The 57671-nt window shown below is 35.1% G+C and carries 46 protein-coding genes, 2 tRNA genes and 2 pseudogenes (1 of these 50 only partly in view); 35 read left to right on the forward strand and 15 right to left on the reverse strand.

Features of this window, described 5'->3' with window-relative positions; all coding sequences use genetic code 11:
• The 15 genes from G6O70_RS02660 to G6O70_RS12170 form a co-directional block, all read left to right on the forward strand.
• Positions 1-1428: the 3' portion of a malolactic enzyme gene (locus G6O70_RS02660; protein WP_057869865.1), read on the forward strand. The gene continues 198 nt to the left of window position 1, outside the view; 1428 of the gene's 1626 nt are visible here — the last part of the coding sequence; the start codon falls outside the window, past its left edge; the stop codon is at positions 1426-1428.
• A 26-nt stretch (positions 1429-1454) separates the two neighbouring features.
• Positions 1455-2786: a 2-hydroxycarboxylate transporter family protein gene (locus tag G6O70_RS02665; RefSeq protein ID WP_057869864.1), complete on the forward strand. Its 1332-nt coding sequence runs from the start codon at positions 1455-1457 to the stop codon at positions 2784-2786.
• Between the two features lie 226 nt (positions 2787-3012).
• Positions 3013-3240, forward strand: coding sequence for a S4 domain-containing protein YaaA (yaaA, locus tag G6O70_RS02670; protein WP_083481931.1), 228 nt, complete (start codon positions 3013-3015; stop codon positions 3238-3240).
• A gap of 3 nt (positions 3241-3243) precedes the next feature.
• Positions 3244-4368 carry a DNA replication/repair protein RecF gene (gene recF / locus G6O70_RS02675; protein WP_057869863.1) on the forward strand — a complete coding sequence of 375 codons (1125 nt, stop codon included), beginning with the start codon at positions 3244-3246 and terminating at the stop codon, positions 4366-4368.
• A gap of 51 nt (positions 4369-4419) precedes the next feature.
• Positions 4420-6354, forward strand: a complete 1935-nt coding sequence (gene gyrB / locus G6O70_RS02680; RefSeq protein WP_201779041.1) for a DNA topoisomerase (ATP-hydrolyzing) subunit B — start codon at positions 4420-4422, stop codon at positions 6352-6354.
• Positions 6355-6396: 42 nt separating this feature from the next.
• Entirely contained in the window at positions 6397-8865 is a 2469-nt protein-coding gene (gene gyrA, locus G6O70_RS02685) for a DNA gyrase subunit A (protein WP_057869861.1), read from the forward strand.
• A gap of 191 nt (positions 8866-9056) precedes the next feature.
• Positions 9057-9344 carry a 30S ribosomal protein S6 gene (gene rpsF, locus G6O70_RS02690; protein WP_057869860.1) on the forward strand — a complete coding sequence of 96 codons (288 nt, stop codon included), beginning with the start codon at positions 9057-9059 and terminating at the stop codon, positions 9342-9344.
• 37 nt (positions 9345-9381) lie between these two features.
• Positions 9382-9900 carry a single-stranded DNA-binding protein gene (gene ssb, locus G6O70_RS02695; protein ID WP_057869859.1) on the forward strand — a complete coding sequence of 173 codons (519 nt, stop codon included), beginning with the start codon at positions 9382-9384 and terminating at the stop codon, positions 9898-9900.
• Positions 9901-9920: 20 nt separating this feature from the next.
• The gene (gene rpsR, locus G6O70_RS02700) at positions 9921-10157 is read left to right on the forward strand and encodes a 30S ribosomal protein S18 (RefSeq protein WP_057869858.1); all 237 of its coding nucleotides are present in this window, start codon (positions 9921-9923) and stop codon (positions 10155-10157) included.
• 265 nt (positions 10158-10422) lie between these two features.
• The gene (gene pnuC, locus G6O70_RS02705; protein WP_057869866.1) at positions 10423-11190 is read left to right on the forward strand and encodes a nicotinamide riboside transporter PnuC; all 768 of its coding nucleotides are present in this window, start codon (positions 10423-10425) and stop codon (positions 11188-11190) included.
• A gap of 364 nt (positions 11191-11554) precedes the next feature.
• Positions 11555-13558 (forward strand): DHH family phosphoesterase, encoded by a 2004-nt coding sequence (locus tag G6O70_RS02710; RefSeq protein WP_057869857.1) that lies wholly within the window; start codon positions 11555-11557, stop codon positions 13556-13558.
• A 24-nt stretch (positions 13559-13582) separates the two neighbouring features.
• Positions 13583-14032 (forward strand): 50S ribosomal protein L9, encoded by a 450-nt coding sequence (gene rplI / locus G6O70_RS02715; RefSeq protein WP_057869856.1) that lies wholly within the window; start codon positions 13583-13585, stop codon positions 14030-14032.
• Positions 14033-14064: 32 nt separating this feature from the next.
• A complete protein-coding gene (gene dnaB / locus G6O70_RS02720) occupies positions 14065-15450 on the forward strand; it encodes a replicative DNA helicase (protein WP_057869855.1) in 1386 nt (461 codons plus the stop codon).
• 319 nt (positions 15451-15769) lie between these two features.
• Positions 15770-17062, forward strand: a complete 1293-nt coding sequence (locus tag G6O70_RS02725) for an adenylosuccinate synthase (RefSeq protein WP_057869854.1) — start codon at positions 15770-15772, stop codon at positions 17060-17062.
• Positions 17063-17315: 253 nt separating this feature from the next.
• Positions 17316-17438, forward strand: coding sequence for a hypothetical protein (locus G6O70_RS12170; protein WP_258236153.1), 123 nt, complete (start codon positions 17316-17318; stop codon positions 17436-17438).
• Between the two features lie 14 nt (positions 17439-17452).
• On the opposite strand, the gene G6O70_RS02730 is transcribed toward G6O70_RS12170, so the two are convergent.
• Entirely contained in the window at positions 17453-17953 is a 501-nt protein-coding gene (locus G6O70_RS02730) for an acyl-CoA thioesterase (protein WP_057869853.1), read from the reverse strand.
• Positions 17954-18187: 234 nt separating this feature from the next.
• Between G6O70_RS02730 and G6O70_RS02735 the strand changes: the two genes are divergently transcribed.
• Positions 18188-18259: transfer RNA gene (locus G6O70_RS02735), tRNA-Asn, on the forward strand.
• 448 nt (positions 18260-18707) lie between these two features.
• Here the strand turns inward: G6O70_RS02735 and G6O70_RS02740 are convergent.
• The 3 genes from G6O70_RS02740 to G6O70_RS02750 all read right to left on the reverse strand — a co-directional run bounded on the left by G6O70_RS02740 (position 18708) and on the right by G6O70_RS02750 (position 23125).
• Positions 18708-19547 (reverse strand): aldo/keto reductase, encoded by an 840-nt coding sequence (locus G6O70_RS02740; protein ID WP_057869852.1) that lies wholly within the window; start codon positions 19545-19547, stop codon positions 18708-18710.
• An 88-nt stretch (positions 19548-19635) separates the two neighbouring features.
• Positions 19636-21384, reverse strand: coding sequence for an ABC transporter ATP-binding protein (locus tag G6O70_RS02745; RefSeq protein WP_057869851.1), 1749 nt, complete (start codon positions 21382-21384; stop codon positions 19636-19638).
• A gap of 1 nt (position 21385) precedes the next feature.
• Positions 21386-23125 (reverse strand): ABC transporter ATP-binding protein, encoded by a 1740-nt coding sequence (locus G6O70_RS02750; RefSeq protein WP_057869850.1) that lies wholly within the window; start codon positions 23123-23125, stop codon positions 21386-21388.
• 609 nt (positions 23126-23734) lie between these two features.
• On the opposite strand from G6O70_RS02750, the pseudogene G6O70_RS02755 reads away from it, so the two are divergent.
• Together G6O70_RS02755 and G6O70_RS02760 are read left to right on the forward strand one after the other, a co-directional pair.
• Positions 23735-23977: pseudogene (locus G6O70_RS02755) on the forward strand (PTS sugar transporter subunit IIB); the annotation flags it as partial.
• 133 nt (positions 23978-24110) lie between these two features.
• Entirely contained in the window at positions 24111-25679 is a 1569-nt protein-coding gene (locus G6O70_RS02760) for a putative polysaccharide biosynthesis protein (RefSeq protein ID WP_057869849.1), read from the forward strand.
• A gap of 70 nt (positions 25680-25749) precedes the next feature.
• Here G6O70_RS02760 and G6O70_RS02765 read toward each other — a convergent pair.
• The 5 genes and pseudogenes from G6O70_RS02765 to G6O70_RS02785 all read right to left on the reverse strand — a co-directional run bounded on the left by G6O70_RS02765 (position 25750) and on the right by G6O70_RS02785 (position 29875).
• Positions 25750-27427 (reverse strand): annotated as a pseudogene (locus G6O70_RS02765) (IS1182 family transposase).
• A 246-nt stretch (positions 27428-27673) separates the two neighbouring features.
• Positions 27674-28144 (reverse strand): helix-turn-helix domain-containing protein, encoded by a 471-nt coding sequence (locus G6O70_RS02770; protein WP_219934294.1) that lies wholly within the window; start codon positions 28142-28144, stop codon positions 27674-27676.
• Positions 28145-28311: 167 nt separating this feature from the next.
• Positions 28312-28384, reverse strand: a tRNA-Lys gene (locus tag G6O70_RS02775).
• An 88-nt stretch (positions 28385-28472) separates the two neighbouring features.
• Positions 28473-29024 carry an ECF transporter S component gene (locus tag G6O70_RS02780; protein WP_057870030.1) on the reverse strand — a complete coding sequence of 184 codons (552 nt, stop codon included), beginning with the start codon at positions 29022-29024 and terminating at the stop codon, positions 28473-28475.
• An 11-nt stretch (positions 29025-29035) separates the two neighbouring features.
• Positions 29036-29875: a pyridoxamine kinase gene (locus tag G6O70_RS02785; protein ID WP_057870031.1), complete on the reverse strand. Its 840-nt coding sequence runs from the start codon at positions 29873-29875 to the stop codon at positions 29036-29038.
• Positions 29876-30079: 204 nt separating this feature from the next.
• On the opposite strand from G6O70_RS02785, the gene yycF reads away from it, so the two are divergent.
• The 8 genes from yycF to pepI all read left to right on the forward strand — a co-directional run bounded on the left by yycF (position 30080) and on the right by pepI (position 39145).
• Positions 30080-30790: a response regulator YycF gene (gene yycF, locus G6O70_RS02790; protein WP_057870032.1), complete on the forward strand. Its 711-nt coding sequence runs from the start codon at positions 30080-30082 to the stop codon at positions 30788-30790.
• Between the two features lie 23 nt (positions 30791-30813).
• Complete coding sequence (gene walK / locus G6O70_RS02795) at positions 30814-32673, forward strand: cell wall metabolism sensor histidine kinase WalK (RefSeq protein WP_057870033.1); 1860 nt, start codon at positions 30814-30816, stop codon at positions 32671-32673.
• Positions 32663-34015 (forward strand): YycH family regulatory protein, encoded by a 1353-nt coding sequence (locus G6O70_RS02800; protein ID WP_057870034.1) that lies wholly within the window; start codon positions 32663-32665, stop codon positions 34013-34015. The genes walK and G6O70_RS02800 overlap by 11 nt, the downstream gene beginning before the upstream one ends.
• Positions 34016-34034: 19 nt before the next feature.
• Positions 34035-34844, forward strand: a complete 810-nt coding sequence (locus G6O70_RS02805) for a two-component system regulatory protein YycI (protein ID WP_057870035.1) — start codon at positions 34035-34037, stop codon at positions 34842-34844.
• A gap of 38 nt (positions 34845-34882) precedes the next feature.
• Positions 34883-35701 carry an MBL fold metallo-hydrolase gene (locus G6O70_RS02810; RefSeq protein ID WP_057870036.1) on the forward strand — a complete coding sequence of 273 codons (819 nt, stop codon included), beginning with the start codon at positions 34883-34885 and terminating at the stop codon, positions 35699-35701.
• Between the two features lie 221 nt (positions 35702-35922).
• The gene (locus G6O70_RS02815; protein ID WP_309137220.1) at positions 35923-37164 is read left to right on the forward strand and encodes a S1C family serine protease; all 1242 of its coding nucleotides are present in this window, start codon (positions 35923-35925) and stop codon (positions 37162-37164) included.
• Between the two features lie 441 nt (positions 37165-37605).
• The gene (gene rlmH, locus G6O70_RS02820; RefSeq protein WP_057870037.1) at positions 37606-38085 is read left to right on the forward strand and encodes a 23S rRNA (pseudouridine(1915)-N(3))-methyltransferase RlmH; all 480 of its coding nucleotides are present in this window, start codon (positions 37606-37608) and stop codon (positions 38083-38085) included.
• A 166-nt stretch (positions 38086-38251) separates the two neighbouring features.
• Positions 38252-39145, forward strand: a complete 894-nt coding sequence (gene pepI / locus G6O70_RS02825; RefSeq protein WP_057870046.1) for a proline iminopeptidase — start codon at positions 38252-38254, stop codon at positions 39143-39145.
• Here the strand turns inward: pepI and G6O70_RS02830 are convergent.
• Positions 39142-39711 carry a sugar O-acetyltransferase gene (locus tag G6O70_RS02830; RefSeq protein WP_057870038.1) on the reverse strand — a complete coding sequence of 190 codons (570 nt, stop codon included), beginning with the start codon at positions 39709-39711 and terminating at the stop codon, positions 39142-39144. The two genes, pepI and G6O70_RS02830, sit on opposite strands and share 4 nt — an antisense overlap.
• Before the next feature lie 62 nt (positions 39712-39773).
• On the opposite strand from G6O70_RS02830, the gene G6O70_RS02835 reads away from it, so the two are divergent.
• The 5 genes from G6O70_RS02835 to G6O70_RS02855 all read left to right on the forward strand — a co-directional run bounded on the left by G6O70_RS02835 (position 39774) and on the right by G6O70_RS02855 (position 44037).
• On the forward strand, positions 39774-40361 hold the full coding sequence (locus G6O70_RS02835; RefSeq protein WP_057870039.1) for an LbetaH domain-containing protein: 588 nt from the start codon (positions 39774-39776) through the stop codon (positions 40359-40361).
• A 34-nt stretch (positions 40362-40395) separates the two neighbouring features.
• Positions 40396-41535, forward strand: coding sequence for a DUF3114 domain-containing protein (locus G6O70_RS02840; RefSeq protein ID WP_057870047.1), 1140 nt, complete (start codon positions 40396-40398; stop codon positions 41533-41535).
• A 134-nt stretch (positions 41536-41669) separates the two neighbouring features.
• Positions 41670-42404 (forward strand): deoxynucleoside kinase, encoded by a 735-nt coding sequence (locus tag G6O70_RS02845; RefSeq protein WP_057870040.1) that lies wholly within the window; start codon positions 41670-41672, stop codon positions 42402-42404.
• 126 nt (positions 42405-42530) lie between these two features.
• Positions 42531-43475, forward strand: coding sequence for a CPBP family intramembrane glutamic endopeptidase (locus G6O70_RS02850; RefSeq protein ID WP_157047968.1), 945 nt, complete (start codon positions 42531-42533; stop codon positions 43473-43475).
• Positions 43476-43578: 103 nt separating this feature from the next.
• Positions 43579-44037, forward strand: coding sequence for a universal stress protein (locus G6O70_RS02855; RefSeq protein WP_057870041.1), 459 nt, complete (start codon positions 43579-43581; stop codon positions 44035-44037).
• Between the two features lie 193 nt (positions 44038-44230).
• On the opposite strand, the gene G6O70_RS02860 is transcribed toward G6O70_RS02855, so the two are convergent.
• From G6O70_RS02860 to G6O70_RS02870, 3 genes are read right to left on the reverse strand one after another with little or no spacing between them, the layout of a single operon-like run.
• Complete coding sequence (locus G6O70_RS02860; RefSeq protein WP_057870042.1) at positions 44231-45148, reverse strand: L-lactate dehydrogenase; 918 nt, start codon at positions 45146-45148, stop codon at positions 44231-44233.
• Between the two features lie 30 nt (positions 45149-45178).
• Positions 45179-46267, reverse strand: coding sequence for a PTS sugar transporter subunit IIC (locus G6O70_RS02865; protein ID WP_057870043.1), 1089 nt, complete (start codon positions 46265-46267; stop codon positions 45179-45181).
• A 38-nt stretch (positions 46268-46305) separates the two neighbouring features.
• Positions 46306-47352 (reverse strand): branched-chain amino acid aminotransferase, encoded by a 1047-nt coding sequence (locus G6O70_RS02870; protein WP_057870044.1) that lies wholly within the window; start codon positions 47350-47352, stop codon positions 46306-46308.
• Between the two features lie 539 nt (positions 47353-47891).
• On the opposite strand from G6O70_RS02870, the gene G6O70_RS02875 reads away from it, so the two are divergent.
• From G6O70_RS02875 to mnmG, 3 genes are all read left to right on the forward strand, one after another.
• Complete coding sequence (locus tag G6O70_RS02875; RefSeq protein ID WP_057870478.1) at positions 47892-49196, forward strand: IS1380 family transposase; 1305 nt, start codon at positions 47892-47894, stop codon at positions 49194-49196.
• Between the two features lie 439 nt (positions 49197-49635).
• Positions 49636-51018, forward strand: a complete 1383-nt coding sequence (mnmE, locus tag G6O70_RS02880; protein WP_057870460.1) for a tRNA uridine-5-carboxymethylaminomethyl(34) synthesis GTPase MnmE — start codon at positions 49636-49638, stop codon at positions 51016-51018.
• 27 nt (positions 51019-51045) lie between these two features.
• Entirely contained in the window at positions 51046-52950 is a 1905-nt protein-coding gene (gene mnmG / locus G6O70_RS02885; RefSeq protein ID WP_057870459.1) for a tRNA uridine-5-carboxymethylaminomethyl(34) synthesis enzyme MnmG, read from the forward strand.
• A 600-nt stretch (positions 52951-53550) separates the two neighbouring features.
• Here mnmG and G6O70_RS02890 read toward each other — a convergent pair.
• Together G6O70_RS02890 and G6O70_RS02895 are read right to left on the reverse strand one after the other, a co-directional pair.
• A protein-coding gene (locus tag G6O70_RS02890) for an IS3 family transposase (protein WP_219934295.1) occupies positions 53551-54587 on the reverse strand; the annotation gives its coding sequence in 2 pieces (ribosomal slippage) (positions 53551-54359 and positions 54359-54587; 1038 coding nt in all).
• A 149-nt stretch (positions 54588-54736) separates the two neighbouring features.
• Positions 54737-55750 carry a glycosyltransferase family 2 protein gene (locus G6O70_RS02895; protein ID WP_057869461.1) on the reverse strand — a complete coding sequence of 338 codons (1014 nt, stop codon included), beginning with the start codon at positions 55748-55750 and terminating at the stop codon, positions 54737-54739.
• A gap of 630 nt (positions 55751-56380) precedes the next feature.
• Here G6O70_RS02895 and G6O70_RS02900 point away from each other — a divergent pair.
• Positions 56381-57115: an ATP-binding cassette domain-containing protein gene (locus G6O70_RS02900; RefSeq protein WP_083481910.1), complete on the forward strand. Its 735-nt coding sequence runs from the start codon at positions 56381-56383 to the stop codon at positions 57113-57115.
• Positions 57116-57671 lie beyond the last annotated feature (556 nt).

The following is a 57671-nucleotide window of genomic DNA, read 5'->3' on the forward strand; positions in this document are numbered from 1 at the left end:
CTTTTCAACGAAAATGTTACATTATTTTATCATCTGATGGACCAACATGTTGTTGAATTTATGCCTGTTGTTTATGATCCAGTTGTTGCAGATTCAATTGAACAATATAACGAAATCTATACAAATCCTCAACAAGCAGCATTTTTGTCAATTGATCGTCCTGAAGATATTGAAACTACCTTAAAAAATGCTTCTGATGGTCGTGATATTCGCTTAATTGTTGTTACGGATGCAGAAGGTATTTTAGGTATGGGTGATTGGGGAGTAAACGGTGTCGATATTGCTGTTGGTAAACTAATGGTTTATACAGCTGCAGCTGGCATCAATCCAGCACAAGTATTACCAGTAAGTATTGATTCTGGTACAAACAATCAAAAATTAATTAGTGATCCGATGTACTTGGGAAATCGACATGCACGAGTTGCAGGTAAACCATTTCTAGATTTTATTGATAAATTTGTAGAAGCACAACAAAGAGTTTTCCCTGAATCACTTCTTCACTTTGAAGACTTTGGACGTGCAAATGCACAAGTTATTTTGGATAGCTACAAAGACAAAATTGCAACATTCAATGATGATATTCAAGGAACTGGAATGATTGTTTTAGCTGCTGTAATTGGTGCAATGAAGATTTCAAAGCAGGGACTAAAGGATCAAAAGTTCTTAACATTTGGTGCAGGTACAGCAGGTATGGGGATTGCTAATCAAATTCTTAACGAACTTGTCCAAGAAGGATTAACAAAAGAAGAAGCACGTAAGCATTTTTACTTGGTTGATAAGCAAGGTTTGTTATTTAACGATACTCCTGATTTAACACCCGCACAAAAAGCTTTTACACGAGATCGTTCTGAATTTGCAAATGCAGAGGAGTTAACAAATCTTGCAGCTGTTGTTAAAGCAGTACATCCTTCGGTTATGGTGGGAACTTCTACTCAACCAGGGACATTTACAGAAGAAATTGTTAAAGAAATGGCAGCACATACAGAGCGTCCACTTATTTTCCCACTTTCAAATCCTACAAAGTTGGCAGAGGCTAAGGCAGAAGATTTAATTAAATGGACCAATGGAAAGGCACTTATTTCAACCGGAATTCCAGCTGCAGATGTTGAATATAATGGGACTACTTATCATATTGGACAGGGAAATAATGCCTTAATTTATCCGGGATTAGGTTTTGGATTAGTGGCTTCTACAGCTAAAAAATTGACACAAGAAACGATTTCGGCAGCAATTCATGCACTTGGTGGACTAGTTGATGCAAATGAAGCTGGCGCAGCAGTCTTACCACCAGTTTCACAACTTACAAAATTCTCACAAATTATTGCTGAAGCAACTGCTGAAAGTGTAGTTTCACAAGGCTTGAATCGTGAAGAAATTACTGATGCAAAAAAAGCCGTTGCTGATATGAAGTGGACTCCAGAATATTAAAAGCGGGATAATTTGAGGATGAACACATGGAAGAAGTAAAGAAAATAGAACAGACAGAGGAAAAAGAAGTGAGTGAATCGGCTCTAAAAAAATTTTTTTCAATCAAAATTAGCGGTGTTGGAATGCCGCTTTATATAGTAATGCTGGTAATTCTTGCAGCAACAATCTTTTTGCACAGGCTGCCTAATACGATTTTAGGTGCAATTGTATTGCTAGTTGTTTTAGGTCATGTACTTTATTTTATTGGAGAGAAGATTCCTGTTTTTAATAGTTATTTGGGTGGAGGTTCCGTATTTTGTATTTTTGCTTCAGCAGCGATGGCTACTTTTGGAATTATTCCTGCTGATGCTGTTAAAGTTGCTTCTAATTTTGTCAGCAATGAGGGCTTTTTAGACTTTTACATTGCTGCGCTGATTAGTGGTAGTATTCTTGGGATGAATCGGAATCTTTTGATTAAAGCTTCCGTTCGCTTCATTCCTGTAGCTTTCCTTTCAATGATAATTACATTTTTTGCAGTGGGTCTAATGGGAATGCTAATTGGTAATGGTTTTGGACATTCAGTAATGTTTGTTTCACTACCAATTATGGCTGGTGGAATTGGTGCAGGCGTTGTACCATTATCTAATATTTATGGTCATGTACTTGGACAACCTGCAGCTAATATGATTTCACAACTCATACCAGCTTCGGCAGCAGGAAATGTTTTGGCGATTATAGCTGCTGCATTAGTTGCCAAACTTGGTGAATCTTTCCCTAAGTATAACGGACAAGGTGTTTTGATGGAGATTGATCCAGAGTTTACTAAACCACGTAAAGTGAAGCTTGATATTATGCAATTTGGTGTTGGAATGATGATGGCATTATCATTTTTCATGCTTGCAACAATCTTTAATAGCTTTACACCAAAAGTACACACATATGCATTTATTATTATTATTGTTTTTATCTGCAAAGCAACTAATATCTTGCCAAAATATTACGAGGATGCTGCAATTATATTCAACCAATTAATTGTTAAGAACTTAACGCACGCTGTTCTTGCAGGAATAGGAATAGCTTTACTTAATCTAACACTTTTAGCACATGCATTAACATGGCAGTTCGTAGTGCTTGTAGTTACAAGTATCTTAACTATATCGATTGCTAGTGCATTGATTGGTAAATTATTTGGTTTGTATGAAGTAGAGTCAATTATAACAGCTGGTCTTTGCAATAATAGTATGGGTGGTACAGGTAATGTTGCGGTTCTTTCAGCATCAAACCGTATGGAATTAATAGCTTTTGCACAAATGGGAAATCGTCTAGGTGGAGCAATCATACTTGTTGTTGCTGGAATCTTGATACAATTTTTACACTAATTGGAAAATTAAGAAGGAATGAGTTAATAGCTTGTTCCTTTTTAGTTTGTTCAAAGTAGTCTTAGAAAGCCAAAAAATACAAATCTATGGGTTTTAAGCCATAGATAGTCTCTTTATATTAATGGACCTTAAAATAGCTTATAACGGATAATAGGCCCTTATATGATTGTTATTTGTAAAAGAAAAGTTTATAATTGAAGTTAAATGAGGAAGTTGGTGAAATCTGTTGGATAATGAAATTCTTCTGAAAACTGAGTATATTACTTTGGGGCAAATGTTAAAAATAGCTTCAATAATTGATTCTGGTGGTCAGGCAAAATGGTTTTTGCAAGAAAATGAGGTTTGGGTCAACGGGGAACAAGACAATCGAAGAGGTCGGAAACTTTATGCGGGTGATCAAGTCAGCATCCCGTCAGTAGGAAAATTTTTAATGCGTTCAAAACAGGCAAAGTAGCCTATGTATCTAAAAGAAATGACACTGAAAAATTTTCGTAACTATCGTGATGTAAATTTAGTATTCTCGCCACAAATTAATGTATTAATCGGCGAAAATGCACAAGGAAAAACAAATCTACTTGAAGCAATCTATGTTCTAGCAATGGCAAGAAGTCATCGTACTAATAATGAACGTGAGTTGGTAAATTTTGCAAAAGATGAGGCTTTAATTCAAGGAATATTGGAACGTAAGTTGAGCAAACTAAAACTTGAACTCTTTTTGGGTAAAAAAGGCAAAAAAGCAAAGGTAAATCATCTGGAACAAGCAAAGTTGTCACAATATATTGGTCAAATGAACGTTATTTTATTTGCTCCAGAAGATCTGGCACTCGTTAAGGGATCACCAGCAGTTAGGCGAAAATTTATTGATATGGAATTTGGGCAAATAGACGCACATTATTTATATAATTTGAGCCAATATCGCGTACTTTTAAAACAAAGAAATCATTATTTAAAACAACTTCAGTTGAAAAAGGCGAAAGATTTAGTCTTGTTGGAAGTATTATCTGATCAAATCGCAGCTTTTGGGGCAGAAATTATAGCAAAGCGAATTATTTTTTTAGATGAACTTGAGAAGTATGCTCAAGGTGTTCAAGCTCAAATAACAGGCCAAAAAGAAGAATTAAAGTTCAACTATGATACTAGTGTAGAAAATATTTATGAAAAAGATGTTAAGCAATTATACACTGATTTAAAAAAACTGTACGAAACTAATCAAAACAAAGAAATATTTCAAGGTTCAACGCTGTATGGACCGCATAGGGATGATGTTCAATTTTTAATTAATAAGAAAAATGTCCAAGTTTTTGGCTCACAGGGTCAGCAGAGGACGACTGCTTTAGCTGTAAAATTAGCTGAGATTGATGTGATGAAAAACGAAACAGGCGAATATCCAATATTATTATTAGATGATGTCTTATCGGAACTTGATGGAGCTCGCCAAACACAGCTACTGCGTGCAATTCAAGATAGAGTGCAGACGTTTTTAACAACGCCTAGTATGAGTGAGGTAACAAGGAAGTTAATAAAAGATCCTAAAGTATTCAGGATTGAAGCTGGAAATATAAAAAACGAGGAATTTAGATAATATTGTCTTTATAATGAAAAGCTGGAGGGATTAAAGTTGACAGATAACGAAATGGAAGAGGTCAAGGAAGCACAGGCAAAAGAATATGACGCTAGTCAAATTCAAGTGCTAGAGGGACTTGAAGCTGTAAGAAAACGCCCAGGAATGTATATAGGGTCAACAAGCTCACAAGGGCTACACCATTTAGTATGGGAAATTATAGATAATGGTATTGATGAGGCACTAGCAGGATTTGCAGACGAGATTAATGTAACTATTGAAGCCGACAATAGTATAACGGTTATAGATAATGGGAGGGGGATACCTGTCGATATTCAAACAAAGACAGGAAGACCCGCACTTGAAATAGTCTACACAATCTTACATGCTGGTGGAAAGTTTGGTGGCGGTGGATACAAAGTTTCTGGAGGTCTTCATGGTGTTGGAGCATCTGTTGTAAATGCTTTGTCAACGACTCTTGATGTTGAAGTTAAGAAGAACAGTAAAATCTATGCAATTGATTTTAAACGAGGAAAAGTAAACCATGAGATGAAAGTTATCGGTGAATGCGGTGAACATGAGCATGGAACTAAGGTTCACTTCTTACCGGATCCAGATATCTTTTTAGAAACAACAGTTTATGATATTAAGATATTAACTACAAGAATACGAGAACTTGCATTTCTAAATAAAGGATTAAAGATTACAATTACTGATAATCGTGAAGAAAATCCTAAAACAAAAGAATTTCATTATGTTGGTGGAATAAAGCATTATGTTGAATTTCTTAACAAAGGAAAGGAAGTTCTATTTGACGAGCCAATCTATGTAGAGGGCGAGCAAAAGGGCATCACGGTTGAGGTTGCCTTACAGTACACAGATGATTTCCATTCTAATTTAATGACATTTACCAATAATATTCATACGTATGAAGGTGGAACACACGAGGCTGGATTTAAGACTGCGTTAACTAGGGTGATTAATGATTACGCACGCAAGAGTGGAATGATGAAAGAAAATGAAGATAATCTTTCCGGTGAAGATGTGCGTGAGGGCTTGACAGCAGTTGTTAGTATCAAACATCCAGATCCACAATTTGAGGGACAAACGAAAACAAAATTAGGCAATTCTGATGCAAGAACAGTTACGGACAGAATGTTTGCTGAACATTTTTCTAAGTTTATGATGGAAAACCCAACAATTGCTAGGCGAGTTGTAGATAAGGGATTACTAGCTTCTAAGGCAAGAATTGCTGCTAAACGAGCACGTGAAGTTACAAGGAAAAAAAATGGTTTAGAAATTAGTAATTTACCTGGAAAATTGGCTGATAATACGAGTAAAGATCCGGAAATTTCAGAATTATTTATTGTCGAAGGTGATTCTGCGGGTGGTTCAGCGAAGCAAGGACGTTCAAGATTGACACAAGCAATTTTGCCTATTAGGGGTAAAATTTTAAATGTTGAAAAGGCAACATTGGATAGAATATTAGCTAATGAAGAAATTAGATCATTATTTACTGCCTTAGGAACTGGATTTGGGCAGGAATTTAATGTTGAAAAAGCAAATTATCATAAATTAATAATAATGACAGATGCCGATGTTGATGGTGCACATATTCGTACATTATTATTGACACTATTTTATAGATTTATGCGTCCTATGATTGATAAGGGATTTGTTTATATTGCCCAACCACCGTTATACCAAGTCCGTCAAGGTAAATTAATTAAGTATATTGATACAGATACTGAACTAGATGAAGTTTTAGGTCAGTTACAGCCATCACCAAAACCAGTTATTCAGCGTTATAAAGGATTAGGTGAAATGGATGCGGAGCAATTATGGGAAACAACTATGAACCCAGAAAATAGACGTTTGTTAAGAGTTAGACTTGAAGATGCAGAAGAAGCAAATGGAGTTTTTGAAATGTTGATGGGAGACAAAGTTGAACCAAGACGTGAATTTATTGAAGCAAATGCAACCTTTGTTGATAACTTGGATGTATAGATATTTCCCCGGAAATATTTAGAAAATTAGGAGGGATAGACGTTGGTGGATCTTCCAAATAGAATTAAAGATTCTGATTTATCAGGGATTATGCGCAAATCTTTTATGGAATATGCAATGAGTGTAATTGTAGCTCGTGCATTACCTGACGTACGTGATGGATTGAAGCCAGTTCATCGGAGAATTTTATATGGCATGAACGAGTTGGGGGTAACTCCTGATAAGCCATATAAAAAATCTGCAAGAATTGTGGGGGATGTTATGGGGAAGTACCATCCCCACGGAGATTCTGCAATTTATGAATCAATGGTCAGAATGGCACAAGAATTTAGTTATAGGTACATGCTTGTTGACGGACATGGTAATTTTGGATCTGTTGATGGGGATGGTGCAGCTGCAATGCGTTACACAGAAGCACGAATGAGTAAGATTGCAACTGAAATGCTACGAGATATTAATAAAAATACAATTGATTTTACGGAAAATTATGATGGATCAGAGAGAGAACCTGTTGTGCTTCCAGCAAGGTTTCCCAATCTGTTAGTTAATGGTGCGACCGGGATTGCGGTAGGGATGACCACTAATATTCCGCCCCATAACTTGGCAGAAGTAATTTCTGGACTACATATTTTAATGAAGAATCCAGATGCAACAACAGCTGATTTGATGGAAGCAATAAAGGGACCAGACTTTCCTACAGGCGGGATTGTTTTAGGTAAATCTGGAATTCGTAAGGCTTATGAAACTGGTAAGGGAACTGTCACAATTAGAGCCAAGGTTGAAATAGAAGAGTCGGCAAATGGACGTGAACAAATTATTATTAATGAGCTGCCCTATATGGTTAATAAGGCGAAACTGATTGAAAGAATTGCCGAATTAGCTCGGAATAAAAAGATTGAGGGAATTACGGATATTCGTGATGAGTCAGATCGAGAAGGAATGCGTGTCTCAATCGATGTTAGACGAGACATGAGTGCCTCTGTAATTTTGAATAATTTATACAAATTAACATTGATGCAGACGACATTTGGCTTTAATATGCTCGCAATTGTCAAAGGAACACCTAAAATTCTTAGTTTGAAACAAATTCTGAAATACTATCTTGAACATCAGGAAATTGTTATTAGACGTAGGACAGAATTTGAGTTAAAGAAAGCTCAAGCAAGAGCTCATATTTTAGAGGGATTAAGAATTGCGCTTGACCACATTGATGAAATTATCAATATTATTCGTAGTTCTAAGAGTGGAGAAATTGCTAAGGTTAAGTTAATAGAGGGTTATCAGTTATCTGATAAGCAGGCTCAAGCCATTTTAGATATGCGTTTGGTTCGGTTAACAGGCTTGGAACGTGAGAAGATAGAAGATGAGTATAACAAGCTTCTTGAAGCTATTGCGGATTATAAAGATATTCTTGCGCATAATGAAAGAATTGATGAGATCATCTATCAAGAATTGCTGGAAATTCAAGAAAAATATGGTGATGAGCGCAGAACTGAATTATTGGTGGGAGAAGTGCTTAGCATTGAAGATGAAGATCTAATTGAAGAAGAAGATGTTGTAATAGCACTTACACATAATGGCTATATTAAACGATTGGCAACAAGTGAATTTAAGGCACAACGTAGAGGTGGCAGAGGTGTTCAAGGAATGGGAGTTCATGATGATGATTTTATTGAACATTTAGTTAATACTTCTACACATGATGAGCTTTTGTTCTTTACAAATATGGGAAAAGTCTACCAGATGAAGGGCTATGAAATTCCTGAATATGGACGTACTGCAAAAGGGATACCTGTTATCAATTTATTGGGTATAGATTCGGGAGAAAAAGTTCAGGCAGTAATAAATATTTCTCGTGATATGAAGACGAAAGAGATGTATCTGTTCTTTACTACACGTTTAGGAATTTCAAAACGAACATCAGTTAGTGAATTTTCAAATATTAGAAGTAATGGGTTAAAGGCAATTACTCTGAAAGAAAATGATGAACTAATTAGTGTTTTAATTACCGATGGAGATAAAAATATTATAATCGGAACGCACTTAGGATATGCTGTTAGTTTCTCTGAAAGTGATGTTAGATCTATGGGAAGATTAGCAGCAGGTGTTAGAGGAATTCGTCTAAGACAAGATGATTATGTAGTTGGTGCAGATATTTTGTATCCAGATAGCCATGTCTTCGTAATTAGTGAGAATGGTTTTGGTAAACAAACGCTGGCTTCAGAATATCCAATAAAGGGTCGTGGAGGCAAGGGAATAAAAACCTCTAATGTGACTGAAAAGAATGGACCAGTAGCAGGTTTAACGACAGTTATTGGTACTGAGGATATTATGCTAATTACAAATAAGGGTGTTATGATCAGATTTAATATTAATAGTGTTTCTGAAACTGGAAGGGCCACATTAGGTGTTCATCTTATCAAAGTTGAGGAAGGTGCACTTGTTTCAACGATGGCAAAAGTTGCTCCTGAAGAAATTGCAGAAGAACAAGAGCAGAATGAACAAAATTAATATTTGTCAAAATTGATAATTTTGCGTATTTAAAAGTATCGACCATATTAAAGATTTGGAAGCCTTGTAATCTTACTTTATAAATGATATAATGTTTGTTCGTTAGTATCTAACTAGAAATAGCATTAGATTACTTTCCTTGTTCTTAACAGAATTAAGAACCAACAGTCCATAAGGAGGTGTATACAGTCATGACATACGAAATTACTTATATTATCAGCCCAGCAATTGATGAAGCTGCTAAAGCTGCATTAGTTGAACGTTTCGACAGTATCTTAAAAGATAATGGTGCTGAAATCGTAAATTCAAAAGACTGGTCTAAGCGTCGTTTTGCATACGAAATCGGTGGTTTTACAGAAGGCACATACCATATTGTAAATGCTAAAGCTGATGATGCCGTAGCAATCGACGAATTTGATCGTCTTGCAAAGATTAATGACGCAATCTTACGTCATATGATCGTTAAACGTGAAGCTTAATTTAGAAAATAAATAGTTATAGAGGGGGAGTAGAACTTTGATTAATAGAGCTATACTTGTAGGTCGATTAACGAGAGATCCTGATTTGCGTTATACCTCTAGTGGTGCTGCTGTTGCAACATTTACTATCGCTGTAAATCGCCAATTCACGAACCAACAAGGGGAACGTGAGGCTGATTTTATTAATTGTGTCATTTGGCGAAAAGCTGCAGAAAACTTTGCAAACTTTACGCACAAAGGATCTTTAGTAGGCGTAGAAGGGCGTATTCAAACAAGGTCTTATGAGAACCAACAGGGAAATAGAGTCTATGTTACAGAAGTTATTGTTGATAGCTTCTCATTACTCGAATCACGTTCACAATCTGAACGTCAACAGGGTAGTAGTAATTCTCAAAGTTCTAGTCCTTCGCAAGGAACAAAGTCAAATTCAGGAGATAATCCATTTGGTAATGTGATGAACAATAACAATAATTCATCCAATAATACAAATGATGCCGATCCGTTTGCCAGCAATGGCCAACAGATTGATATCTCAGATGATGACTTGCCATTTTAGGATAGCAAGGAGGGAAAACAATGGCACAACAACGTAGAGGTGGCCGTCGTCGCCGTAAAGTAGACTTTATTGCAGCGAACCATATTGAATATATTGACTATAAAGATACTGATCTTTTGAAACGTTTTGTTTCTGAACGTGGTAAGATTTTACCTCGTCGAGTAACTGGAACTAGCGCAAAAAACCAACGTCGTTTGACAATTGCAATCAAACGCGCACGTATTATGGGTCTTTTACCATTTGTAACAGAAGACTAAAAAGCAAAGATGTGGCTAGTCCGCATCTTTTTTTGTGGCAAATTTATCTTAAATGAATATGTAAAGCAAATTAAAAAGTGTCTTCTGAGCTAATTGCTTTTTTAATCAAAGGACCTATAATTTTATAAATAACAACATATAGTGACTATCTTCGAAAAAGTTCAATATGTTGTATGAATGGAACCGAGAATATGATAAAATGTTCTTGGCTCTTTTTTTGGTGAGAATGAAAAAGATGTTAAAATTATTGAAAAGGGATGGAAGCATGTTTAATCGTTACGTGGATGTTTTATCAAATTTACCAGAATATTCTAAGAATGTTTTTAGGAATAATTATTTTAGTTGGTTGCTGAATCAGTGCAAAGGCTGGGGAAAGTTTAGCTATGGTTTACTTTTATTTAATTTTGTATTACAAGTGTTTTCATTACTGCAATCATTTAGTGTCGCCCCAACACAATCAATTTTATCATTTATTGGTGGAAATCTGTCAGTAGCTTGTGTTATAGGTATTTCTAACCGTTCGGGTATTCAGGGTTGGGCAGGGGCCTTAAGTGCAATTTGTATAGCGAGTGTTGGTTTCATGGCTGGTAACTATGCAACCGCTTGGGAACAAATTGGATACTTAATTTTCTTGGATATTTTTTGTATTCTTGACCCTAAGTGGAATGATAATATTCAAGCTGAAAAATTTGAGAATATTAAAGATTGGATTTATTATATTCTATTCTTTATCGTGGCCTGGGTAGTTATCTATTATATTTTTAGCATGACGAATGATCCACGTGTCTTTTTAGATAGTTTGAACTTAGCAATGGCTATTACAGGCTCATTATTGGAATTAAATCGGAAACGTGAACAATATTTTGTGTGGACGATAAGTTCAATTTTTACGATTGCATTGTGGATGCAAACAATGCTGCAAGGTGATGGTAATTTCGCACTTATTTTTAGTTATGGTGTCTTTTTCTTGAATGATATGTATGCATTCTTTAGTAAACGTGGTTGGTTTCAGACTACGGAACAAACTAAGTAAGTTTTTGATATAAGAAGAAAGTGACATGAGACGAAAAGATTTTAGCACTAACTCGAAAATACAAACATAGTGCGCGTGTTGCTATAGGTAATTCGGGGTTAGATGAAGAATTTTGACTTATGACATTTTAGTTGTAACAAGGAAGAGGCTGGATCAAAATTTATTTTTTGATACGGCCTCTTTTTTAGTGGAATCAATAAATAGCATGAAGATTTCATTTTTAGTGAAATGTGTATCTCAGTTGTGTTTGTGATAAAATAAGGAACAAAGTCTATGGCGCAGTCCGTATCTTAGATGGACAAGATTTTTCTATAAGAAAAATCAATTTAATAATTAAAATATTTGAAGGAACGGGGAGAATATTTTGAAAAAGTTTTTTTCAAGGGATTTTTTACATTTCCCTTCATTCATGAAAAATGAAAAATTGCGTGTTATTGCAATATTTCTGTTAGTGATATCTTTAGTGTGTGCGGTTATGTCCTTTGTAGTTAATTGGATTTTGGGCATTTTCATAGCTACGCTTGTTTTAATAACTATTATTGTTTCTTTTTTTGTTCTAAAAGCAATCACTGAGGATACTACTGAATATATTTCTGATTTGTCATACCGGATAAAAAGAGGGGAACAAGAATCTTTAATAAAAATGCCGGTGGGGATTATGTTTTTGAATGAAGCAAATGAAATTGAATGGGTTAACCCTTATCTGCAAAAGTATTTTGGTCAAGAAGAAATATTAGGCAAAGTTCTCTCTACTGTAGATAAAGAATTAGCTGCGGTAGTGGAGAAGTATGTTGCAGAAAAAAAACCCGTTGAAGTTTCATGGCGTGAGTATCGTTTTCAATTGTTAATTGAAAATGATATCCATGCGGTATATTTAATGGATATTACGCGCTATGCAAGGATTGAACAACATGATAAGGATACTGATGTGGTAATTGGTCAGATTTTTATTGATAATTATGATGAAGTCACCCAAACAATGAATGATAAAAATGTCTCGAACATTAGTAACTATGTGACAAATGAACTTTCTAATTGGGCAAAGAAGTACCAGATGTATTTGAAGAGGATAGATGACGATCATTTCTTTATCCTAGCTTATGCAAATGTCTTAGAGAAGTTAGAAGAAGATAAATTTAAGATATTGGATAGAATTCGCGAAAGAACATCTAAACAAAATCTTCCACTGACGTTGAGCATGGGAATTTCTTATGATGAAGATGATCTTGCTCTTCTCTCAAAAACTGCACAGAATAATTTAGATCTTGCTTTAGGAAGAGGTGGAGATCAAGTTGTAGTAAAAACTCCAGAAGGACAAGCCCGGTTTTATGGCGGAAAAACAAATCCGATGGAAAAAAGAACTAGGGTTAGGGCGAGAATGATTGCGCAGGCTTTGCAAGAACTTATGAGTCAAACAGATCAGATTTTTGTTATGGGCCATAAATATCCAGACATGGACTCAATTGGTGCTTGTTTAGGTTTACGAAGAATAGCTGCAATGAACAAGAAAAAATGTTGGATAGTCTTAGATAATGAGAAACTTCATTCAGATGTAACTAGGTTAATGGATGAATTATCACAATATCCCGAGATAAAAGGAACGGTTATTTCTGTTGAGGAGGCTCTCGAAAAAGCAACGAAACAAAGCTTGTTAATAATGGTCGATCATTCTAAACCTTCAATCTCTACCAGTCAGGAATTGTACAAAAAATTGACTAATAGAATGATGGTAATTGATCATCATCGACGTGGTGAAGAATTTCCTGAGAATCCGATTTTAGTTTATATTGAACCTTACGCGTCTTCAACATGTGAGCTAATTACAGAGATGTTTGAATATCAGTCACGTGATAGTGAACCAATTAATAAGATAGAAGCCACAGCAATGTTGACCGGAATAATAATTGATACAAAGTCATTTACTTTGCGTACAGGGACAAGAACTTTTGATGCGGCTAGTTATTTGCGGTCGGTTGGTGCTGATTCAGCGATGGCACAACATTTTATGAAAGAAAATGTTGATAATTTCTTACAAAGGAACCATTTGATTGACCGTGTGGAATTTATTGGCAATCGGGTTGCACTTTGTGTTGGAGAAAAAGATAAGATATATGATTCAGTGATTGCTGCACAAGCAGCAGATGCGTTGCTGAATGTAAGTGGTGTAGAAGCATCATACGTTGTTACAAGACGTTCAGACGAAAAAATTGGGATATCTGCAAGAAGTAATGGTAAAGCAAATGTACAAGTTGTGATGGAAGAACTTGGCGGTGGGGGGCACCTTTCCAATGCTGCAACACAGCTAAAAGACATTACGATTGATGTTGCTAAAGAAGAGTTGTTAAGAGCAATTGAAGAAAACAGTTAATATAAATTTTTGGAGGGCTAAGTTATGAAAGTTATTTTTTTACAGGATGTAAGAGGCAAAGGAAAACGTGGGGAGATTAAGGAAGTCCCTGATGGTTATGCAAATTTTTTGATTAAGGCTAATAAGGCAAAATCTGCAACTGCACAGGCAATGAGTCAACTTAAGGGACAGCAGAAAGCGGAGGAAAAGCGTGAAGCCGAAATTTTTGCAGAAGCAAAAGAATTAAAGCAAAAACTAGAATCAGGTGAGATGGTTGTTGAAATGAAAGCTAAGGCAGGAGAAGATGGACGATTATTTGGCTCTATTACAAGTAAGCAAGTTGCCCAAGCACTGACACAACAATATTCATTAAAAATTGATAAAAGAAAGATGGAGCTCAGTGAACCAATCAAGACATTAGGGTACTCAAATATTCCTGTTAAGCTGCATAATAAAGTTACAGCAAAAATTAGAGTGCACATTGCAGAACAATAAATTAATTTTAGCAGGTGAAAGGTGAATGGATTATGAGCAACGAAGAATTGATTGATCATTTGCCTCCTCAGAATGTCGGGGCTGAACAAGCTGTTTTGGGTGCGGTCTTTTTGCGTTCAGAGTCTCTTGTAGAAGCAATGGAGTATTTACAGCCAGAAGACTTCTACAAAAGAGCACATCAAATTATTTTTCAAGCAATGATTGATTTGAATAATCAAGATGAGGTTATTGATGTTATTACAATCAATAACTATTTAACTGCTAATCAACAAGTTGATGATGTTGGCGGAGTTGCATATATTGCTGAACTTGCAGCAGCCGTTCCAACCGCTGCAAATGTAGCATATTATGCGAGAATTGTTGAAGAAAAAGCTTTGTTGAGAAGATTAATCGCAACCGCTACTAATATTGTTACACAAACTTATTCGCAAGATGATGATGTTCCATCACTATTAGATGATGCTGAACGCCAAATTATGGAGGTTTCAGAACGTAGAAATCGAACTGGGTTCAAGCCAATCAACGAAGTATTGAACAGCACCATGGAAGAGATTGATCGACTCTATCAACAAGATGAGGAAGTAACAGGATTGCCTACGGGTTATCCGGATCTTGATAAAATGACCGCTGGGTTACAACCAGATAATTTAATTATTTTGGCAGCACGACCTGCTGTTGGTAAAACAGCTTTTGCTCTAAACATTGCACAAAATATCGGAACAAAGACGGATAGTACAGTGGCTATTTTTTCTTTGGAAATGAGTGCTGAGTCATTAGTCAATAGAATGTTATGTGCTGAGGGTAGCATAAATGCTAATCATCTAAGAACTGGTCAACTTGAAGCTGATGAGTGGCAAAAATTAGTTGTAGCAATGGGGTCGCTCTCACAAGCATCTATCTATATTGACGACACACCAGGTATTAAAATGGCTGAAATTAGAGCAAAGTGTCGTAGATTAGCAAAAGAAAAGGGAGAATTAGGATTAATTGTAGTGGATTATTTACAATTAATTGAGGGTTCAAATAAAGAAAGTCGGCAGCAAGAAGTTTCAGAAATCTCAAGGCAGCTAAAAAAGCTGGCCAAAGAATTATCTGTACCAATTATTGCTTTATCACAGTTATCACGTGGGGTCGAACAGCGACAAGATAAAAGACCTGTCTTATCTGATATACGAGAATCTGGTTCAATTGAACAGGATGCGGATATAGTAGCCTTTTTATACCGTGATGATTATTACGAACGTTCAGAGTCGGATGGTGATGAGGGTGAAAAACCAGATGAAGCTACTCAAGATGTTGGTGAAGTTGAAGTTATTATTGAAAAAAATCGTTCTGGAGCACGCGGAACAGTAAAGTTGTTATTTGTAAAATCTTATAATAAATTTTCCTCGGTCTCTTATATTCCAACTCAGGGATAGGGTAAGAGAAGAGAGTAAAAGTTTATATCTGTATAAAGGAAGGGTGACTAATCATTTAAGATCATCTTTCCTTTTTATTTTGTGTAAAGTACTGTTTTGAAGTATTTAATATGAAAAGAATCCTCTGCTCACAAATAAAGCGGTAAGCAAAAATTTTATATCATCATGTGTTTAAAGTTCGTTATTAATGTAGTCAGTAATGATTAATAATAATAATATTCGGAATTTACTTGAAAAATAGAACTGCTACTGATACAATTATCGAGGTTGATGGTAATACAAAAGTAAGATATTCAAATCATTTTATGAGGTGAAAAAAATGTCATCAGTAGTTGTTGTGGGTAGTCAATGGGGCGATGAAGGAAAAGGAAAGATTACAGATTTTCTGAGTCGTAATGCGGAAGTTATTGCAAGATATCAAGGTGGAGATAATGCAGGACATACGATTGTCTTTAATGGAGAAACGTATAAATTGCGTTTGATTCCGTCAGGGATATTCTATGAATCAAAAATCAGTGTGATAGGTAATGGTGTTGTATTAAATCCCAAGTCATTAGTTGAAGAATTGGGTTATTTAAAAGAACGAGGAATTTCTACTTCTAATTTACGTATTTCTGATCGTGCACATGTCATTTTACCTTACCATATCCTTTTGGATGGATTACAAGAAAAGGCAAAGAAGGATCAAAAGATAGGGACAACGAATAAGGGAATTGGGCCAGCTTATATGGATAAAGCAGCACGAGTAGGTATTCGGGTTGCTGATCTCTTGGACAAAGAGATTTTTGAAGAAAAGTTACGCCAGAATCTTGAAGAAAAGAATCGAGAATTTGTTAAGTTTTATGAGGTTGAACCTTTGAAGTTTGAAGATATATTCGAACAATATTATGAATATGGGCAACAATTTAAGGATAACGTTACTGATACTTCTGTAGTTTTAAATGACGCTTTGGACAGTGGAAAACGTGTATTATTTGAAGGTGCACAAGGTGTAATGTTGGATATTGACCAGGGAACATACCCATTTGTGACATCTTCGAATCCTGTTGCTGGTGGTGTAACAATCGGCAGCGGAGTTGGACCTTCAAAAATTGATAAGGTTGTTGGGGTATGCAAGGCATATACATCACGTGTAGGTGATGGGCCATTTCCTACAGAGCTAGCTAATGCTACTGGTGACTTTATCCGTGAAGCAGGTCATGAATATGGAACTGTTACGAAGAGGCCACGCAGAATTGGTTGGTTTGACAGTGTTGTAATGCGTCATGCTAAACGTGTGTCGGGATTAACTAATCTTTGCTTAAACTGTGTTGATGTTTTGACGGGATTGGATGAGGTAAAGATTTGTACAGCATATGAATTAGATGGAAAACGGATTTATCATTATCCAGCAAGTTTGAAACAACTAGCACAGTGCAAACCTGTATATGAAACCTTGCCCGGTTGGAGTGAAGATATTACGCAATGTAAGCGACTCGAGGATTTACCTGAGAATGTAAGAAAGTATATTCATCGAATTGAAGAACTTGTCGGAGTCAAAATTTCGACTTTTTCAGTTGGACCAGATCGTGAACAAACAAATGTATTAGATAATATTTGGGCAAAAATATAATTTAAAGTAAATAGATGAAACAATAAAAAGCAAAAGTCGCAAATACAAGTAAAACCTTGTCTTGGACGATTGCTTTTTATTATATTATTGAAGCTTATAAGTTAAGATTCAAGGATTAATTACTAGCTGCTTATACTAGACAAAAATTAGTTAAAATTATTTAAAACGAGAATACTTTGTACTCGTTTTTTTGTTTTAAACGGTATAGAATATTAGGAGTGGCGAATATCAGGGTGATTGAGAGGTTGTAAAAATGGTTCATAAAGTTGATACTGAGTCGGCAGTTAAGGAAGTAATGAAACAACGTGCATGTACATATGAAGAGGCTGTTGCCTTTCTAATACAGGTTGTCAAGAAACAAGAATTAGATATTTGATGCTTATATTGCAGTTATTCAAGTGAAATGGAGTCAGCAATTGTTTTAAATGCAAGTGAACTCTTTTTATATTCAGCCCGTCGCTGAGAATATGAGTTACAAATTGTAACTTCCTCTGGCGATTGTGGTACAAGAGTAGGTAATTCTATTTTTTTGTCGGTTAGAACGAATGTTAAAAAAGAAGTAGCTGCTATGAAACGTTTACCAGAATTTAGGTGTTCACCAATAATTTTTGCAAAAACTTCAATTGAACTGTTACCAATGCCACTGACATAGCTCTTAATGATTAAGGAATCATCTAATTTTAATGGGGCAATAAAATCGAATTGGTTGACAGCTGCAGTCACCGTACTATTATGGGCAGTTCTTGCAGCTGATATTGATGCTGTACCATCAAGAAGCTCAAGAAGACGTCCTCCAAAAACGGTTTGATGCTCATTTAAATCATTTACTAAGATGCGATGTTCAGTTATTGTGATAGTTTGTGAACAGTATATAGAAGATTTATTAGTCAATGAAATAACCTCCTTTGATTAGTATACTGATATCTTCACGCAATTTAGAAAATAATTCAAGTGGATATCCATGTAATTTTTGACTGATAATTTTGAATAAAGATTTATTAAGTGTGTGACTTACTTTGCTTTTAAAAGATAGATAGTATTTATCTAACTAAAATATAATTTTTTGACAAAAAATGTTTACTTGTTAAGTAGAATATGGTATAAATATATACATGCTAATAATATTGCTCAGTAGTTCAGTGGTAGAATAATTGACTGTTAATCAAGAGGTCGTAGGTTCGAACCCTACCTGAGCAGCTAACTCATAAAGTATCCTACTGGTGTTTAGTAGGATGCTTTTTTATTTTAACTTAGAGAATCAACGAATGAGAAAAGTTAAATTATAATTATAAAAAGAACACGATAGTTATCAATTAGCCATTATATCTCAAAGAAAATTATAAATATAGTTAGTGTACGCCTGTGTAATTAATTAAAGGCTAAACAGCTAATCATGAAGTGCTGCCTAATAAAAAGGGTGGGTCAAAAGTTAATTTTTGACTCACCCTCTCTATTTATTCCAGATAAACATATTCCATAAGCCAAAATATACCAGTTAACTTCGAATTACTTATAGCAAAGAACTCGTGATATTCACAATTTCGAGTTAATACTCAAATTTTCCTGACTAATGTCAAATACATACTTATTACAAAAACACTTTTTTAATTTTTGACTCTTTTTTCACTGTTACCTTCTGATAAGATTACTCAAATTCTTCATATTCATTTGGATCTTGATTGTCTATTCTTCCGTCACTGCGAGATAAATTATTAATTGTAGTAATTTCTTTTGACGATAGTTCAAAATCAAAAATATCTGCATTTTCTCGTTGATGCAATAAGTTGCTAGATTTTGGAATTGGAATAATACCACGTTGCACGTGCCATCTTAAGATGATCTGTCCAGCATTTTTTTGATACTTTTCAGCTAGATCTTTAATCACATTCTCTTGTAATGTACTATTTCCACGTCCTAAAGGGCTCCATGCTTCAGTAATAATCTTACGTTTAGTATTTTCAGCTAGCATTCTTTCTTGGACCCAATAGGGATGAATTTCAATTTGATTGACAGCAGGTGTAACTCCCGTGGCAGCAATAATTTTGTCTAAATGCTCGGGTTCAAAATTAGAAACCCCGATTGAATGGCAAAATCCCAGTTTTTTAGCCATCACTAGGGCACGCCAAGCTTCAGTATACAGGTCTCTTTTTGGAAGCGGCCAGTGAATCAAGTAAAGATCAAAATAGTCTAACCCCATGCGACAGAGGGATTCTTGAATCATCATTAAGGCGTCTTCATAATGATGATATTTCCCGGGCAATTTACTGGTAACAAAGAAATCAGCTCTAGGGATTCCAGAACGACGAATTGCTTCACCAACTATTCCCTCACTATCATAGTTGGTAGATGTATCAAGTAAACGATAACCATCTTGAATAGCAGATAAAATTTGATCAATACCTTGACCACCTCGAATTTGATAAGTACCGAGTCCAATTTTGGGAATTAGGTGTCCATCATTCAACAATCTATTTGGAATTTTCATAAATTTTTCCTCCCGCAAATATATTTGAGTCCACTTTTACTTTATTACAAAACAGGGTTGGTGGTTAAATAATCTGCTTGTGTGTAAATTATAATTGTTCTGACTGCATTTGATACATCTGATGGTATATGCCGTTTTTTTGGATCAAGGATTCATGTGAACCTCGTTCTACTATTTTACCTTTTTCCAATACTAGGATTTGGTTGGAATCTTTAATCGTTGATAGTCGATGGGCAATAATAAAAGTAGTTCTCCCTTTTTTTAGGATACCCATTGCTTTTTGAATCAACGTTTCTGTTTCAGTATCAACATGGCTAGTTGCTTCATCCAATATTAATATTTTAGGGTTAGAAACAAGTGCTCGTGCGAAACTTATCAATTGTCTTTCACCGCTAGAAAATTCGGTCCCTTTCTCAACAACAGGATGATTAATCCCATCTGGATAACGATTTAATAAATATTCTGCTCCAACTTGTTTGAGCGCATTAATGCACATTGCATCTGAAATTCCTTGGCGGTTCATACTTATATTACTTGCAATTGTTCCTGTAAATAAATAAGGATCTTGCATTACGATGGCCATTGATTTGCGAACACTATAACGATTATAGTCAGAGATTACTTGATTATCGACAGTAATATTTCCTTTTTGCGGGTCATAGAAGCGAAAAAGAAGATTCAGAATACTTGATTTACCTGATCCAGTGTGTCCGACAAGAGCAAGCGTTTCTCCAGGGTCAACATGAAAATTAATCGAATTTAGAATTTGTTGATCGGGGAGATACCCAAAAGAGACATTATTAAAACTAATAGCACCTTTTTTTATCGAAATATTTTTCGTCTGTACAGATTCGGTTTTTTCATCAGTAAATTCGAAAATTCTTTGACCTGCGGCTAGTGATTGTTGAATATTTGCAATCGTTTGAACGAATCCATCAATAGGATCGAAAAGACGGTTAATATAATCGATAAGTACGTATAAGAGGCCTGCTGAGATAGCCAAGGTATTGTCTAAGAATAACCAAGATAGAGTAACTAGCATTAGTAGAATTGTTAAATTACGCAATAAGGTAGCAAATCCCCAAGCTATACCAGTATCTAAAAGTAAGGCTTTACGGCCAACCTTAACCCATTTGTCGACTGTTTTTTTGAATTCTTCAAGGAGTTGTTTTTCCTTTTGAAAGGCTTGAATAATCGCAATACCTTGGACAAATTCATTAAGTTGTCCACTAATTTGTGAGATATATTCACGCATAGCTAAGTTATATTTTGAAGCATACTTTGTGTAGAATTTCTGCCAAAAAAACATAATAGGAACTAGTAAAAGAAGATACAGGCTCAATGTTTTATTTAAGTAGACTAATGCGATATAGGCTCCCACAACTTGAATAATGTTACTTAGCAAGTTACTAATAACATTGACATAAAAATTGCTCCGAAGTACTTCAGTATCATTTGTAATACGAGCAACGACTTTACCAGAAGGAATATTGTCAAAGTATGAAATCGGTAATTTATGCATATGGTTGAAGAGCTGGTGGCGCATAATTTGTACGATTTTATTTGACATTTTACGTAATAACAATAAGCTGATGTATCTAAATAATGCTCCAAATATATTCAAACCCAGGTAAATGGAAAGGAGGATAAGTAACAGTTCTATTTTTAAATTCCCGTTCTTGGCGGCTGGTGTCATGACTTGATCAATTAATTGCTTTGCAATCATTGGTGAATATAACTCGAGACTTGAAGCAAGTAATAATAATCCAGTCCCAATAATAAATTGTTTTTTATAATATTTAAGATAATATAAGAGATGTCTAATGGGAACTAACAAATTATTTTTCCTCCTTAATTTGTTGATGATGATATTGTTCTTGATACCATCCAGATTCTTTTATTAGCGACTGATGAGTTCCCGATTGAATAATTTTTCCATCATCTAATACGATAATCCAGTCAGCATCAGTAATTGTTGATAGTCGATGACTGATAATAAATGAGATTTTATTTGAAACTTGATTTTTTAGATTGTTAATAATTACTTGTTCAGTTTTTGCATCGACTGCAGAAAGGGCATCATCTAGTAAAAGGATCTCACTAGTATTTCGTAGAAAAGCTCGAGCAAGGGATAATCGCTGTTTTTGTCCACCAAACAGAGAAATTCCTTTCTCGCCTACCAGTGTTTCTAAACCATCTTTCATTCTTTTGATATCGTCGGCGAGACATGCTTTTTCCAGTGCTTGCCAAAGTGTTTTTTCACTTGCTTCTGAATTACCAAAGAGAAGATTTTCGCGAATAGTTCTTGAGAACAGTGTATGTTCTTGTGGAACTTCAGCAATTTTTTTTCGAAGATCTGTCGTAGAATATGAAGTCAAAGGTTGACCATTAATTAAAGGAACTTCACTAGAATAGGGATAACGATGACCAAGTTGGCGTAAAAGTGTGGTTTTACCACTTCCGGTTTTTCCGACAATCCCAATTACTTGACCACTTTTTACCGTGAGATTAAGGCCATTGAGTACAGCACGATCATTACAATCATATTTAAAATGAAAGTTGATAAAGGCAATAGTGCTAATTTTTTGAAGACTTAAGTTACCAGAAAGTTCCAGATTGTCATCGGTTTTTAGTACTTCATTAATTCTTCGCCAAGATGCAGCACCTTGTTGCATAGTATTAACTAAATCCCCAGCTGAAATCATTGGCCAGACAATCATTGTTAAATAGACTTGAAAAGAAACCATTGCACCAATAGAAATTTGATGATGTGCTACAAAGAAAGCCCCAAGCCCAAAACTGAAAACATAACTAATAGCTAAAATAATAGTTATTAACGGCATAAAGCGAGAGTCAATTTCAGCCACAATATCATTTTGTTTTCGAGATTCTAAGACTTTTTCATCGAATTTTTGAGAAACTGAGTCTTCTAGCCCAAATGCACGGACAACGCGTAGTCCATCAATAATTTCAAGAACTTCGTTATTCATTTCTGAGACAGAATTCTGTGCTTCAGTAAATTTTGCATCAACTTCTGAACCCCATTTAAAGATGAAGTAAACAAGAATTGGCATTGGTATCAAAGCAAAGAGGGTTAATTGCCAAGATACTGTGACCATCATCATTAAGACAATGAATGTTAGATAAAGGCTGGTATTTAGGAAAACCATTAGGCCATAACCAACAGTCATTCCCATAACACGTACATCATCACTTGAACGTGTTATTAAATCACCCGTCCGGAAGCGATGATAAAAAGGGGCACCCATTTTTAGAAAATGTGTCATTAAATCATTACGTAATTCTTTTTGAATATCATAGGAACCGATGAATAGGAAAAATGTCCAAATTGCTTCGGTAAGATACGCTAAAATAATGATTAAAGCAAAAAATGTTATATAAGTTATTAATATCCGAGTGGTAAGATTTTTTTGAACAATTGCATCAATTATTAGACGAATGATATAAGTTGGTGCAACAGCGAGGATGCTCGCGATTACCATGAAGATGAAGACAGTAGTATAACGAGCTTTGTGTTGACCAAAGTAAATTATTAAATGTTTTATAACGTAATTCATTGTGTTCTCCTTTAAGTATAAATTGCACAAAAAGACTCTGCCCCTTAAACCTAGGACAGAGTCTAATTAAAATATACAAGTTAAAATTTTTATTGTATGCTAACTAAACAAAACCTGTGAAGGAATCGGTAAATTAAAATATTTTGATGGTCGGCGTGATATTAAACTAAATAATATAATCATAATACGATTCCTCCTTTGGTAGTTTTGTGTTTCAATAAACTTAAGGTAACACAGGGATATTAAAAAAAACAAGTCTTTTTTTAATTTATTTTTAAATAACTTATGAAAAAATAAAAAATGTGCCTCTACTAAATCTACGCAAAGTGTACTTGCAACAAGAGATACAGGGATCGTGGTTAGAAGTATACAGGGGAAATTTTTTCAAAAAAATCGATTAGCACCTATGTATGAAAGCTTATTTCAAAAAGCAGCTTTAAATAATGTAATTTTTGAATAATTATTTATTATAAGCTAATAATTCTTCGAATAAATTAGTAGCTAATTTTGAAAAGTCAGTTTTTTATTTTATAATCATAAATATTAGGTAAAAAAATATATTATTAAAGGAAGGGGATTTAATGGTAAAAATGATAGAGATTATTATATGAACAAGTAGTAAATATGTGGACTAATGTTGTAGTTGCAACAAGAATCATGCTTGTTGATAAAGAAATAGCAAGTTCAGATATCGCTAAAGCCGGAATTAAATTAGCAAAACCAGCCGGCATTAATCTAAGTATTTTAAATAAACAAAAGACAATTCACAATATTAATGATGGAAGATATGAAGCGCACAAGGTGTTAAAAAACATCGTGAAAGTAACAGAGAAAGTTGGGTTAGGTTTCTAAAAGATACCGTTGTTTCATGTGAAACACAACTAGTGTTTTTTTAATTATTTATAAAGAGCATAAAAGAAGCTTGTTAAATTAAAGAGAAGGGCGTTTACTAATGATAATAATGAAAAAAGCTTAAGGTGTATGTATGAATAAAAAATTATTATCAGGTTCATTTTGGCTATCCTTTGGGAGTGTGTTTTCAAGGGCGTTAGGTATACTTTATTTGATACCGTGGTTAGCCATGATGGGGTCAAAAGAAAACATTAATTCTGCGCAAGCTTTATTTAACTCAACTTATAATATATATGCGATATTTTTATCGTTAGGCATGGCAGGTTTTCCTTCTGCAATTGCAAGAAAAGTTGCGATGTATAATGGTAAAGGCGAATTTGCAAATAGTCAAAAAATTTTTAAATTAGGCTTGGGCTTGATGTGTATTTCAGGTCTAATTTGTACGCTAATTTTGTATATTGCAGCCCCAATTTTTGCAGCAAATAGTCCAGTAGTTTCACAAAGGGACTCAGTAATTGCTATCAGAAGTATGGTTCCAGCAATTGCGATATTGCCTGCTATGAGCGTAATTCGTGGTTGGTTTCAAGGTAACCAAGATCTTAAACCATTTGGGATTTCTCAGTTGTGGGAGCAAGTATTTAGAGTACTTTTTATATTAGTATCCAGTTATCTTTTAATATATATATTCCATACAAGTTATGTGGTTGCGGTGTATGCAAGTGTATTTGCTGCTTTTGCAGGAGCAATAGCTAGCTATATATATTTGATTGCCCACTATAGGGTTAAACTACCTGAATATAGAATGAACCTTAAAAGCAGCAAGGACCTCACGTTAGTTAATGTACGAAAAATTTTTATGGCCATTACATATGAATCTATCCCTTTTGTAATTGTAGGTGCAGGAATAAATTTATGCCAAATAATTGATCAGTTGTTTTTTAAACAAATCATGCAAGGTGCATTGGGCTTATCAGCAGCATATACTCAACAGGTATACACTGCATTTTCGGCTAATCCATCCAAACTAACATCGGTAATTATTGCATTAGCAGCTGCAATTGCTGGAAGTAGCTTACCATTACTTGCAACAGTTAATGCAGGAGGTCAGAAGCAAGATGTACGACGTTATTTAACGGATAATATTAACTACCTAATTTTCATTGTTTTTCCTATTTCTACAATATTCAGTGCATTGTCTTTTGAAGCTAATGGGATTTTTTTCTTTTTTAGTAAGGACGGTGCACTCTTCTTGGCTTATAATATTTGGCAAAGTTTGATTATGGCCATTGCAGTCAATGGATTAACTGTACTTCAAGCACTTCGTTATAGTAAAAAAGCCATGTCTTATTTAGTAGTGGGTTTGATAATTAAGATGTGTCTTCAGTATCCCTTTGTTTTCATATGGCAGGGAACTGGAGCTATAATGGCAACTAATATTGCCTTTTTAGTTATTTGCATATTAGTTTACAGAAAAATAGGAAAGGTTTTTACTGTTAAATTTAAAAAGTTTATGCCCAACATATTGCTGAATATATTTTTCCTTATTATTGTTACGGTGTCACAGTTCGTTATTGCTAGTGTTTATATACCACAAACTAAACTAATGGCACTTTTGTATAGTGTGATATTTGGCTTATATGCAGGATTGCTTTATTTTGTGATTTCAAAGAAGTTTGGCTTTTGGAATAAAATCTTTGAATGAATGATAACGAATTTTTCATGATATACCGCAAATATACTCGTGGAAAATGAGAGGTTAACGTAGCTTTGACTTATGGAACATGTTTATCCGGAATAAATAGAGAGGGGCTGTGCCATAAGTCCTTCAAAATAGAAGAGATTAGTGAAAATCGTTCTTTGATTTTCGCTAATCTCTTCTTTTTGTTTATAGAACAGTTATAGTTGGTAACCTTTGCCACCAATTTTCTAATGTTCATTGCCATCAAGGCACTTCCAGCTTCCTTTTTTACCTTCTCAAGACCTCTAACCGAAAATCTTTTAAAACCCAAACAAGCCTTCAATCCACCAAAAACTGATTCAACATCTATTTTACGTTGTCCGTAAATTGAACTAGTTTGGTGATTTGAAAGCAACTTGCGTTCCTTAGCTTTGAAATACTCCCATGCGCTATTAATACTTATTTTACGAGGATTTCCGTTTTTAGTGAATGCTCGGTGATCAATTTTAAAATCGTTATCGTATTTGTTTGCCTGATACTCTTTAAATTCACGTACAAATCCGTACTTATCTTTGCGCTTACGGTAAGCATAAAAACTAAATCTAACTCCCTGCAGATCAATAAAATAATCGTCTTTAGGATGATACGCCCAATTCATGACCTTACGGTCATCACTTTTCCATTTGCGACTATTTTCTTTTAACATTGTCCCATATGGAATTAACGCTGTATGTTCAGGTAATTCATCTTCGAGATATCGATAATTTGATTCTGAACCGTATCCTGCATCAGCCACAATATACTTACCTAAAGTTCCAGCTGCTTTTTGTTGCTGTAAAAAAGGAATTAATGTTTTGGTATCTCCTGGATTTTGAAAAATGCCGAAGGCAGTTACAAATTGTTTACTTGTGGCGATTTGTAGATTATAAGCCGGTTTTAGCTGTCCGTTGAGCATTGGATCTTCCTTAACACGCATGAAAGTTGCATCATGATCTGTTTTTGAATAACTATTTCTTTTACCATAAATTCTGGTTTGTATTTTATGAGCTAATAATTTAGTTTGCCGTAACTTAAGTTTTCGTTTTAAAGATTTTAGTTTTCGACGCCTTGACTTGTCTGGGTTTGGAGAGATATGTTCTTTTTCAATCTTTTTATTCAAATCTTTCAAGTCATTTTCTAACCGCAAGGTAATTTCATCAAGCATTTCTAAAGTAAGATCTGTCTCTGCTGGGAGCTGACACTTAAACTTAGCGTCATTTAATTCTTCCAGAAGGGTTATAATCGCAGAGCGATTAAGCTTGTCAAAACGAATCGTATTCTTACGCCAAACAAAACTATATTTATTGGCATCAGCTAAAATTTTAGTCCCGTCAATAAAAGTAACTTCATCAATAAAATTGTTTTGTTTCAGATATTTGGTTAGTTTTAGAATACATTGATTAATCAAGCTCTCAACTTCATCTGAAATTCTAAAACGACAAATTGTTCGGTAGGCTGGAACCTGTTCTTGTGTCAGCCAACGGGCTGCCAAATTCTGTTCTGCCAAGGTATTAATACGGCGACTACTAAAGATACCTTTTGTGTACGCAAACAAAATTAATTTTAAAAGTACACGCAGATCATACTTACGCGGTCGTCCAAAGATGTAAGGATCATTAATTTTAAGGTCTTCAACTATTTGATTAATCATCCGTGCAGGATGATTTTCTTTTTGGCTCCCAGTCAGTTTTAATACTAAGTACAGTCTGATTTATGTTATAATTATTGTACATTTTGATTATCCTTTCTATAGGGGTATTGTTTTTGAAAGTACTGGCTCCAACCAGTGCTTTTTTATTTTTAATTATACCAAAAGAGCTTCACCAGAAAAATCATTACTTTCTCTGGTGAAGCTCTTTCACTTAGGACTTATGGCACAGCCCCAATTTTTTAGCTAACTTTTTTTGATTATTAATGACATTATATGAAATACAAATCTTTTTTAAAGTGGCAGATTGCAAGAAATAACTTGAACAAATTTAGTAACGCAGATTACGCAAAAAGATCTCAATCGGTGTTCGCCAATTTAAACATTTGAGTGGTCGGGAATTCAAATACCAGTTAATTTGAATCAATTCATCATCGGTAATCTCATCAATCGGTTGACCTTTGGGAATGAAGCGGCGTAGTACTCGGTTGCGATTTTCATTACTGCCTCGTTCATGTGGCGAATAAGCGTGCGCAAAGTACAGCGGAACACCGGCCTGTTCTTCAATCAAGCGCTTTAGGTTAGTCGTTAAGATGGTTTTACGACCACGATGACTAAGTTTAACTTCATGGTCAGTTTGAGCCTTAACTGCGTGATACTCACCAGCTAAGCGATGAACCTCATTAAAGATAGTGGTTTTACTAAGGCCTAAATAATCGGCAATATATTGAAGTGAGTGCTTTTCATGATGAAGTGTTTCGATGACAACGCGGTCTTCAAATGATAAAATAGTGGTGCCCATAAAGGTCCTTCTTTCTAGTGGAATGTTGTGGTGACACCATTGAAGACCTTTATGGGTTTTTCTGTCCACTAATATGTTCAACTTAAATTTTACAATCTACCAAGTACAAAAAAACCAGTAACCACGGCGTTTTTAACACCTAATGATTACTGATAGTAAACCTCTGATGGGTGGCCAGGGGATCGAACCCTGGACCCACGGATTAAGAGTCCGTTGCTCTGCCAGCTGAGCTAGCCACCCATATATTCTTCATCAACAAGAAATATATTACCATGTGTTAGAAGAATATGCAATAGAAAAATAAAAAAATGTATAATGGCATTTTTGTTTAATCTTTGTTAATAGCAAAAAAAGCCTTACGTAATAGAAAATATAATATAGGAACACAGATTGCCGTTGAAATAGAATTGATAACTGTTGCTGGTAGGCTCAAGAAAGATGCAACAATAGCAGTTTTAAACGCTGTACCGACCATCAAGGCTTCAACAATTGAAGTGCAGTAAGAGGTGATGATTTTCATGGCTCCTGCTGTAATAGCAACAATAATAATATTGCGCTTACTGTCATTGTGATGGAAATATTTAAAAACAGCTTCGATAGTTAAACCGACTATAATTACTTCAAGAACTGTTAACCAAGATGTTAATGCATACCCATTAAGCACATCAAAACCACCAAGTCCGATGACCCCTGCAATAATCCCATTTCTGGGTCCTAAAAATAAAATAGCTAAAGCAGCAAGTGTATTTCCGAAATGAATAAATGGTCGCCCGACCATTGCAGGAATAGGTATTCTTAAAATGAAAATGCCGAGATATATAATGGCAGCAAATAAACCAGTTAAGATAATCATTCTGAGAGAATTCTTATTTTTTTGCATTTTTTAACCTCCTAATTTAATTGTTTTAATAATACAGGCAACTCAAGAGAATAATCAAGACCAAAATGGGGATCAACGCAATTTAATTGCATATTTTTTTTAATCGTATTACTAATAAAGTGCATTGCTCTTTCTGCTGCTTCTTTTAATGTGTTACCATGCAATAACGCACCAAGTAAAACACTTGCAAAAATATCGCCAGTTCCAAAGAAACTTGAACCAATTTTTGGTGTTTCAAGTTGCCATATTTCCTGGGAAATGTTATCGACACCCACAATGCCAATTTTCCCATCAGGTTTAGGAATTCCAGTTAAAAGAATTTGTTTATTTTTGAACTTGTCATTAAGCTCTTTAGCTAAAGTAAGAGCAGAAGCTGAGGAAAGTACACCTGTAGTACATTCTTTATCTAGCAGTAATTGAGCTTCTGTTACATTTGGCGTAATAAGATCAGCTTTTTTTACCAACTGTTGCATTTGATGAGCATAGTTTTCATTAAAGCCGCGATACATTTTACCATGATCCCCCATCACAGGATCTAAAAGAAAAAAGGCATTAGGCGAAAGGGTGTCAATCTTCTTAAGAAGAATATCTAAAGGACTGTTTCCTAGGTAACCTAGATATATTGCAGAAAAGGAAAGAGGGATTGTTTCCCAGTGGGCAATAATCTTCTCCATTTCTGAACTGAGATCTAAGTAAGTGTTTTTTCCAAAGCCACCTGTGTGGGTTGATAAAATTGCAGTTGGTAGAATCGTAGGGTTGAAACCGAGTGCACCAAGGATGGGCAAAGCAATAGCCATGGAAACTTGACCAGCACAAGAGAGGTCTTGAGAAATTAGTATTGATTTTTTCATTTTTACTCCTTGTCTATGTATATAAATTAAAAACATTATAGCATGAATTAAAGTTATAATAATATTTTGGATGCAGGTTTGGCATCATTCAAACGATAGGTTATAATATAGGCGGTTGTACCTTATTTAATAATAAAAAATCTCCATTAAAATAAATAGAGATTCCAAATCACAAAAAAGTGATTTTGGGAAAGGAGCCACAAAGTGAAGAAAATTTTAGTAGTTGATGATGAAAAACCAATTTCCGACATCGTCAAGTTTAATTTGACGAAGGAAGGCTTTGATGTTTATACAGCATTTGATGGACAAGAAGCTGTTGAACAAGTGGAAGAGATCGTACCGGACTTAATTTTGTTAGATATCATGTTGCCAAAAATGGATGGACTTGAAGTAGCAAGGGAAGTTCGTAAAAAATATGATATGCCAATTATAATGGTTACAGCTAAAGACGCAGAAATCGACAAAGTTCTAGGATTAGAACTGGGGGCTGATGACTATGTTACAAAGCCATTTTCTAATCGTGAATTAGTCGCACGAGTTAAAGCTAATTTGAGGAGGCAGACGGCTGCTTCGTCTTCTGCACAAAATGAAGAAGAAAAAAACAATGAGATTACTATTGGTGATTTAACAATTCATCCAGAGGCATATATGGTTTCAAAAAGAGATGAAAAAATCGAGTTGACACATAGGGAATTTGAACTTCTCTATTATTTAGCGAAACATATTGGTCAAGTTATGACAAGAGAACACCTTTTACAAACTGTTTGGGGATATGATTATTTTGGTGATGTCCGAACGGTAGATGTAACAGTTCGAAGATTGAGAGAAAAAATCGAGGATAATTCTAGTCGACCAATTTGGTTAGTAACTCGACGTGGAGTGGGTTATTATTTGCGTAATCCAGAAGCAGAATAAATAAGATTTTCAGTGGAGTAATAATGAATAAGAAACTACATTTTTTTCAATCTATCCATTTTAAAATAGCACTAGTTTTTGCACTGTTATTGCTAATAACATTTCAAATAGTAGGTGCTTATTTTGTGCAACAGTTAAAAAAGGATAATTTGAAATCATTTAAGCAACAGGTTGAATTATCAAGTTATATTGATAGTTCCTTAATCGGCAATCTTTCTCGTGGTAATACGACTAAAGCTAATACGAATATCAAAGATATACTTGAAGATGTAGATAATTCAAATGTTACAAAGATCCAGGTAGTTGATACAAAAGGAACAATCCGTGGAGACAGTGATGTAAATAGTCAAGATTTAATAGGTCAAAAAACAACTGACAACGATATTAAGCAAGTTTTATATAATGAACGTTCATACGCAAAATCAGCATATGATCGAACGGATAATAAACGATACTATGTATCAATTACCCCACTTTTTAGTACAACTGGAAATACAAATACGTTAGTAGGGGCCGTTTACTTGAGGGCGAGCTTAGAGCCAGTATATAGTTCTATTAACAAAGTCACTCTTATTTTTGCAACTGCGGCATTAATCGCAACCGGTTTGGGCTTAATTTTAGCTATTTTTATCTCTAGTGCAATTACGCGCCCTATTGATGAAATGAAAAAACAAACGACGAGAATTGCGCGTGGGGATTATTCAGGGCAAGTTAAAATTTATGGAACGGATGAGTTAGGGCAATTGGCACAAGCTGTCAATAATTTATCAGTCAGAGTTGAAGAAGCTCAAGAATCATCAGAGGCCGAGCGGCGTAGATTGGACAGTGTATTGTCCCATATGTCTGATGGTGTCTTGGCAACTGATCGGCGCGGGAACGTCATTATTATGAATGAAACTGCGTCACAGGCGCTGAACATTGATCCTAATATAGCTGATGGACAGTCAGTGTTAGATATTTTGGGGATTCGAGATAAATATACGTTGCGTGATTTACTTGAAAATCAAGATGAAATCATCATTGACTTGTCAGATGAGGAACATGATGAGATTTTGAATGCCTATTTCTCTTTAATTCAGCGAGAATCAGGTTTTATCAGTGGATTAGTCTGTGTATTACATGATATTACAGAACAACAGCGAATTGATCGGGAGAGAAGAGAATTTGTTTCTAATGTTTCACATGAGTTGAGAACACCATTGACAAGTGTAAGGAGTTACATCGAGGCATTGAATGATGGAGCGTGGAAAGATCCAGAAGTTGCGCCATCATTTTTGAAAGTTACGCAAGATGAAACACAGCGGATGATAAGAATGATTAATGATCTACTGAGTCTTTCTAGGATGGATTCAGGAACATCCAAACTCGAGTTAGAGCTTGTTAATTTAAATGAGTTGTACAATTATATTTTGGATAGATTTGATATGATGCTGAAATCTGATGATGCGCATGAAGAAGGTAAGAAAAGCTATTCAATCAGGCGAGACTTTACCAAAAGAGAGTTATGGGTTGAAATTGACACTGATAAGTTTATGCAAGTCGTTGATAATATTATAAATAATGCTATTAAGTATTCGCCAGACGGGGGTGTAATCACCTGTCGACTTTTAGAGACTCATAATCATGTTATTTTAAGTATCTCTGACCAAGGACTTGGTATTCCTAAAAAGGATGTTGTTCATATTTTCGATCGATTCTTCCGCGTTGATAAGGCACGTTCACGGGCACAAGGTGGAACGGGACTAGGTCTTGCAATTTCAAAAGAAGTTATTGAAATGCATGGTGGAAGAATTTGGGTTGATAGTATTGAAGGTAAAGGGTCAACTTTCTATATTTCGCTGCCGTATGAAGAATATGAGGGGGAATTGTGGGATGAAGCTTAGAAAAATTCTATTGCATACAGGATTGACAGTTACAATCTTAATTAGTGTCTTTTTCTCTGCACTTATTTGGTTTAATCCCGCAATGCTACAACATGATTCTAAAGAGACGACTGACACAGGAGAAAATACAACAAGTGTTAGTAAAAAAACTTTGAGTGATATTTTTTTACCCTTGCAAGCTACGTATAATGTGAATGATTTACAGTATCAACTTCCAAGTTCTGAGAATTACTTGATAGGTAAAGTTTGGAAAATTATGAAGAAGTGGAATAGTGTTTCGACATCAACAAAAATTTATAAGAACAGTACAGATTACTTAACCTTTTTAAAACAAAATAATGCTATGTTGTTGAATTACAACAGCCCAATAACTGTCAAAGTTTTTAATAAGGTTTTTACACAGAAAATAGAAGGTCTTTCAAAATTTAAATTTAATAGAATTATGATACCCCTAGAAAATGAAAATTATATTTATTTGATGAATGATCAATCAAAAGCAGTTTGTAAAGTTGTTGTTAACAATATGAAGGCAGTAAAGAAGATTAAGACATATTTGAAGAGCAGTAGTATTCAAAATAATAAGTTAGAGATTGATTATTATGTACTTAATAATAGAATAATCAACTTTTATGTTAATTCAGTACAACTCCCTAAGTATAGTTATCTTTACAATAAGACAAACATAAGCTCGTATGTAAGTGAATTATTAAATCCAAGTGGACAAACTTCGATAACAACTAAACTACAAAAAAATAAAACTGTTTACTTAGATGGGTCAGATAATAGGTTAACATTAAACGATACAACGAGTGCAGTACAATATGAGAATTATTCGGCATTGGATTATTATGATGATGCAAACAGTGGCAAAATAAAGACGCAAAAATTGAATTATTATACACATTTAACGGAGAGTTTGAATCAGTTGAATAAAATAGGTGTTGCTCCAGATAACTTACGTTTTGATGAGGTTAATTCTGAAGATGGCACAGTCACATATCGTAGTTATATTGCTGGGTTTCCAATCATTAGCAATGATAATTATGGTACCTACAAAATTAAACTGATGAGTACAGGTGGTAAAGAGTATAATTTTTCATTAAATAGTTTACAGGTTCCTGTACCTGCTAGCCAATATAAACAAAATCTGCCTTCTACGTATACTGTTTTACGAGAATTGGAAAATGCGGGTTATACTTTAAGCAAGATAAAAGATATAAGAGTGGGTTATAAGTGGCAAAAAAATCAATCATCTAATCTTGTTATTGATATGATACCTACTTACTATGTCTATATAGATGGACGATGGAGTGAGCTTGAGGATCTTTTGTCTACAAATTAACTAGAAAGGAAGTGAGGATATGAACTTCAAAAGAATAGAATTGATCTTCTTTATAGCTTTTATAGCGTTGGATATTTTCTTGTTCATATCCTATTCACAAAAAGATGATGCTGTAATTTCGACAACAAAATCGACAAATGAGAATTCACTTTCCTCGGTGTTAAAGAGTATTAAGGGAGATCAGATTACATATGGTGAACTCTCTAATAAAAAAGGAAAGGGTTACTATATTTCGAGTTCTACCAAAAACAATCTTCAAGAAAGCATTAGTTCACTGCAAAATCAAACAGTATCTTATCAGAATCACAAAATCGTAGGAGTATTTGAAGATTCGATAAAAATTAAAAAATCTAGTAGTCCGCAAGACACACTTAATACTGTTGTTAGTGATGAGACAAAAATAGTAGATGGACAAAGCTATAAGTACAATAAAAATCTTTCTACTAAAAACACTGTAGTTTATACACAGATTATTCGTGGAACACCTGTTTATATGCCAAATGGTCAAATCAGATTTACCATAAGAAATGGTTATGTGACAGGATATTCCCAGGGAATACTTGATGATGTAGAGATTTTACAACAGCGACCAATTATCAGTCAGGAAAGGGCAGTTATTTGGTTATACCAATACAATAAATTAATGAATAATAGTTCGGTTGAGTGGGTAAATTTAGGATATACGAAATTACTTACTGTTAATAACAATATTGTATATATTCCAACTTGGGTAATAGGTGTTAAAAGTAACTCGACTGGCAATGTACAATATCGAAGAATAAATGCCTTTTCAGGTGCAATAATGGACGAATCGGATAGTATAAATTAAAATGAAGAGAGAGTTTAAAAGATAGAAGGAATAGGAGTATGGATTTAGTGACCCAAGAAAAAGATGATATGAAAATAAGTGTTTTGGCCAGTGGAAGTAGTGGGAATGTCACTTATATCGAAACTCCAAAACGAAAAATTTTAGTTGATGCTGGATTGAGTGGGAAAAAGATTGCTAATTTAATGGCATCAATTGGGAGAAATATCGCTGATGTTGATAGTTTGCTTGTTACGCATGAGCATACGGATCATTGTAAGGGGGTTGGGATCCTAGCAAGAAAGTATAACTTAAACGTATATGCTAACAAAGGTACATGGGATGCAATGGCTAGTAAAATCGGAAAGATACCTACCGAACAAAAACATTTGTTTGGGATGGGTGAGACAAAATCTTTTGTTGACCTTGATGTAGAGAGTTTTGGTGTGTCTCATGATGCTGCCGAACCACAATTTTATCAATTTCATCATAATGGACATTCATTTGTAATACTGACCGATACAGGATACGTTTCAGAACGTACTGAGGGCATTATCAAGAATGCTGATGGTTATTTAATTGAATGTAATCATGATACGGAGATGCTGCGTATGGGTGCCTATCCATGGTCTTTGAAACAACGAATTTTAAGTGATCGTGGTCATCTATCAAATGATGACGGGGCATCGGCATTGATAGATATACTTGGCAATCGAACTAAACAAATTTATTTGGGACACTTGAGTAAGGATAATAATGTAAAAGAACTAGCGCATCTGACTGTAGAAACCGCGATGAAACAACAGGACTTGGGTGTAAATGAAGATTTTGGAATTTATGATACAGATCCAGAAAAAGCAACAAAATTGGTAATAATTTAACTTTAAAATAAGTGATTTTAAACAAATATAGTATTTATTTCATGCTTTTTTCAAAATTTATCGATAGAATATAAAAAGATACTGGTATTCTACATTGAGAAGGGAGGAATGTGCTGTTTGTTGTGAAGCGGCACAATGCTCATATGAATAATAATGAAGAGAGAGAAACGAATGATAACAAGGTAATCAAAGATGATGCTTCTCGACAAAAGAAATCATCTATGCCGCCTCGTGTTGGGAAAATTTTTTTAGTTGCATTAGTTGGTGGTCTTTTGGGAGGCGGGCTAGCATTCGGGGGTTATGCTGCGTATCAGGCTTATGAAAATACAACAGTAACTGCTGAAAATTCAAAAGGAACTGCAAAGGTTAGTAATATTAAAGTAAATGTAAGTACGCAGTCTACGAAAGCCTTTAATAAAATAAAAAATGCAGTTGTCTCTGTCGAGGCATACACAACAAGCAATTCATCTAGTTCGCTGAATGATTTGTTTAGTGACAGCTCATCAGGGGAGACCACTTCTGAGAGTGAAGGCTCAGGTGTAATTTACAAGAAGACGGGAAATACAGCTTTTATTGTAACTAATAACCATGTTATTTCGGGTGCTGATAAAGTTAAAGTTCTGTTAAATAGTGGAAAAAAATTGGCAGCCACAGTAGTCGGACATGATTCTGTTACTGATTTGGCAGTTTTGAAAATAAATGCGGCAGATGTTACTCAGGTTGCAACGTTTGGTAATTCAAATAATATTAGTGTGGGACAAACAGCATTGGCAATTGGCTCACCGCTAGGTTCAACTTATGCAACATCACTTACACAAGGAATTATTTCTGCCAAGAAGCGAACTATTGAGACAACAGACAGCAACGGAACAAGTACGGGTCAAACAACTGTAATTCAGACAGATGCTGCTATTAATCCTGGTAACTCAGGTGGACCATTAATCAACTTAGCAGGTCAAGTTGTGGGAATAAATTCGATGAAACTGACAAGTACAGGTACCAGTACAAGCTCCTCAAGTTCTTCAACCTCAGTGGAAGGAATGGGCTTTGCAATTCCAAGTAATGAAGTTGTGAAGATAATTAATTTGCTTGTTAAGGACGGAAAGATCAAACGACCAGCTCTTGGGATATCGTTGATTAATTTGAGCTATGTCTCTGATAGTGAACAACAATCTACCCTTAAATTACCAAGCAGTGTAACTAGCGGTGTGGTTGTCATTAAGGTTTCCAGCAGTTCACCTGCTAAAGCAGCGGGAATTCAAAAGTACGATGTTATTACTTCACTTGGTGGTAAAAAAGTTAAGGGTCTATCTAGCTTAAGGACTGCATTATATTCCCACAAGTTAGGTGATACGGTACAGATTCAGTACTACCATAATGGGACTTTAAAGACTGCAAATATTAAGCTGACACTTGAAGCAAATGATTCCAATACAACAACATCTTCTGATTCTGGAAATTAATAAATATAATTCATAATTTACTCAAAAAAGTGCTTATCCTTGAAATACGGAGAATAAGTACTTTTTTTGTGTAAAAAATAAGTGTTATTTATAGAATGTGGATAAAATTGTGCGGAACTTTAAAAGGGAGTGTTAAAAACTAAAAGAGATTGTATAAAATAAGGGGTATTAACCGTTTGATAGTTATCCACAGGCTGTGTATTAAGCTGTTAATATCTTTTTATAACATATAATGTATCCTTAATAAACGTTGATTTAAAGGTCTTTCTGGCATATAGTTAATAAGAGATAATAAAAAAATCTTGTGGATAATATACTAAAGGTTGACAAATTCGATTTAAATAAATATTGTGACGAAAATACGTTCGGCCCAGTATATTGATTGCGAAATTGTGGATAAGTGGATAACTATGTGGATAAAGTGTGAAAAGGTGGAGAGTTATGAACATAAAAATAGTGGTAGTTGGGAAATTAAAAGAGAAATACTTAAAACAGGGAATTGCAGAATATGCTAAACGCTTAAGTAAGTTTTGTAAATTTGAAATTATTGAAGTTAATGATGAAAAAGCCCCAGAAAAACTAAGTGTTGCTGAAATGGAACAGGTAAAGACACTTGAAGGTGAACGGATATTAGATAAAATTAAGGATAAGGAATACGTTTTTGTTCTAGCAATTGAAGGTAAGGAAAGAAGTTCGGAGGAGTTTTCAGCAGAACTAAGTAATTTGACTACTTACGGTAGAAGTGACATTACTTTTGTGATAGGTGGGTCTTTAGGGGTGAGCAAAGCTGTTATGAGCAGATCGAATGCGCAAATTTCTTTTGGTCGTTTTACATTGCCTCATCAGTTGATGAGATTAGTTTTGACGGAACAAATTTATCGTGCATTTATGATAAATATTGGGAGCCCGTATCATAAATAAAAAATAAAAGAGAAGAAGTTTTTGGGTTTTTAAAATATTTTTATCTGTGATTAACTACAAAATTGAGTCAGGTTAGCTTTTGACCCAGTCTTTTTTGTGTATAAAAAAAACGAAAAAAAGTGTAATATATGTCTAAGGAAAAATAATAAGTTAGTGGGTGATTAGAATAGAGAATAAGACTATAAATGAAGGATTTGTTCCTTTTGGCAATTACCAAACATATTATCGGATAGTAGGGGAGCAAACGAAAAATCCACCCTTAATTTTATTGCATGGTGGGCCAGGATCAACACATAATTATTTTGAAATGCTTGATGATGTTGCAGAATTAAGTCAAAGACAGTTGATAATGTATGATCAATTAGGGTGCGGGCTTTCTTCTATTCCGGATGATGAACCAAATCTTTATAAAGCTGGTACATGGCTTGATGAAATGGAGAATCTTATTGCTTTTTTAAAGTTGGAAGAATTTCATCTCTTAGGTCAATCTTGGGGCGGGATGTTGGCAATAATGTATCTTTGTGACCGAAATGTTAGTGCTGTTAAAAGTGTAGTACTATCTAGTACACTTTCTTCAGCTAAGTTGTGGACAAGTGAACTTCATCGACTCATAAAGTATTTGCCCAATGATGAGCAAAAGGTAATTCAAAAAGCAGAAAGCATGCAAAACTTTAAAGATGATTCATATCTTAAGGCGAATGCGCATTTTATGAAGTTGTACGCTAGTGATGATCCAAAGGAAAGTAAAGTAGAGGTCCTAAGACGCTCTAAAAGAAGTGGCATTGTATCATATGAGACAGCATGGGGGCCAAATGAATACACTCCACAAGGTAATTTGAGTAACTATGAATATACTGCTAAATTAGCGAGAGTAAAAACACCTGCATTAGTGATGAGTGGAATTAATGATTTGAGTACACCCGTAGTTTCAAAAGCAATATTTGATGCTTTGCCAAACTCAGAATGGTCCCTTTTTTCAAATTCTCGTCATATGCCATTTATAGAGGAAAACAAAAAGTATCTGCAGATTCTTACAGAATGGCTTAAAAATAATGATTAAGCAAACTTGATTGGACGGAGAACTCTAGCTGGGTTTCCTACGGCAATTACATTTTTGGGGATATCATGTGTTACGACACTCCCTGCTCCGATAATTGAGTTTTCTCCGATTGTAACACCACCAAGAATAACGGCAGAGCCTCCAATCCAGACACCATCTTCAAGTGTAATGGGGCGAGCAATCATTTGCTTAGCTCTTCTTGCAGCAGGTTCTTCAAGATAATTAGCAGTATAAAATCCAACTTTTGGCGCAATATTAACATTAGAACCGATTGTAATTGGTGCAAAGTCTAACATTGTAACGTCATGGTTTGCGAAAAAATTGTTTCCCAGGGAAATATTAAAACCAAAGGTACACATAAAATTAGGTTCGATGTAGACATCAGCTCCAATACTTCTAAAGAGTTTTTTAAGTATCGAAAAATCATAATTATTTTTTGTAAGAACTAATTGATTAAAGATACAGCATTGTTCAAAAGCATATTTGGAAGCCGATTCAATTTCTGGATTGGATGTAGTAAATATATTTTCGTTATCTATCAGTTTCTTAACTCTTTCAGTTTCCATTTTTCACCTCAGTCAAAACATTTTTTAAAGTAATTATAGCTTATACGGGGAGAATAAACAGTATGAATTTAAATGAGCATAAGGAATTGACAAAAATTGAGATAGCAAATGTCAAGGGAATAACAAATTCAGGGAAATTGTATTACGATTACAATCCTTTAATCTCTAAAGCACGAAATCATGCGTATTTTGAATGTAGAAAATATGATAACAGTCTTAGAAATGGTAGAGAAGATATATATATCTTGAGAAATCTTTTAGCAATTTTAGGGCATCATGCCAACGTAAATATCGGGTTTATTTGTGAATTTGGCTTCAATTTGGTTATTGGAAATTATTTTAGTGCAGGCAGGGATTTTAAAGTCATTGATTGCAACCGAGTGGAAATAGGAAATAACGTTTCGATTGGAGCACAGGTCGGGATTTATACCTCTAATCATGCTGAAAACCCAGAGCTACGAGCAATGCACTGGTGCAGTGAACAACCCGTAATAATTGCAGATAATGTCATTATTGAAGATAATGTAATTGTGACACCAGGTGTAACGATTGGTGAGGGAACAATTATTAAAGCAGGAAGTGTTGTAACCCATAATATACCAGCCAATGTAATTGGAGCGGGGAATCCGTGTGAAGCTTTTATGTCATAATTTCAGGCCTTGGTGCTGGAAATGGGGTGAGGTAATGAGTTGTATAAGTAATGATGCTTGGAATAATCTAATATATAGTGGATGGGATAAAGCAACTATTGGATATATAAATAGAAAATTAAAGTGGCAAATGATATTTAAGGATTCTAACGGAGACGTAGAGACATTATATCGTAATCTACATGCTATTGGTTCCAAACTGTATACTAAAATATTAAAAAAAGCGAAGCTAACAAAACGACAAAAAATCGAATTAGTATTGAATCAATTAGGTGCATATGTTGATCAGACAGGATTTTTGCAATTAAAAGGTGAATTCTATTTGGATCCGCTCATGCCTCCCCATAGTAAATTTTTACGTTATTTCCGCTACCTTGTTCAAAAAGTATTTCCCGGGAAAACTTTGAAGGAATATAGTATGACTGATGATTTAGGAGAACTTGCACATAAGGTGCACCTTTTTCGGAGTTATCTGGATTTTAATAATATCAGATTCATTCGTTCTTTTTTTAAGGGAAAAACAGATTATGAAAGATTACTTAAATATGAAAGAAGTTTTGTTTTTGTTCAATTGGACTATAAATCAGCAGCTAACTTTCATAATAGGTTTAGGAGTAATGATTACTTTAAATATCCAAAAAATATGAAGATACAAGTTACTAGTAGGACACGAATGTCCGAATTTATAATTAATTTGGAATCAGGAAACTTTGTTAGTGAGTGGATAGGATATGGACTTTTGCCAGAGAAAACTAGGAGATATGAGACTGACTTTAAGGAGTTTAATATTGTCAATACAGAATCATTTAACTATGGAGTACCATTAGGTGGTAGGAAAATATTATTTTTTATTAATAGAGATGGGCATAGCAATTTAGATGTTAATCATCCACAGGATTCGTTAGTTCGCAGAAAATTAATAAATCAAAATAGTTCATATTATTGGAAATTTGAAGAATCTTACTACAAGAAAGATAGTAATGCTCATTACAATGGAAATTATGCAGATATTGTAAAAAAAGGATTCAAGGATTATAAAGCGTGGAATTTAATAAAAGAAAAGGAAGAAGCTTATCAGGAATTTATTACTTATTGCCGTAGTATTTATCCTAAAAAAAATCCTGGATTCTACTATTTCCTTAAAAAAAGTAGGAAATATTTCTCAAAATTATAAGACTGTAATTGATAAATATTATTTTTTCAGTATAAAGTCAATTCTTTATTTTTTCTAAAAAACCTAGTATGATATTAACTAGTCGCTTTTTGAAAATAGAATAAAGTTAATAAGGAAAGGGTGGATAAATCATTTTGATTACACTATCGGGTATTATTGGGTCAGGAAAGTCAAGCATGACTGAAATATTGGCAAACGAACTTGGAACGAAGGCGTTCTTTGAACCGGTTGAGGATAATCCTGTCTTGCCATTATTCTATAAGGGAAATGAGATTGCAGCTCGGAAGAGAGCAGCAGGGGATAATGAAGCAACTAACCCGTACGCATACCTTTTACAAACATATTTTCTTAATAAAAGATTTAAAATGATTAAAGAAGCTATGCAAGATGATAACAACATTTTAGATCGTTCAATCTATGAAGACGAATTATTTATGAAGATGAACACTGAGATGGGTAATGCAACGAAAGTAGAATATCAAATATATCAAAGTTTACTTGCTAACATGATGCAGGAATTGCCATTTGCTGCAAAAAAGAAATCACCAGATTTAATGATTACAATTCATGTTTCATATGAAACAATGATAAAAAGAATTACTAAGAGAGGGCGTGACTATGAACTAGTAGAGAATGATCCTTCCTTGGTTAGTTATTATAAAAAGCTTTTAAAGTACTATGACGAATGGATTGAGGCATATTCGGTTTCACCATTATTGGTAATAGATGGTGATCAATTTGACTTTGTTGGTAACATCAGTGACAAAATAGCGGTCCTAGAACTAATTGAAAACGAATTGTATAAATTAGGTAAACTTACAGATAACCAGCTGGATAGTTTAAAAAAGGAACATGAGAAGCAACTTTAAGGGCAGCTCATCAATATGGCAAGCTTGGTATTATGATCGCATGGAGTTAGTAAACAATAGAAAGAATAACCAGTAAGATTTTGCAAATTGTGTAAAGAGCTGGGAATATAAGACGAGGTGGATTCTTTGGGGGATAAGAAGAGTAATAGCACAGACAAGATGTTAAAAAAAGATGTAAGTCATACTATTGCCATAACCGCTGTTTATTTTTTGATTTTTCAGCTCTCAGCTTTTCTCTCAGCTCTTTTTCTACTTGCTATAGGAACAAAAAGTGAGGCTGCTAATAATAATTTCCTCAACAACAGTGGTTTGCCATATATGGCTGCAATGGTATTAGGCTTATTTGTAATTTTTGTAGGCATGACGCCTAGAATAAGAAAACGTGTTTTTGTTAGTAGTACAAAAAAGATGACATTGAGCATCTTTTTTTCGTTAGTTGCAGTAATAATGGCTAGTCAAATTTTCTTTAGCATTTATAGTTCTATTTTTGAGTCTCTTGTCAATCTGATAGGCTATAGCTCAACAGAGCAATTAGAAGAAGCTACAAGTACAAGTAAAACAATTTCGATGATGTTGTATACCGGTTTTCTTGGCCCAATTACTGAAGAAATTGTTTTTAGAGGTTTCTTGTTGCGTAGTTTAGAAAAGTACGGTCAAGGGTTTGCTATTATAATTTCAGCATACATGTTTGGTCTGTATCACAGTAATTTCACTCAATCCGGTTTTGCTTTTGTTGTAGGGTTACTTTTAGGATATGTAACGCTAACTTATGGAATTAGATGGTCGATACTACTTCACGTATTTAATAACTTTGTATTGGGAGACTTTTTAGCGTATATCTTACAGCATTTAGATAATAAGCAAGCAAATCTCATTAATAGCTCTCTAATTTGGATAGGTGGAGTTATTGGAATTGTAATTTTATGGTTTTTCAGAAAGAAAATACGCGACTGGTATAGAGAAAATAAGCTACTTAAAGGTCAATTGAAGCTTGCCTTTACAAGGAAAATTTTAATTTTGATTACGATCATAATTTTTATTATTTCCTGTATAGAATTAGATAAACTATAAAGATATTGAATCAATTACAATTTTTATGTGATTACTTGAACTTTATAAATTCAAGGGCTATCATGATACTAAAGATATCTTTCTTCAAAGGCGGGTGGTTGAAATGGTACAAAAATATAAACGAGTTTTGGTAGCAATAGATGGTTCTAAGGGTTCTGAGATAGCGTTAACTAAGGCAATAGAGACAGTGAAGAACAATGAGGGCTCCACTTTAGATGTTTTACGTGTCCTTGATTTGAATTCTTTAGAATATGGTGGAGCTGGAATAGCTTTAGATGGTAGTGAAATCTATCGAATTGAACAAGCTAATGAGGAATATATGTTTAGTTTGAAACAAAAGCTAGTCAAAGATGAAGGACTCAAGGAAGAAGCTGTGCATGTCCATTTACGCTTTGGAAATCCCAAACTTGTTATTGTACATGACTTTCAACCTGAGTATGGTAACGACCTGATTTTAGTTGGCTCAACAGGGAAAAACTTTTTTGAGCGGCTAGTGATCGGATCAGTTGCATCTTATGTTATCAGAAATTCGGCATGTGATGTGTTGATGGCTCGTAATTAATTTTAAAATTCTTCAGTTAGATTTGAATTAAAGTATTCGCCATGTTCATAATTTTGAGTTAGTACTCAAATTTTTACAACTTATGATATAACCTTAAATTAGTTATTAATAAAAAGGAGTTTCACAATTATTCTGTGAAATTCCTTTTTGTTTGAATCAGACTCAATATATTATCATCAGTTATCGAGATAACTTACATTGTGGCAAATTTTTCTTTAATAGTAGCCGCTGATGCTGCTAGTTTTTCTTCCTCTTTAGCTGGAAGAGGAATATCAATGAGTTCTTCGACTCCATTTTTACCAATTATTCCTGGCTGACCTACATATGAATCATATTTGACATTGTAAGATGAACAAGGGCACATCAGCTGTGCATCATCAAGAACTGCACGGCTAAGTTTAATTGCACACGTTGCAATTGCGAAACTAGTATAGCCTTTACCTGAATGGACAGCCCACCCGCCTGATCGTGCGGTATCCTCAAGCGCGTCTAAATCTAGGTTCATTTTTGGAACAAGGGTCTTAATTGGAAGCCCATTGACACCAACTGTTGACCATGCAACAAATTGAGACTCGCCATGTTCGCCATATACAAAGCCAGATACATTTTTAGGATCAACGTTAAATTTCTCTGATACTACACGTTGCATGCGCGCGGTATCTAGGAAAGTACCTGTTCCAAGCACTTGTGAGCCAGGCAATCCAATTTCTTTTTGAAGATATTGGGTAATTGCATCACAGGGATTCATTGTATCAATTAAAACACCGTTAAATCCGCTTGCCTTAATTTTGGGTGCAATATCTTTTACGATTTCACGAGTGTACTCGAATTCTGCCCATCTATTACCACTAGCATTGTCGAGTGCGTGAATATTACCTGCAGTGACAAAGAGAATATCTGTATCTGATAGTTCTGAATAATCTTGAATTTTGATTTTTGGTCTACTGCTTAGTCGAGCTGTTGCATCTTGAAGATCAAGTTGTTCTGCCCTTGCTTTTTTCTCATTTTTATCAATTAGAATCAATTCATCGGCGAATCCTTGGATTACAAGGGAGAATGCAATTGCAGCTCCAACATGTCCTACACCAATGATTGCATATTTTCTACTCATTTTTTTACATCCTTCGTTAATTAGAATTGGTTAAACGATTTCCAAGTGTAATTGATTATCCTTAATGAAACCAGCTTTTTTCATCATTCCATATGCTACAAGTGAAATAAGAATAGGCAAGAAAACGCCTGTAAACATATAAATTGCAAATTGTCCCCATCCTTGTGCAGCATAAGCCAATGGTGCAATAAAGGAATTAAGTCCTAAACCAGCTAATTTATAGGTTGAGCGGAAGCCAAACATAATGGTTGCGATTGGGGCACAGACAACAGCAGAAAGCAATGATGGAACTAATAAATACGGATTAATCAAAAGGTTTGGAAATTGTACTTTGGGTGTCATAACTCCTTGTGCAATATTAGCTCCTAAGTTATTCTGACGGAAAGACATTGCTGTGAATGCGACAAACTGGGATGTTGTTCCAATCAAAGCAGCAGCTGATGAAATTGGATCCAGTGTTAAGGCAATCGCCAAAGCCGCGGATGATGCTGGAGTCATTAAGAAAAGTGCCCAGACCACAGAAATTGAAATTGAACCCACCAGCGGATTTACTTGCATTGTCTCAGCGATAAATGCACTGACGTTTAACAACAATGGAGTAGTGACAGCAGCAAGACCTAAGCCACAAATTCCGCCTACTAAAGTTGCAGCGAAGGGAACGAGCATCATATCTAGAGGTGTTTTACCAGATAAGTACTTACCAATTAAGGCAGCAATTAATCCAGCTAACACTGCACTGACTGGCTGACCTGTTGCAAAAGTTGCACTACCTGCAGCTTGCATCAAAGACGCACCAGTTGCGGTTGTTCCATTAACCGCTGTTGTAGTAAAGTGCACGGCATTTGCACCAATTGTTGAAGAAATCATAGCACTAAAAATGACGAGTGAGGTTGTCTCTAATTGGGATGCAATTGCGACACCGAGAGCGGGAGCTAATAAATCATTAGCGATAACACCGACTTGATATAAAGCATTCCAATGAATAAATGAGGCAATTGTCTGTAGCAACAGTCCAATTCCTAATGTGACTAAGATGGCATTGGAAACGGCGGCTGAGATGCGGTAAACGTATTCCTTAACTGTTGTCGTTGATTTCGTAGTACTACTTGTATTCTCCATTGTTGAACAACTCCTATTCTTTTTTTCCTGATAAGGTTCTAAACTTTTTCAATCCAGCCTTCAGGTGCCTTGACATCACCAAATTGGATGCCTGTTAATTCATCATATAATTTGCGCGTTACAGGGCCGACTTCGGTTTTACTATAAAAGACGTGGAAATGATCTCCATATTGGAAACCACCAATAGGTGAGATTACGGCAGCAGTTCCGCAAGCACCTGCTTCAGCAAAGTGATCAAGTTGATCAATGTAGATATCACCTTGTTCTGTTTCCATACCGAAGTTATGTTCAGCGAGGTATAACAATGAGAATTTAGTTACACTTGGCAAGATGGATGGTGATTTTGGTGTTACAAACTTACCATCTTTAGTGATACCAAAGAAATTAGCTGAACCAACCTCTTCAATTTTTTGGTGGTTAATTGGATCAAGATAGATACAATCTGAGAACCCAGCGTCGTGTGCAAGTTGTCCAGGGAATAGGCTGGCTGCGTAGTTACCTCCGACCTTACTTGCACCAGTTCCTTTGTGAGCGGCACGGTCATATTCAGAAGCAATGAAGTTTGTAGGTGTTAAGCCCCCCTTGAAGTAGTTACCAACTGGCATTGCAAAGATTGAGAAAATATATTCCTCAGCGGGATGGACGCCGATATTTCCACCAACACCGATAAGATATGGGCGAAGGTAGAGGGTGCCACCTGTACCATATGGAGGAATGTATTCTTCATTGGCTTTCACAACTGACTTTAATGCTGAGATAAACATTTCAGTAGGAACTTTTGGCATCATTAGTCTTTCACAACTATTCTGCATTCTTTGCGCATTCTGATCTGGACGAAAGAGATTGATACTTCCATCCTTACAACGATAAGCCTTAAGGCCTTCAAAAACTTCTTGACCATAATGGAGGGAGGTTGAACCTTCATTAATAGTGATTGTTGCATCTTCTGTAAGACCAGCATCACGCCATTCACCATCGCGCCAATAAGCACGATAACGGTAAGGTAAATTCATATAAGTAAAACCGAGATTACTCCAATCTAATTCTGCAGGATTCTTTGCTTTTGGTGCTTTTGAAAGTGACATTTTACTTCCTCCTTAATTTTTGAATTATGAAAGTCATTTGAAGTTAATGAACAAAAAAGCACTCACCGCTAAGAATACACTTCAGCGGTGGGTGCTTAAAAAAGTCCATCGCCTAGTTATCCTAGCGCGATGGACTTAATGTCTGAACAATCTAATCAGCCGAGACATTAAGCAACACATCGCGCGTGCTAATAATGACTAGGCTCACTAGGTACTGGGCAGTATTACTACAAATAGTGATTGAACGTGACATGGTGCTCAACTCCTCTCAATGATTGATCGTTACAACGTGACTTCATAATTGATATTTCTCATTATAACGGTTGATATTAAAAAAGCAACCTCTTTTTTAATAAAAATGTAATTTTATTATTTTTAACCTGATTTATTCACAAAAATACACAAGATACCCATCAAACACATGCTTCACGCGTTTGATGGGCATTTTGCATTTTCACCTTTTAAGTGCACAAAAAGAGCCTCAGCTCTGGTATAGTTAAATTGCTAAACAAAACCACATGAGAGAAGAGGACTCTACATTGAAAACTTTACAGGAAATGGCATTCAATTTCAACAAGAATATTTTAGTATCGCATACGGGTGGTCAATTATCTTCCGATGGCGGGCTAACATTGTGTGTAGAACTGATGGCAAAGTTTCAGTTCACCAACTTGGCCGATAAACTATTGAGGTTCAATGACCAGCGACGATATTGTCAACACAGTAATTCTAGTATCTTAAGACAGTTAACTCTTCAGATTATTGCCGGTTATAGCACAGATTCTGCGGCAACTTTTTTAGAAAAAGAACCGCTTTTTAAATTATTATTGGATAAACCGTCTTTGGCTTCACAAGCAACAATATCACGTTTTTGGCAACGCTTTGATAAAGATAGTGTTAGCACATTACAGACTTTAAATGAGGCTTTGATCGACCGTGTTCGACTATTAACCAACCAGACAGCCACGATTATTGATATCGATTCGACTCACTCAGACACTTATGGCAAACAGGAAGCCACTAACTACAACGCACATTATGGTACTGAAGGATATCATCCATTACTGGCAACTGATCAAGATGGTAACTTATTGAAAGCTGTCTTGCGTCCTGGAAATGCCTACACCAGCAAAGATGTAAAAGCTTTTTTAACACCACTATTAAAGCATTATCAAACTCAGCTGCCCACGACTGACATTCTGGTTCGTGGTGATAGTGGCTTCGCCACGCCAGAAGTTTACGATGTCTGTGAAGCCGACGATGTGTTTTACATTATTCGACTCAAACGCAATCGGAAACTGCAGAATCTAGCTGAAAAGTTCGTCAAGATCAGTGATCAAACCCAGTGGCAAGAGAAAGAGACTCACTACTACTCTGAAATCTATCAATCAGCATCGTGGCCTAAGCCGCGGCAGATCTATGTTAAATCAACTCGAGCAGCCGGTGAACTGATCTTTTCACATGAATTTATCGTTACTAATCTGACTAATTTAACGGCTGAAACAGCCTTTGAACTGTATCACAAACGCGGCCAAATGGAAAATTACATCAAAGAAGCTAAAGCAGGTTTCTTTTTCGATAAGACTGATAGTTCAACGTTTAATGCCAACGCTGCCCGGATGATGGTTAGTGTACTGGCTTACAATATTGTCAACTTTTTAAAGCAGCTAGCACTGACAAAACATGATTCAGGTTTGTGCGTTAGCACATTGCGGATCCGTTTATTCAAATTTGCGGCACGTGTCGTGCATACTGGCCGACGCATTCAGTTGCGACTGAGCTCGTATCATGTTTACCATCGACTGTTCTACCAGGTTCTACAGCGTATCCAGGCTATTGAATAACCGGCAAAATTAAAAAAATCTGTACAACCAAGGGACAAGTGTATCCAAAAATTCAAAGCAATTCTGAGTTAGTTGAAAAATCTCACTAGCTAGAACTTATAAACATAGTATTTCAGCAAAAGATAAAGACATACCCGTCAGTTTTCGAAAAAATACGAAAACTGACGGGCTTTTAATGAACTATGAATAATTCAGGTTTTAATGCCATTATTGTTTAATAAAACATACAAACTTTGCAAAAAAATGAAATTTGAAATCATTTAATTAATCTGAGAAAAAGATTATCTTATTGACTTTTTCAACAATTGAAAGTATATTATAGGCAATCATTCTTATCTTAATTGATGAAGTAGTCAAAGTGCTTTATCCACGTTTTCAAGGCGTGGAGTGGCGCTTTTTTTATTGTCTAAAAGGAGGTAATGGACAGTTGACAGCAGGTATGATCACGGAATATGACACGATTGCAGCAATTTCAACTCCACCTGGTGAAGGTGCGATTTCAATTGTGCGTTTGAGTGGAGACGAAGCGTTACAAATTACACAAAATTTATTTTCAGGGAAAAATTTAACTAAAGTTAAGAGTCACACTATAAATTATGGTCATATTATCAATCCAAGAACTAAACAAGAGGTTGATGAGGTTATGGTTTCGGTAATGAGAGCACCGAAAACATTTACCCGGGAAAATGTTGTAGAAATTAATTGTCATGGGGGAATTGTGGCAACTAATAAAATTTTACAATTGTTATTAAGTAATGGAGCACGATTGGCTGAACCAGGTGAATTTACAAAACGAGCTTTTTTACATGGAAGAATTGATCTTTCACAAGCAGAAGCTGTCATGGATCTTATTAGGGCTAAAACAGATAGATCAATGAAAGTTGCATTGAATCAACTAGATGGGAATCTTTCACAATTAATCAGAAACTTACGTCAAGATATATTGGATGTTTTAGCGCAAGTTGAGGTCAATATTGATTACCCAGAATATGATGATGTTGAAGAGATGACAACAAGGTTCCTAAAGGAAAAGGCACAGGAGACAAAAGCAAGAATAGAACAATTGTTACAGACTGCTAGACAAGGTAAGGTCTTGCGTGAAGGATTGGCGACAGCGATTATTGGAAGACCAAATGTTGGCAAGTCTAGTTTATTAAATCATTTATTGCACGAAGACAAAGCAATTGTGACAGATGTAGCAGGGACAACACGCGATGTAATTGAAGAGTATGTCAATGTCAGAGGTGTCCCACTTAAGTTAATTGATACTGCAGGAATTCGTGAAACTTCAGATAAGGTAGAAAAAATTGGGGTTGAGCGATCTAAAAAAGCAATTGAACAAGCTGATCTAGTAATGCTGGTGTTAAATCAAAGCGAACCGTTAACGATTGAAGACCAACAATTAATAGACTTAACTAAAGATAAGAAGAGAGTTGTTTTATTGAATAAGGGAGATTTGCCTTCAAGAATGGACCTTACGCAACTTACGAAAGAAATCGGTAAAGCTGAGTTGTTAAATGTTTCTGTTTTAAAGAATGAAGGGATCGATAAGTTAGAAGAAAAAATTGCAAAATTATTCTTTGGCGGAATCGAGAATAGTCAAACGACTATCATGGTTACAAATGCAAGGCATATTGGTCTTTTAAACCAAGCGAGAGATTCACTAGATGCTGTTTTAAATGGGATCGAAGCTAATATGCCAGTGGACTTAATTCAAATTGATATGACTAATTGCTGGGATTTGTTAGGTGAGATTACGGGAGATAGTTATCAAGATGAGCTATTAACACAATTATTCAGTCAATTTTGTTTAGGAAAATAATTAGTTAAAGAAAGATAGGGGAACGTAATGGACGTAAAGCAATATGCTGGCAAAGACTATGATGTAATCGTAGTTGGAGCAGGGCATGCAGGTTGTGAGGCTGCCCTAGCTGCAGCTCGGATGGGTAATGAAACACTCTTAGTAACAATAAATCTTGAGATGGTGGCGTTTATGCCATGTAACCCTTCTATAGGGGGGCCTGCTAAAGGAATAGTTGTGCGGGAATTAGATGCACTTGGTGGTGAAATGGGTCGTAATATTGATAAGACATATGTGCAGATGAGAATGTTGAATACGGGGAAGGGTCCGGCTGTGAGAGCATTGAGAGCACAGGCAGATAAACGAGCATATTCAATCGAAATGAAGCATACTATTGAAAAAGAACCTAATTTAACTTTACGCCAAGGAATAGTTGATAACTTGATTGTTGAAGATGGCGTTGTCAAAGGTGTAATTACTAATACAGGTGCACGGTATGGAGCTAAAAGTGTCGTTTTGACAACTGGAACGGCTGCTCGTGGAAAAATTATTATAGGTGAGTTAATGTACTCTTCTGGTCCTAATAATACACAGCCTTCAATGAAGCTGTCAGGTAATTTGGAAAAACTAGGATTTGAATTAAAACGCTTCAAGACAGGGACTCCTCCACGAGTTGATGGAAATACAATTGAATATGATGTGACCGAGGAACAGCCAGGTGATAAGGAACCAAATCATTTTAGTTTTGAGACTTCAGATGAGGATTACTTGGATGTAAAGGATCAGCTATCTTGTTGGTTGACATATACCAATGAGAAAACGCATGAGTTAATTCGAGCAAATCTTGATCGTGCACCAATGTTTTCAGGTGTGATCGAAGGCGTTGGGCCAAGGTATTGTCCATCAATTGAAGATAAGATTGTCAGATTTGCTGATAAACCACGGCATCAATTATTTATTGAACCAGAGGGCCGTAATACCGACGAATTTTATGTTCAAGGTTTGTCTACGTCAATGCCAGAAGAAATCCAACAGCGAATGGTACATTCTATCAAAGGACTTGAACATGCTGAAATGATGAGACCTGGTTATGCAATTGAATATGATATTGTTTCACCTTATCAATTAAGACCTACATTGGAGACCAAGTTAATTAGTGGATTATATACTGCGGGTCAAACAAATGGGACTTCGGGTTATGAAGAGGCTGCTGGTCAAGGAATGTTAGCTGGAATTAATGCAGGGTTACACGCTCTTGACAAAGAAGAAGTTGTGCTCAAGCGTAGTGATGCCTATATTGGTGTGATGGTTGATGATCTAGTAACCAAGGGAACAAACGAGCCATATCGTTTATTAACATCGCGTGCAGAGTACCGTTTGATTTTGCGTCATGATAATGCAGATATGCGTTTGACTGAATTAGGCCATGAGATTGGCTTGATTTCTGACGAACGTTATGCTCAATTTGAGGCTAAGAAGGCGGCAATTGAAGCTGAAAAAGCACGACTTGAGGGCTATCGAATTAAGCCAAATGAGCAGGTCAATGCATTTCTTGCAGAAAAAGGTGCAGCACCATTGAAAGATGGCGTGTTGGCAAGTGATTTCTTGAGACGACCAGAAGTGACCTATGCTGAATTAGCTGAATTTATCCCAGAGCCGACAGAGAAAATTGATAATCGGGTAATTGAACAAGTTGAGATTCAAATTAAATACGAGGGTTACATCAAAAAGGCCAATCAAAAAGTTGAGAAGCTCAAAAAGATGGAAGCCAAAAAAATTCCAGATCGAATTGATTATAGTGCGATTGAGGGAATTGCCACGGAAGCCCGCCAAAAGTTTGAAAAAATTCGTCCCGAAACACTGGCACAAGCTAGTCGAATCAGTGGAGTTAACCCGGCAGATATTTCGATTTTGGCGATTTATATTGAACAGGGCAAGATAGCAAAGGTTTAGATTATAAAGGACACGCCTTTTGCAAAGATTTTGGACGGCAATTACACACCGGCATAATCGGAAATTATTTGTTTATGCCAATCAGATTATCGTTGTTAGTGTTGCTCAAGTTGATACACCTAAAATAAGGGACTGCTTGACGTGCTCAAATATGATAAATAAAGATCACAATTTTTAAGTATCCATAATAAAAATAAAATGTTATTAGAGTTTAAACTATCTTGTTACATGCGAATAAGTTCTCTTAAATATACATTGACTATCACAAAAAATAACCGCCAGCTGACCAGAGCCAAGACGGTTATTTTTTTGGTTATTTCCGCTCGTTTATAATGATATATATTTAGCTTGAACCTAAGTGTGTATGCGTTCAGAAAAAATAATAATATTAATTTTATATTGTATTTATATGTGTAAAGCATTATCACTACATTAATATTTTATTATAATTATTGTTTAGGATTTTTTATTCATTGAAATCTCTATGATTAACTTTAATTAATGAACGATTACTACTTCTCGTACACGATCGATGTGCTCCTAAGTCAATATTTGGCACATGCTTTTCTAGACACTTGTTCTGATTCTTTCAGTGTTGAACTAATTAATATAATTTGAGATTCTGAGAATTAAGTCCTCAAAGCTTGAGAAGTGCGTTTGAAAAACGAATTCTCGTTTTAATAATGAATGAAAAGCTTCTATTTGGCTATTATCGTAAGGATATCCTTGCTTAGAATACGAATGGAGGATTTGATGTCGTCTAAGCAAGTTTTCAACATCACTGCTCGTATATTGTGAACCCATATCTGAATGAAAATATGCTGGTCTTTTATGATGTTCAAGTGCTTGGTTAACTGTATCTACTACTAGTTTGGCATTCATCTGTCGTCCTATCTTATATGCGAGTATCTTATGAACCTTTGGCTCATACACTGAACTAAGATATACCCAAGTTCCAGGTCGTAGCTCAAGATAAGTAATATCAGCTCGCCAAGTTCTAGCTTTTGGCTTGTTTTTGATTAGATTGGGACGTTGTAAATAATCAACATGAGTACTAGGCTTTTTAAAACGCCGATGCATGAGAGAGTGAATCTTCATTTCTTGCATTAGCCGAAAAATCCGTTTGACACCAACTATAATTCCCAGTCTATTTAATGCTAGTTTGATTCTTGGATAACCATAAGCGCGATAGTTTTCTTCCCAAATTTTTCGAATACTTGCTTTTAAGTGACGGTCAACACAATCGTGTTGACTAGTTTGATAGTTCAACCAATGGTAATAGGTGCTACGAGCTAATCTTAAAGTTGAGAGTATTAAGGATAGGCGGTGATAGGGTGATTGAATCTTAATGAAAGCAAGAGTTTTAACTCGCCCTAACGCTTTCCCAGTAACACCGCCGCAGCTTTTAAAATCTCCAATTCCTCCTTGAGACGTTGGTTCTCTTTTTGTAATTTTTTAAATTCTTTAGAAGTAACTTCAGTTCCATCATCAAGTTCAACTGATTTTGCATCTTTAATCCAGTTATGAATTGATGCAGGAGACACTGCATATTCTTCTGAGAGAGAACGAGCTGATCTCTTTTCCTCGGTGTGCATTTTAATAATGCTTGCTTTAAAATCATCAGTATATCGTTTCATATAAAAACTCCTATCCTAGTTATTTTATTATGGCACAACTGTCTAAATATTTGTGTACCAAATACTAGGATAAGAGCAGTTGGCTATAAATTTCAATTAGTTAAAACCCCCGTCTAACCGATATATAGTTAGACGGGGGTTATTTTGTTCTAAATTCTTTTAATACCTTTTGCTTTGTCCTCTGCATTTAACAGGAAAATAACTATACCAAACATTTTCATGTTTATTAGTCTTCTAAATATCTTACCTCGTTTTGAAAGTGAGTTATCAAATTTACTACTTTCAAAACCATCATATGCACCTTCTTTAATAATGTTCTTGATATCATGCACCGCTTGTTTTTTGTTAACGCTTCCTTCTCTTACAAGAGGGGAATAATAACACTCTAACAAAAAAATCACTCCCGTAATTCCAAAGCGAGTTTTTACATCTTTAGCTTGTTTAGAAGATGGAAACAGTGAGGTTATTTCCAAAATATGTTTTCTGAAATTTACTTCGTTTACTACGTTATAGCTATCAAATAAGTGAACTGAGCTAGACGCGTTTTGCTTGTAAAGTAAACTATCTGTTAAAAGTAATGTTGTAGCGTATCGAATACAATCGAAATTAAATATTACATCTTCGCCTTTACGAAGCTGTACATCAAAACGTATTTTGTTGTTCTTTATAAATGAGCTAAGATAAAATTTGCCGTGAATACTGGCATCAATGGACTCTTTCCCAGTGATAGACATTCTGGACAGTATTGAAATTTTAATCTTCTCTCCACTAAGATTAAAATCCTCATTAGAAGTACAATTAAGCCAAATTAAATTTGAATTATTTTTAGCTAGTTCTTGCAAACTACTAATATTACATTTAATAAATTCATCATCACTATCCAAAAAAGTAAGGTACTTGCCGTTACTGTTTTCAATTCCGATATTTCTAACCCCACTAACTCCAACATGTTTACTATGAAAACCTTTTACGGAAAAAGAGGTGAATTCATTTATTATTTTATTAATTTTGGTTACTGTTTGGTCTGTAGAACCATCATCAACAAACAAAATTTCTATCAGATGCTCATTGCCTCTGAAGGTATTAACTATGCTATTGAAAAGTCGATCTAATGTTTTCTCTGAATTATATGTAGGTATTATTACTGAAAATAAGTATTCCATAATTCCTCCTAAGTAAATAAAATTATTCTGTACTATTACAATACCATGTTTCAAGTTGTAGGAGTAGGCTTTCTAGCGATAAATGGTATTATTCAAATTACTGTAATAATGTATGAGAGAAGATAGTAGGAGCGTGAGAATAGCGAATATAAGCCCCCTGCTGACTAGGATAAATTACTGCGTTAAGTAAAAAAAATAAAGAAACACTTCCGGCATCCCTGGGAGTGCTTCTTTAATTTAAACACAAGTGAATATTGTTGAACCGATTTTAACGTGATTCCAGGATCCGTTGGTGGATAGAAAAAACTATAGGGAGTTCTATTAGTTTTTGCTGAAGTGATGTAAAAAGTTAACTTTCTGGAGATAGATTAAGATTATGTGGGTTCTTGTGGCGTGAATTGTCGTATAAATCAAGATTACGTAAATACTCCTTAAGTGTTTGGATGCTAATACCGTACTGTTGAGCCTTTTGGACATGATTCCAGGATCCATTAGTGGCCAGAAAATTAGAGTAGTCCAGGGCTAGTGATGTTAGTTCCTGTTGAGATAACTTTACGCGAGAGGCTAAGTTATCTATTTTTTCCTGTAAAACGGGATCAATGGAGTACTGACGGCTAAGCTGATTGAGCAATGCAAAAAAATTGCTTGTTTCAGCCATATCTGCAATCTGATAGATATAGGTTGAAATTTTGGAATCTGATGAAAAACTTGATGGATCCGTTGGCACGATCTCACCAACACGTAGATGTGCACGTTGGTACTTATACTTGGAAACAAATTCTTAAAGATGTAACATTAAAAATACCGTTTGGGTCGAAGCTTTTGATTAGTGGTTCTTCAGGCAAGGGGAAAACGACTTTCTTGAATTTGATTCAAGGTTTTCTAACACCAACTGTCGGTGACATTGAGATTGCTAAAAAACGAGTTAGTTCTGATGGTTCTAATGCGCTGGCTTATATTCGCCAAGAACCTTATTTTTTCAATGACACGATTCGCTTTAATCTAACCTTAGGCAAGACCTTTACTGACGAAGAATGTTTAGCGATTCTGCAAAGAGTTGGCTTGGTTGCCGAACTAGGTCCTGATTTGTTAGATCAAACCTATGGTGAGAATGGTAATTCGATTTCCGGTGGTCAACGTCAACGGATTGAGATTGCCCGAGCATTACTCTTCAATAAAAAGATTATCTTACTTGATGAAGCAACCTCTAGTTTAGATGAAAACTTAACCCATCAGATTAGAAAAATTATTTGGAGCTTACCTTGTACAGTAATTGAGGTTGCTCATCAATATGATCAACAGGAATTGCAAGATAATCAGGTGCTGCATTATCAATTAGATGGTGGAACAATGAAGGTGATCTAATATGAGCGTTGAGAATTATAATAACTATTACTATCCAAAAATGAACTTTATCAGCATTTATTTGATATTTCTCCATGGAATAGCGAATATGCAAAGTTTATTAAAATTGATCATTCATCTTTTTTACTATCGGTGTCTGGATTTTTTTCCAGATGCTTTTTTCTTACCAAAATTGCAGTGAAAATTGATTCGAGATTCAAGTAAATAAAATCAATGATTATTAAGATTCCATAAATGAGATGACTGCCCTGCGAGAGCCCCCAAAGATTTAGAAGTAGAATAGGGATGAAAAAAAGACTCGTGATGGCAACTAATAAAGCAGCATTTTTCCAGAGCCACAACATATGAACTATCATCTCCTTTTGATTAATTAAATTAATGATAAAGCAATTTTGAGTGAAGAGATAGAGTTAAAAAGGATAAATGAAAAAAAACATGTGTGTGAAATCACAACCACAAATTTTAAAATGATATTTTGATGAAAATCAGAGTAGCAAATTTGTTGTAGAAACGGTTATTGTAGATCATAATAAGTTCATGCAATCACAATGTTTAA

It is taken from the genome of Liquorilactobacillus hordei DSM 19519 (assembly GCF_019443985.1).
GTDB classification, from domain to species: domain Bacteria; phylum Bacillota; class Bacilli; order Lactobacillales; family Lactobacillaceae; genus Liquorilactobacillus; species Liquorilactobacillus hordei.

Bases quoted from the DNA above. Each gene is read 5' to 3' on its own strand.
- rpsR (WP_057869858.1), top strand. From the start codon at position 9,921: ATGGCACAACAACGTAGAGGTGGCCGTCGTCGCCGTAAAGTAGACTTT.
- G6O70_RS02840 (WP_057870047.1), top strand. From the start codon at position 40,396: ATGAGTTGTATAAGTAATGATGCTTGGAATAATCTAATATATAGTGGA.
- G6O70_RS02900 (WP_083481910.1), top strand. From the start codon at position 56,381: ATGCAAAAAAATTGCTTGTTTCAGCCATATCTGCAATCTGATAGATAT.
- G6O70_RS02830 (WP_057870038.1), bottom strand. From the start codon at position 39,711: ATGGAAACTGAAAGAGTTAAGAAACTGATAGATAACGAAAATATATTT.
- G6O70_RS02785 (WP_057870031.1), bottom strand. From the start codon at position 29,875: ATGAAAAAATCAATACTAATTTCTCAAGACCTCTCTTGTGCTGGTCAA.
- recF (WP_057869863.1), top strand. From the start codon at position 3,244: ATGTATCTAAAAGAAATGACACTGAAAAATTTTCGTAACTATCGTGAT.
- G6O70_RS02800 (WP_057870034.1), top strand. From the start codon at position 32,663: ATGAAGCTTAGAAAAATTCTATTGCATACAGGATTGACAGTTACAATC.
- rlmH (WP_057870037.1), top strand. From the start codon at position 37,606: ATGAACATAAAAATAGTGGTAGTTGGGAAATTAAAAGAGAAATACTTA.
- G6O70_RS02835 (WP_057870039.1), top strand. From the start codon at position 39,774: ATGAATTTAAATGAGCATAAGGAATTGACAAAAATTGAGATAGCAAAT.
- G6O70_RS02725 (WP_057869854.1), top strand. From the start codon at position 15,770: ATGTCATCAGTAGTTGTTGTGGGTAGTCAATGGGGCGATGAAGGAAAA.
- G6O70_RS02750 (WP_057869850.1), bottom strand. From the start codon at position 23,125: ATGAATTACGTTATAAAACATTTAATAATTTACTTTGGTCAACACAAA.
- G6O70_RS02665 (WP_057869864.1), top strand. From the start codon at position 1,455: ATGGAAGAAGTAAAGAAAATAGAACAGACAGAGGAAAAAGAAGTGAGT.
- rplI (WP_057869856.1), top strand. From the start codon at position 13,583: ATGAAAGTTATTTTTTTACAGGATGTAAGAGGCAAAGGAAAACGTGGG.
- G6O70_RS02780 (WP_057870030.1), bottom strand. From the start codon at position 29,024: ATGCAAAAAAATAAGAATTCTCTCAGAATGATTATCTTAACTGGTTTA.
- gyrB (WP_201779041.1), top strand. From the start codon at position 4,420: ATGGAAGAGGTCAAGGAAGCACAGGCAAAAGAATATGACGCTAGTCAA.
- G6O70_RS02815 (WP_309137220.1), top strand. From the start codon at position 35,923: ATGCCGCCTCGTGTTGGGAAAATTTTTTTAGTTGCATTAGTTGGTGGT.
- G6O70_RS02870 (WP_057870044.1), bottom strand. From the start codon at position 47,352: ATGTCACTTTCAAAAGCACCAAAAGCAAAGAATCCTGCAGAATTAGAT.
- dnaB (WP_057869855.1), top strand. From the start codon at position 14,065: ATGAGCAACGAAGAATTGATTGATCATTTGCCTCCTCAGAATGTCGGG.
- G6O70_RS02740 (WP_057869852.1), bottom strand. From the start codon at position 19,547: ATGAAAATTCCAAATAGATTGTTGAATGATGGACACCTAATTCCCAAA.
- G6O70_RS02865 (WP_057870043.1), bottom strand. From the start codon at position 46,267: ATGGAGAATACAAGTAGTACTACGAAATCAACGACAACAGTTAAGGAA.
- walK (WP_057870033.1), top strand. From the start codon at position 30,814: ATGAATAAGAAACTACATTTTTTTCAATCTATCCATTTTAAAATAGCA.
- rpsF (WP_057869860.1), top strand. From the start codon at position 9,057: ATGACATACGAAATTACTTATATTATCAGCCCAGCAATTGATGAAGCT.
- mnmG (WP_057870459.1), top strand. From the start codon at position 51,046: ATGGACGTAAAGCAATATGCTGGCAAAGACTATGATGTAATCGTAGTT.
- G6O70_RS02810 (WP_057870036.1), top strand. From the start codon at position 34,883: ATGGATTTAGTGACCCAAGAAAAAGATGATATGAAAATAAGTGTTTTG.
- pnuC (WP_057869866.1), top strand. From the start codon at position 10,423: ATGTTTAATCGTTACGTGGATGTTTTATCAAATTTACCAGAATATTCT.
- G6O70_RS02855 (WP_057870041.1), top strand. From the start codon at position 43,579: ATGGTACAAAAATATAAACGAGTTTTGGTAGCAATAGATGGTTCTAAG.
- G6O70_RS02860 (WP_057870042.1), bottom strand. From the start codon at position 45,148: ATGAGTAGAAAATATGCAATCATTGGTGTAGGACATGTTGGAGCTGCA.
- G6O70_RS02760 (WP_057869849.1), top strand. From the start codon at position 24,111: ATGAATAAAAAATTATTATCAGGTTCATTTTGGCTATCCTTTGGGAGT.
- G6O70_RS02895 (WP_057869461.1), bottom strand. From the start codon at position 55,750: ATGGAATACTTATTTTCAGTAATAATACCTACATATAATTCAGAGAAA.
- G6O70_RS12170 (WP_258236153.1), top strand. From the start codon at position 17,316: ATGGTTCATAAAGTTGATACTGAGTCGGCAGTTAAGGAAGTAATGAAA.
- G6O70_RS02770 (WP_219934294.1), bottom strand. From the start codon at position 28,144: ATGGGCACCACTATTTTATCATTTGAAGACCGCGTTGTCATCGAAACA.
- G6O70_RS02805 (WP_057870035.1), top strand. From the start codon at position 34,035: ATGAACTTCAAAAGAATAGAATTGATCTTCTTTATAGCTTTTATAGCG.
- mnmE (WP_057870460.1), top strand. From the start codon at position 49,636: ATGATCACGGAATATGACACGATTGCAGCAATTTCAACTCCACCTGGT.